Source organism: Serratia sp. P2ACOL2 (assembly GCF_003691565.1).
GTDB lineage: Bacteria > Pseudomonadota > Gammaproteobacteria > Enterobacterales > Enterobacteriaceae > Serratia > Serratia liquefaciens.
The window spans coordinates 1,035,219-1,092,889 of sequence record NZ_CP033162.1 but is presented as its reverse complement, the minus strand read 5'-3'; the positions used below and the strand labels follow the sequence as shown (position 1 = coordinate 1,092,889).

Annotated in this window: 48 protein-coding genes and 6 tRNA genes (2 of these 54 cut by a window edge); 24 read left to right on the top strand and 30 right to left on the bottom strand. The window is 55.7% G+C overall.

Translation table 11 applies throughout. The annotated features are described in order from the left end of the window. The 5 genes from sucA to sdhC all read right to left on the bottom strand — a co-directional run. Positions 1 to 1,482: the 5' portion of a 2-oxoglutarate dehydrogenase E1 component gene (gene sucA / locus EBA31_RS05180; RefSeq protein WP_020825675.1), read on the bottom strand. The gene continues 1,332 nt to the left of window position 1, outside the view; the window shows 1,482 of its 2,814 coding nt (coding positions 1-1,482); the start codon lies at positions 1,480 to 1,482; its stop codon lies beyond the left edge, outside the window. A gap of 261 nt (positions 1,483 to 1,743) precedes the next feature. Further along, on the bottom strand, positions 1,744 to 2,460 hold the full coding sequence (locus tag EBA31_RS05175; RefSeq protein WP_020825674.1) for a succinate dehydrogenase iron-sulfur subunit: 717 nt from the start codon (positions 2,458 to 2,460) through the stop codon (positions 1,744 to 1,746). A 16-nt stretch (positions 2,461 to 2,476) separates the two neighbouring features. Then, on the bottom strand, positions 2,477 to 4,243 hold the full coding sequence (gene sdhA, locus EBA31_RS05170) for a succinate dehydrogenase flavoprotein subunit (RefSeq protein ID WP_020825673.1): 1,767 nt from the start codon (positions 4,241 to 4,243) through the stop codon (positions 2,477 to 2,479). Between the two features lies 1 nt (position 4,244). Further along, positions 4,245 to 4,592 carry a succinate dehydrogenase membrane anchor subunit gene (sdhD, locus tag EBA31_RS05165; protein ID WP_020825672.1) on the bottom strand — a complete coding sequence of 116 codons (348 nt, stop codon included), beginning with the start codon at positions 4,590 to 4,592 and terminating at the stop codon, positions 4,245 to 4,247. Continuing rightward, positions 4,586 to 4,975 (bottom strand): succinate dehydrogenase cytochrome b556 subunit, encoded by a 390-nt coding sequence (gene sdhC, locus EBA31_RS05160; RefSeq protein ID WP_122077611.1) that lies wholly within the window; start codon positions 4,973 to 4,975, stop codon positions 4,586 to 4,588. Before sdhC ends, sdhD begins: the two co-directional genes overlap by 7 nt. Before the next feature lie 733 nt (positions 4,976 to 5,708). On the opposite strand from sdhC, the gene EBA31_RS05155 reads away from it, so the two are divergent. Then, entirely contained in the window at positions 5,709 to 7,001 is a 1,293-nt protein-coding gene (locus tag EBA31_RS05155) for a citrate synthase (RefSeq protein ID WP_020825670.1), read from the top strand. A gap of 56 nt (positions 7,002 to 7,057) precedes the next feature. On the opposite strand, the gene nei is transcribed toward EBA31_RS05155, so the two are convergent. From nei to EBA31_RS05095, 12 genes are all read right to left on the bottom strand, one after another. Then, on the bottom strand, positions 7,058 to 7,849 hold the full coding sequence (gene nei / locus EBA31_RS05150; RefSeq protein WP_122077610.1) for an endonuclease VIII: 792 nt from the start codon (positions 7,847 to 7,849) through the stop codon (positions 7,058 to 7,060). A 58-nt stretch (positions 7,850 to 7,907) separates the two neighbouring features. After that, a complete protein-coding gene (pcp, locus tag EBA31_RS05145; protein ID WP_020825668.1) occupies positions 7,908 to 8,552 on the bottom strand; it encodes a pyroglutamyl-peptidase I in 645 nt (214 codons plus the stop codon). Positions 8,553 to 8,561: 9 nt separating this feature from the next. Next, positions 8,562 to 9,581 (bottom strand): DUF979 domain-containing protein, encoded by a 1,020-nt coding sequence (locus EBA31_RS05140; RefSeq protein ID WP_048759462.1) that lies wholly within the window; start codon positions 9,579 to 9,581, stop codon positions 8,562 to 8,564. Then, positions 9,578 to 10,309, bottom strand: a complete 732-nt coding sequence (locus EBA31_RS05135) for a DUF969 domain-containing protein (protein ID WP_020825666.1) — start codon at positions 10,307 to 10,309, stop codon at positions 9,578 to 9,580. Before EBA31_RS05135 ends, EBA31_RS05140 begins: the two co-directional genes overlap by 4 nt. Before the next feature lie 170 nt (positions 10,310 to 10,479). Beyond that, the gene (pxpA, locus tag EBA31_RS05130) at positions 10,480 to 11,217 is read right to left on the bottom strand and encodes a 5-oxoprolinase subunit PxpA (RefSeq protein ID WP_122077608.1); all 738 of its coding nucleotides are present in this window, start codon (positions 11,215 to 11,217) and stop codon (positions 10,480 to 10,482) included. Beyond that, positions 11,218 to 12,138 carry a 5-oxoprolinase subunit PxpC gene (pxpC, locus tag EBA31_RS05125; RefSeq protein WP_122077606.1) on the bottom strand — a complete coding sequence of 307 codons (921 nt, stop codon included), beginning with the start codon at positions 12,136 to 12,138 and terminating at the stop codon, positions 11,218 to 11,220. Continuing rightward, the gene (gene pxpB / locus EBA31_RS05120; RefSeq protein ID WP_020825663.1) at positions 12,132 to 12,788 is read right to left on the bottom strand and encodes a 5-oxoprolinase subunit PxpB; all 657 of its coding nucleotides are present in this window, start codon (positions 12,786 to 12,788) and stop codon (positions 12,132 to 12,134) included. Before pxpB ends, pxpC begins: the two co-directional genes overlap by 7 nt. A 152-nt stretch (positions 12,789 to 12,940) precedes the next feature. Next, a complete protein-coding gene (locus EBA31_RS05115) occupies positions 12,941 to 13,684 on the bottom strand; it encodes a type 2 GTP cyclohydrolase I (protein WP_122077604.1) in 744 nt (247 codons plus the stop codon). An 18-nt stretch (positions 13,685 to 13,702) separates the two neighbouring features. Further along, positions 13,703 to 14,683, bottom strand: a complete 981-nt coding sequence (locus tag EBA31_RS05110; protein ID WP_048759467.1) for an MBL fold metallo-hydrolase — start codon at positions 14,681 to 14,683, stop codon at positions 13,703 to 13,705. 22 nt (positions 14,684 to 14,705) lie between these two features. Further along, a complete protein-coding gene (gene phrB, locus EBA31_RS05105) occupies positions 14,706 to 16,136 on the bottom strand; it encodes a deoxyribodipyrimidine photo-lyase (RefSeq protein ID WP_122077602.1) in 1,431 nt (476 codons plus the stop codon). Positions 16,137 to 16,151: 15 nt separating this feature from the next. Continuing rightward, complete coding sequence (locus EBA31_RS05100) at positions 16,152 to 17,105, bottom strand: 2-thiouracil desulfurase family protein (RefSeq protein WP_020825659.1); 954 nt, start codon at positions 17,103 to 17,105, stop codon at positions 16,152 to 16,154. A gap of 144 nt (positions 17,106 to 17,249) precedes the next feature. Beyond that, positions 17,250 to 17,456, bottom strand: a complete 207-nt coding sequence (locus tag EBA31_RS05095) for a YbfA family protein (RefSeq protein WP_020825658.1) — start codon at positions 17,454 to 17,456, stop codon at positions 17,250 to 17,252. Between the two features lie 443 nt (positions 17,457 to 17,899). Here EBA31_RS05095 and EBA31_RS05090 point away from each other — a divergent pair, with 443 nt between their 5' ends. The 6 genes from EBA31_RS05090 (at position 17,900) to kdpE (ending at position 26,094) form a co-directional block, all read left to right on the top strand. Then, the gene (locus EBA31_RS05090; RefSeq protein WP_004949718.1) at positions 17,900 to 17,989 is read left to right on the top strand and encodes a K(+)-transporting ATPase subunit F; all 90 of its coding nucleotides are present in this window, start codon (positions 17,900 to 17,902) and stop codon (positions 17,987 to 17,989) included. Further along, positions 17,989 to 19,677 (top strand): potassium-transporting ATPase subunit KdpA, encoded by a 1,689-nt coding sequence (gene kdpA, locus EBA31_RS05085; protein WP_122077601.1) that lies wholly within the window; start codon positions 17,989 to 17,991, stop codon positions 19,675 to 19,677. Before EBA31_RS05090 ends, kdpA begins: the two co-directional genes overlap by 1 nt. 156 nt (positions 19,678 to 19,833) lie before the next feature. Continuing rightward, positions 19,834 to 21,903, top strand: coding sequence for a potassium-transporting ATPase subunit KdpB (gene kdpB, locus EBA31_RS05080; protein WP_020825656.1), 2,070 nt, complete (start codon positions 19,834 to 19,836; stop codon positions 21,901 to 21,903). Positions 21,904 to 21,922: 19 nt separating this feature from the next. Then, entirely contained in the window at positions 21,923 to 22,492 is a 570-nt protein-coding gene (kdpC, locus tag EBA31_RS05075; protein WP_048759470.1) for a potassium-transporting ATPase subunit KdpC, read from the top strand. A gap of 200 nt (positions 22,493 to 22,692) precedes the next feature. Continuing rightward, entirely contained in the window at positions 22,693 to 25,386 is a 2,694-nt protein-coding gene (gene kdpD / locus EBA31_RS05070; RefSeq protein WP_020825654.1) for a two-component system sensor histidine kinase KdpD, read from the top strand. An 18-nt stretch (positions 25,387 to 25,404) separates the two neighbouring features. Continuing rightward, positions 25,405 to 26,094 (top strand): two-component system response regulator KdpE, encoded by a 690-nt coding sequence (gene kdpE / locus EBA31_RS05065; RefSeq protein WP_046374274.1) that lies wholly within the window; start codon positions 25,405 to 25,407, stop codon positions 26,092 to 26,094. Between the two features lie 27 nt (positions 26,095 to 26,121). Here the strand turns inward: kdpE and EBA31_RS05060 are convergent, their stop codons facing one another. The 4 genes from EBA31_RS05060 to seqA form a co-directional block, all read right to left on the bottom strand. After that, positions 26,122 to 26,421 (bottom strand): DUF3861 domain-containing protein, encoded by a 300-nt coding sequence (locus EBA31_RS05060; RefSeq protein ID WP_122077599.1) that lies wholly within the window; start codon positions 26,419 to 26,421, stop codon positions 26,122 to 26,124. After that, positions 26,421 to 27,083, bottom strand: a complete 663-nt coding sequence (locus tag EBA31_RS05055; protein ID WP_048759473.1) for a PadR family transcriptional regulator — start codon at positions 27,081 to 27,083, stop codon at positions 26,421 to 26,423. Before EBA31_RS05055 ends, EBA31_RS05060 begins: the two co-directional genes overlap by 1 nt. A gap of 187 nt (positions 27,084 to 27,270) precedes the next feature. Next, on the bottom strand, positions 27,271 to 28,914 hold the full coding sequence (gene pgm, locus EBA31_RS05050) for a phosphoglucomutase (alpha-D-glucose-1,6-bisphosphate-dependent) (protein ID WP_046375073.1): 1,644 nt from the start codon (positions 28,912 to 28,914) through the stop codon (positions 27,271 to 27,273). Positions 28,915 to 28,991: 77 nt separating this feature from the next. Beyond that, a complete protein-coding gene (gene seqA, locus EBA31_RS05045) occupies positions 28,992 to 29,531 on the bottom strand; it encodes a replication initiation negative regulator SeqA (protein ID WP_122077598.1) in 540 nt (179 codons plus the stop codon). A gap of 309 nt (positions 29,532 to 29,840) precedes the next feature. Here seqA and ybfF point away from each other — a divergent pair, with 309 nt between their 5' ends. From ybfF to fur, 4 genes are all read left to right on the top strand, one after another. Beyond that, entirely contained in the window at positions 29,841 to 30,614 is a 774-nt protein-coding gene (gene ybfF / locus EBA31_RS05040; protein WP_122077596.1) for an esterase, read from the top strand. A 291-nt stretch (positions 30,615 to 30,905) separates the two neighbouring features. Next, the gene (ybfE, locus tag EBA31_RS05035; RefSeq protein WP_004949692.1) at positions 30,906 to 31,193 is read left to right on the top strand and encodes a LexA regulated protein; all 288 of its coding nucleotides are present in this window, start codon (positions 30,906 to 30,908) and stop codon (positions 31,191 to 31,193) included. Positions 31,194 to 31,422: 229 nt separating this feature from the next. After that, complete coding sequence (fldA, locus tag EBA31_RS05030) at positions 31,423 to 31,962, top strand: flavodoxin FldA (protein ID WP_048759474.1); 540 nt, start codon at positions 31,423 to 31,425, stop codon at positions 31,960 to 31,962. Positions 31,963 to 32,281: 319 nt separating this feature from the next. Next, the gene (fur, locus tag EBA31_RS05025) at positions 32,282 to 32,728 is read left to right on the top strand and encodes a ferric iron uptake transcriptional regulator (RefSeq protein WP_020825646.1); all 447 of its coding nucleotides are present in this window, start codon (positions 32,282 to 32,284) and stop codon (positions 32,726 to 32,728) included. A 204-nt stretch (positions 32,729 to 32,932) separates the two neighbouring features. On the opposite strand, the gene EBA31_RS05020 is transcribed toward fur, so the two are convergent. From EBA31_RS05020 to nagE, 8 genes are all read right to left on the bottom strand, one after another. After that, complete coding sequence (locus tag EBA31_RS05020; RefSeq protein ID WP_122077594.1) at positions 32,933 to 34,894, bottom strand: glycosyltransferase; 1,962 nt, start codon at positions 34,892 to 34,894, stop codon at positions 32,933 to 32,935. Further along, the gene (galE, locus tag EBA31_RS05015; RefSeq protein WP_122077592.1) at positions 34,884 to 35,936 is read right to left on the bottom strand and encodes a UDP-glucose 4-epimerase GalE; all 1,053 of its coding nucleotides are present in this window, start codon (positions 35,934 to 35,936) and stop codon (positions 34,884 to 34,886) included. Before galE ends, EBA31_RS05020 begins: the two co-directional genes overlap by 11 nt. A gap of 49 nt (positions 35,937 to 35,985) precedes the next feature. Beyond that, on the bottom strand, positions 35,986 to 37,131 hold the full coding sequence (locus EBA31_RS05010; protein WP_122077590.1) for an MFS transporter: 1,146 nt from the start codon (positions 37,129 to 37,131) through the stop codon (positions 35,986 to 35,988). A 76-nt stretch (positions 37,132 to 37,207) separates the two neighbouring features. Continuing rightward, on the bottom strand, positions 37,208 to 39,865 hold the full coding sequence (locus tag EBA31_RS05005) for a beta-N-acetylhexosaminidase (RefSeq protein ID WP_122077588.1): 2,658 nt from the start codon (positions 39,863 to 39,865) through the stop codon (positions 37,208 to 37,210). A gap of 14 nt (positions 39,866 to 39,879) precedes the next feature. Then, entirely contained in the window at positions 39,880 to 40,206 is a 327-nt protein-coding gene (gene chiQ, locus EBA31_RS05000) for a ChiQ/YbfN family lipoprotein (RefSeq protein WP_020825644.1), read from the bottom strand. A 113-nt stretch (positions 40,207 to 40,319) separates the two neighbouring features. Then, positions 40,320 to 41,723, bottom strand: coding sequence for an OprD family outer membrane porin (locus tag EBA31_RS04995; protein ID WP_020825643.1), 1,404 nt, complete (start codon positions 41,721 to 41,723; stop codon positions 40,320 to 40,322). Positions 41,724 to 42,301: 578 nt separating this feature from the next. Beyond that, a complete protein-coding gene (gene glnS / locus EBA31_RS04990; protein WP_046374279.1) occupies positions 42,302 to 43,966 on the bottom strand; it encodes a glutamine--tRNA ligase in 1,665 nt (554 codons plus the stop codon). 251 nt (positions 43,967 to 44,217) lie between these two features. Then, a complete protein-coding gene (gene nagE / locus EBA31_RS04985; RefSeq protein ID WP_041414298.1) occupies positions 44,218 to 46,164 on the bottom strand; it encodes a PTS N-acetyl glucosamine transporter subunit IIABC in 1,947 nt (648 codons plus the stop codon). A 335-nt stretch (positions 46,165 to 46,499) separates the two neighbouring features. Between nagE and nagB the strand changes: the two genes are divergently transcribed. The 12 genes from nagB (at position 46,500) to EBA31_RS04925 (ending at position 55,506) form a co-directional block, all read left to right on the top strand. Then, positions 46,500 to 47,300, top strand: coding sequence for a glucosamine-6-phosphate deaminase (gene nagB, locus EBA31_RS04980; protein WP_020825640.1), 801 nt, complete (start codon positions 46,500 to 46,502; stop codon positions 47,298 to 47,300). An 18-nt stretch (positions 47,301 to 47,318) separates the two neighbouring features. Continuing rightward, positions 47,319 to 48,458: an N-acetylglucosamine-6-phosphate deacetylase gene (gene nagA, locus EBA31_RS04975; protein ID WP_020825639.1), complete on the top strand. Its 1,140-nt coding sequence runs from the start codon at positions 47,319 to 47,321 to the stop codon at positions 48,456 to 48,458. Positions 48,459 to 48,611: 153 nt separating this feature from the next. After that, entirely contained in the window at positions 48,612 to 49,832 is a 1,221-nt protein-coding gene (locus EBA31_RS04970) for an N-acetylglucosamine repressor (RefSeq protein WP_020825638.1), read from the top strand. A 67-nt stretch (positions 49,833 to 49,899) separates the two neighbouring features. Further along, complete coding sequence (locus EBA31_RS04965) at positions 49,900 to 50,652, top strand: HAD-IIA family hydrolase (RefSeq protein ID WP_020825637.1); 753 nt, start codon at positions 49,900 to 49,902, stop codon at positions 50,650 to 50,652. 341 nt (positions 50,653 to 50,993) lie between these two features. Continuing rightward, positions 50,994 to 52,448: a glycosyl hydrolase family 18 protein gene (locus tag EBA31_RS04960; RefSeq protein WP_020825636.1), complete on the top strand. Its 1,455-nt coding sequence runs from the start codon at positions 50,994 to 50,996 to the stop codon at positions 52,446 to 52,448. A 404-nt stretch (positions 52,449 to 52,852) separates the two neighbouring features. Beyond that, positions 52,853 to 54,517, top strand: coding sequence for an asparagine synthase B (gene asnB, locus EBA31_RS04955; protein ID WP_020825635.1), 1,665 nt, complete (start codon positions 52,853 to 52,855; stop codon positions 54,515 to 54,517). 385 nt (positions 54,518 to 54,902) lie between these two features. Next, positions 54,903 to 54,979 (top strand) — tRNA-Met (locus EBA31_RS04950). Between the two features lie 8 nt (positions 54,980 to 54,987). Continuing rightward, positions 54,988 to 55,072, top strand: a tRNA-Leu gene (locus EBA31_RS04945). A 29-nt stretch (positions 55,073 to 55,101) separates the two neighbouring features. Further along, positions 55,102 to 55,176: transfer RNA gene (locus EBA31_RS04940), tRNA-Gln, on the top strand. Between the two features lie 44 nt (positions 55,177 to 55,220). After that, a tRNA-Gln gene (locus EBA31_RS04935) sits at positions 55,221 to 55,295 on the top strand. Positions 55,296 to 55,335: 40 nt separating this feature from the next. Continuing rightward, positions 55,336 to 55,412: transfer RNA gene (locus EBA31_RS04930), tRNA-Met, on the top strand. Between the two features lie 19 nt (positions 55,413 to 55,431). Next, positions 55,432 to 55,506 (top strand) — tRNA-Gln (locus tag EBA31_RS04925). 104 nt (positions 55,507 to 55,610) lie between these two features. On the opposite strand, the gene ubiF is transcribed toward EBA31_RS04925, so the two are convergent. Next, positions 55,611 to 56,792 (bottom strand): 3-demethoxyubiquinol 3-hydroxylase, encoded by a 1,182-nt coding sequence (gene ubiF / locus EBA31_RS04920; RefSeq protein ID WP_046374283.1) that lies wholly within the window; start codon positions 56,790 to 56,792, stop codon positions 55,611 to 55,613. 196 nt (positions 56,793 to 56,988) lie between these two features. Here ubiF and miaB point away from each other — a divergent pair, with 196 nt between their 5' ends. Then, positions 56,989 to 57,671, top strand: the 5' portion of a protein-coding gene (gene miaB / locus EBA31_RS04915) for a tRNA (N6-isopentenyl adenosine(37)-C2)-methylthiotransferase MiaB (protein ID WP_046374284.1). The gene runs 742 nt beyond the window's last position; 683 of the gene's 1,425 nt are visible here — the first part of the coding sequence; it begins with the start codon at positions 56,989 to 56,991; its stop codon lies off the right edge, out of view.

Sequence of the window (57,671 nt, the reverse complement as noted above, 5' to 3'; positions counted from 1 at the left end):
GGTCAGCACGTCAGCATAAAGCTTGCGCGGCGTTGGGTGTTTTTTGATCTTCTGGTACATCACCGGCTGGGTTGCACTTGGCTCATCGGCCTCGTTATGCCCATGGCGACGGTAGCAGACGAGATCGATCATCACGTCACGTTTGAAGGTGTTACGGAAATCCAACGCCAGGCGGGTCACAAAGGCCACCGCTTCCGGATCGTCAGCATTTACGTGGAAGATCGGCGACTGCACCATCTTGGCGATGTCAGTACAATATTCGGTAGAACGCGCATCCAACGGGTTGGAGGTAGTGAAACCAACCTGGTTGTTGATCACGATACGCACCGTGCCGCCCACTTCGTAGCCGCGAGCCTGCGACATGTTCAGGGTTTCCTGAACCACGCCCTGGCCGGTAATGGCGGCGTCACCGTGGATGGTGATTGGCAGTACCATATTGCTGCGCGCTTCGTCCAGACGGTCACGACGGGCACGAACTGAGCCCATGACCACCGGGCTGACGATCTCCAGGTGCGACGGGTTAAACGCCAGCGCCAGGTGAACCATGCCGCCTTCGGTTTCTACGTCGGAGGAGAAGCCCTGGTGATATTTAACGTCACCGGTGCCGAGGTGTTCTTTATGCTTGCCGGCAAACTCGTCGAACAGATCGGCAGGTTTTTTGCCCAGTACGTTGATCAACACGTTCAGACGGCCGCGGTGGGCCATGCCCAATACCACTTCGCGCGTACCGTTCTTACCGGCGTGACGCACCATCTCTTTGAGCATCGGTACCAGCGCATCGCCACCTTCCAGCGAGAAGCGTTTCGCCCCTGGGAATTTGGCACCGAGGTAACGCTCCAGACCTTCCGCTGCGGTCAGTTCGTTCAGGAAGCGGCGTTTCTCATCATCGGTAAAGCTGGCGTGCCCCACCACCGATTCAATACGCTGCTGGATCCAGCGTTTCTCTTCAGTGTTGGTAATGTGCATGTATTCCGCACCGATCGAGCCGCAGTAAGTCTGCTTCAGCGCGGCATACAGGTCGCCCAGCTTCATGGTTTCTTTGCCGATAGCGAAAGAACCCACGTTGAAGGTTTCCTGGAAGTCGGCTTCGGTCAGGTTGTGATAGGCGGGTTCAAGGTCAGGAACTTGCTCACGCTGCCACAGACCGAGCGGATCGAGGTTGGCATGCTGATGTCCGCGGAAACGGAAGGCGTTAATCAGCTGCAGTACCTTGACCTGTTTGGCATCGGTGTCTGGGTCGTTGATGGTGGTGTTGTAACGCGCGGAGTCTTTCGCCAGGCGGCGGAAGTAGTCACGCGTTTGAGAGTGAAGCTGATCGGGTTTTACACCCGCGGTTGGTAGCTGTTGAAAAATGGAACGCCAGCTATCTTCAACGGAGCCCGGATCGGTTAAGAAGTCTTCATAGAGCTGTTCTATGTAAGACTGGTTCGCGCCCGCCAGATAGGAGGAATCCAGCCAGGCCTTCATTGCGCCGTTCTGCATCATGATCCCTTAAGCTTTGAAGCTTTAGTTTTCGCCGTGGTTAACATAATTACCGTGATGGATACGGTTTGCCGTAGAAACGGTTCACTCGACGTACTTTTACGGTACGTTCTGCTATGGACCTTGCGGTCCCTTACAAGGAACCTCTAAAAACCGGCGGGCGAACCTGGCTGCATAGTGCCGCAGCCACGGGTCAGTTTTTAGAGGCTCCCTCCTTTGTGATGTGCGCCGGAAGCTGCCCGGCGCAGCATCTCATTCCACTTATGCGCCGCGTTGCAGCAGCATAGACTTGATATGACCGATAGCACGCGTCGGGTTCAAGCCTTTAGGACATACACTGACACAATTCATAATGCTATGGCAGCGGAAAACACTGAAAGCGTCGTCTAGATCGTCTAAACGTTCTTCCGTTTCCGTGTCACGGCTGTCAATCAGGAAGCGGTATGCCGCCAGCAGGCCAGCCGGGCCAATGAATTTGTCCGGGTTCCACCAGAATGATGGGCAAGAGGTCGAACAACAAGCGCATAAAATGCACTCATAAAGTCCGTCCAGCTTGGCACGTTGCTCCGGCGATTGCAGGTGCTCACGCGCCGGCGGGTTCTTGCCGTCGTTCTGCAGGTAAGGTTTGATCTTTTCATACTGGGTGTAGAACTGCCCCATATCCACCACCAGATCGCGCACTACCGGCAAGCCAGGCAGCGGGCGGATCACAATCTTGTTGTTGCCTTTGCGCAGCGACGAGATCGGGGTGATGCAAGCCAGGCCGTTTTTACCGTTCATGTTGATCCCGTCGGAACCACACACGCCTTCACGGCAGGAACGACGGAACGACAGGCTAGGATCTTTTTCTTTCAGCAGGATCAAGGCATCCAGCAACATCATGTCGCGACCTTCTTCCGCTTCCAGGCTGTAATCCTGCATGTGCGGAGCGTCATCAACATCCGGATTGTAGCGATAAATTGAAAATTCGAGTTTCATCAATCGATCTCCGCAATTAGTAAGAACGCACTTTCGGCGGGAATGCCGGGCGCAGCTTCGGTTGCATGTTCACTTCACGACGCGTCATGCTTTCCGATTGCGGCTGATACAGCGAGTGACACAGCCAGTTGGCGTCATCACGTTCCGGGAAGTCGAAGCGGCTGTGTGCGCCACGGCTTTCGGTACGGAAGTTGGCCGACACGGCGGTGGAAAACGCGGTCTCCATCAGGTTATCCAACTCCAGACATTCGATGCGCTGGGTGTTGAACTCGCTGGAGGTATCGTCCAGACGTGCGTTCTTCAGACGTTCACGGATCACTTTCAGCTCTTCCAGGCCTTTCGCCATCGCATCGCCTTCGCGGAATACCGAGAAGTTGTGCTGCATGCAGGCTTGAAGTGCCTTACGGATTTCGACCGGATCTTCACCTGAACGGGTGTTGTTCCAGCGGTTCAGACGATCCAGCGATGCTTCTACATCAGAATCGCTGGCATCACGGCTTTCGCCCTGCTCCGCCAGAGACTCATGCAGATGCATGCCGGCGGCACGACCGAACACCACCAGGTCCAGCAACGAGTTGCCGCCCAGACGGTTGGCACCGTGCACTGAAACGCAGGCAATTTCGCCCACGGCGAACAGGCCCGGGATCACCACGTCTTCGCCTTTTTCGTTCACGGTCAACGCCTGGCCGGTCACTTTGGTCGGAATACCGCCCATCATGTAGTGGCAGGTTGGGATGACCGGAATCGGCTCTTTCACCGGGTCGACGTGCGCGAAGGTGCGCGACAGTTCCAGAATGCCCGGCAGACGGGATTCCAGTACTTCTTTGCCCAGGTGATCCAGCTTCAGCTTGACGTGTGGGCCCCATGGACCGTCACAGCCGCGGCCTTCGCGGATTTCAATCATGATAGAACGGGCTACGACATCACGGCCCGCCAGGTCTTTGGCGTTCGGCGCATAACGCTCCATGAAACGCTCGCCGTGTTTGTTCAGCAGATAACCACCTTCGCCACGGCAACCTTCGGTCACCAATACCCCGGCGCCGGCGATGCCGGTCGGGTGGAACTGCCACATTTCCATGTCCTGCACCGGCACGCCGGCGCGCAGTGCCATGCCGACACCGTCGCCGGTGTTGATGTGGGCGTTGGTGGTGGACTGGTAAATGCGGCCTGCACCGCCGGTCGCCAGCACGGTGGCTTTAGCTTTGAAGTAAACCACTTCACCGGTTTCGATGCAGATAGCCGTGGTGCCGACCACTGCGCCATCCTGGTTTTTCACCAGATCCAGCGCATACCACTCGGAGAAGATAGTGGTGTGGTTTTTCAGATTCTGTTGGTACAGGGTGTGCAGCAACGCGTGACCGGTACGGTCAGCTGCCGCCGCGGTGCGTGCCGCCTGTGCGCCACCGAAGTTCAGTGACTGGCCGCCGAACGGACGCTGATAAATGCGGCCTTCGTCAGTACGGGAGAACGGCAGGCCCATATGCTCCAGCTCCAGAACCGCTTCCGGGCCGGTTTTACACATATATTCAATGGCGTCCTGGTCACCGATATAATCGGAACCCTTCACCGTGTCATACATATGCCATTCCCAGTTATCATCGTGGTTGTTACCCAGGGCTACGGTGATGCCACCCTGTGCAGACACGGTGTGGGAACGGGTCGGGAATACTTTGGACAGCAGGGCACAGCTGGAGCCTGCTTGAGAAATTTGCAGTGCCGCGCGCATACCTGCGCCGCCTGCACCGATAACAACAGCATCAAACTCTCTGATCGGCAGTTTCATCTTACGCACCCCACACTACGATTGTTCCGTACAGTAAATAGACCAGCAACACGACAACAATCGCCAGTTGCAACACCAGACGTACCGCCAAAGGCTTGACGTAATCCGTCAAGACCTGCCACAAACCGACCCAGGCGTGAACCAGAATCGACAGCAGCGTCAGCAGGGTGAACACTTTCGTAATAGAGGTGGCGAAAAAGCCGCGCCAGATTTCGTAGGTGAGATCCGGAGCCGTAACGAAGAAGCCCAGGATATACAGAACATACAGGGTGATGACGATAGCGGAAGCACGCAGTAACAACCAGTCGTGTACGCCGTTGCGTCCTAATGCAGAAACATTGTTTACCATACGAGGACTCCAGCCAGAACTGACAGCACGACGGTCAGACCGATCGCCACCTGGGCAGAACGGGTACCGGCAGCTAAACTCTCTTCGATATAGCCAAAATCCATTAACAAGTGGCGAATACCACCGCAAATGTGATAGGCCAGCGCCGTGAGGATGCCCCAGAATATGAATTTGACAACGAAGCTATTCATGATGGCGGCAGCCTGCATGAACCCCTCTTGGGAAGAGAGAGACAGGCCCAGCAGCCAGAGGAGGATACCCACGGCAACGAAGGTAATTACGCCAGAGACTCGGTGTAAGATGGACGCTATCGCAGTTACGGGAAACCGGATCGTTTGCAGATCCAGGTTGCCAGGTCTTTGTTTTTTCACGTTTTTGCCCACACAGCTCTTATTATTTTCCTTCCTCCGGCCTGGGCGGGGATCAGACAGCGTTAAGAGCCAAAACCCTCACACGTCACGCGCTCAAACAACAACATCCTCTGTGCTTAAACGGCGCGTAGTTATAACGCTGGGTGCTCCTACTTCAGGGTATCCCGGAGACCTGGCGGCAGTATAGGAGGATCACATTCTGATTACAATTCCCATACAATCCCTTTGGTAACATTTCCCCCGAACAGTGATTTAGATCACGAATTTCACAATTGGCACAAAATTAATTATCTGATTTGACAAGAGATCAACAATTCCATTACATATAGGGGCACAAACGGTCCTATGATGCGCTATAGGTCAGCAGATACACTTCCCCCTGTGTTCAAGATATGCAACAGTGTATTTGGCAGAACCTATCCCAATGGCGGTTTTTGCCGGACATGTTTGCAGCAGTTCGCCGCAGATTAAACAAAATAAGGCATATAAAACAGTTTATTGGGATAGGTTCAACAACCCCCGAACACGTCGTAGGTAAGATTAACAGAATATAACGAATTCCGATGAATCGTTAACAACTGGTCACCCGCCTCGTTCGCCTGGTTAGCACTCTGTACCCTACCCGCGCATTTGCGCAGTCGCTCACAGAGTTAGCGTCCGCACCATTTTTTGCGGGCAACCTGAGGAGAATTAAGGTATTTCAGTTGTTAGAGGTTTTTAAAATAAGGCGCTAAGGAGACAGTAAATGACTGATAAGAAAGCGACGCTAACCATTAATGATGGTGAAGCTCCAATCGAACTGGGCGTATTATCCCCGACACTGGGCCCCGATGTCCTCGATGTCCGCGCCCTGGGCTCCAAAGGTTATTTCACGTTTGATCCCGGCTTTACCTCTACCGCTTCCTGCGAATCAAAAATCACCTTTATCGACGGTGACAAAGGCGTGCTGCTGCACCGCGGTTTCCCGATTGAACAGCTGGCGAAAGAGTCTTCTTACCTGGAAGTGTGCTACATCCTGCTGTACGGCGAGACCCCAACCGCAGAAGAGTTCGAAACCTTTAAAACAACCGTAACCCGCCACACCATGATCCACGACCAGATTACCCATCTGTTCCGTGGTTTCCGCCGCGACTCGCACCCAATGGCAGTACTGTGCGGCGTGACCGGTGCCCTGGCGGCGTTCTACCACGATGCGCTGGACGTCAACAACGAGCGTCACCGCGAGATCACCGCGTTCCGCCTGCTGTCCAAAATGCCTACCGTGGCGGCCATGTGTTACAAATATTCCCTGGGCCAGCCGTTCGTTTACCCACGTAACGACCTGTCCTACGCCGGTAACTTCCTGCACATGATGTTCGCAACCCCGTGTGAAGAATACGTGGTGAACCCTGTGCTGGAACGCGCAATGGATCGCATCCTGATCCTGCACGCAGACCACGAGCAGAACGCTTCCACCTCTACCGTACGTACCGCAGGTTCTTCAGGCGCTAACCCGTTTGCCTGTATCGCAGCCGGTATCGCCTCCCTGTGGGGGCCGGCACACGGCGGCGCCAACGAAGCCGCGCTGAAAATGCTGGAAGAGATCAAAACCGTTGAGCACATCCCTGAGTTTATCAAGCGCGCCAAGGACAAGAACGACTCCTTCCGCCTGATGGGCTTTGGCCACCGCGTGTACAAGAACTACGACCCACGCGCCACCGTGATGCGCGAAACCTGTCACGAAGTGCTGAAAGAACTGAACAAGAAGGACGACAACCTGCTGGAAGTGGCGATGGAGCTGGAACACATCGCGCTGAACGACCCGTACTTCATCGAGAAGAAGCTGTACCCGAACGTCGACTTCTACTCAGGCATCATTCTGAAGGCAATGGGTATTCCTTCATCCATGTTTACCGTAATCTTCGCCATCGCCCGTACCATCGGCTGGATTGCACACTGGAACGAAATGCATGACGAAGGCATCAAGATTGCCCGTCCGCGCCAGCTGTACACCGGCTATGCCGAACGCGATTTCAAATCCCAGGTGAAAAACAAATAACGCCGCTTTACCCTACATAAAGCAGCACAAGCCGCCCGATGGGCGGCTTTTTTTTGCTATTTCTGACAGCCTGGACACCAATAAAAGGGCCTTGAAGACAGCGTCGTGCGTTCGATCATCGCGCCGCAACGTTCACAGGGTTCACCGCTGCGGTGAAACACCTTGAAACTGAATAACGCGCCGTGATGACGGTTCTCATCCACCTGCCCACGAGTCTGGTAAGACAGCCTCGGTACCGCCAGCAGGGCCTTTGCCAGCCGTTGCAAAGCCTCCGGTGACAGATCCTGCGGCTTATGCTGCGGTGCCAGTTCGGCCTGCCAGAGAATTTCGGCGCGCAGGTAATTGCCCAGCCCGGCGAGAAACGCCTGATCGAGCAACATGCCACCCAGTTGCCTGCGACGAAACTTCGGCGACAACAGTCGCTGTTCTACCGCGGTTTCCGTCAGCGTCATATCCAGCACGTCGGGGCCGATCCGTTGCAAAAACGGATGCTGTTCAATTTCTTCGCGCGGCCCCAGGGTAATATCTGACGCGCTGTACAACAGAATTGCCCGCTCCGCCGTTTCCAGCCGTACGCGCAGATCCCGTTTGGTTTCCGGCGTTTCCCCCGCGTTCACCACTTTCCACACGCCATACAATTGGTTATGGCTATAAAGCGTCAGCCCATTGGAAAAGTGGGTCAGTAACGCCTTGCCGCGCGGTTCGATAGCAATGATCCGCTCACCGATTAACCGGTCGCGATAGTGTTTAAGCTGGGGAAAGGCAAAACCGACGTCGGTCAGCGGCTGGTCGATCACCGCCGCCGCCAATGCATCTGCCGCCCGGCGAATCTCCGGTCCTTCCGGCATAGAATCACTCCTGAGTAGCCCCCGACGCGACAAACCGCGCCGGGGGTAAAAACGGCGATTAATGCGTCGCGCCGCCGACGACTTTCAAATCGTGTTCAACCTGCAGCGCAATGGAAACGGCCAATTCCAGCGCAAACAGGACCGTGGTTGCCGCCATGCTGGGGGCACCAGGATGGGCGGCAGCCTGCTCCGGTAGATAAGGGATATGAATAAATCCACCCTTGATCGCCTGTTGTTTGCTCAAACGGTGCAACAAGCCATACATCACATGGTTGCAAACGTAGGTGCCGGCCGTTTGCGATACCGAAGCAGGGATACCCGCTTCACGCATCGCCTCGACCATAGCCTTGACGGGCAAAGTGCTGAAATAGGCCGCAGGCCCCTTTTCAACGATAGGCTCGTCTATCGGCTGCTGCCCCTGATTATCCGGAATACGCGCATCGTCGATATTGATTGCCACGCGTTCCAGCGTAATGTCAGTCCGTCCACCGGCCTGGCCGATAGCTAACACCATCACTGGCTGCACGTCATCAATCGCCTCATTGAGCGCTTCCAGCGCCGCGCCAAATACGCAGGGCAGCTGGCGTGCAATAATGCGCGCGCCGGAAAGCTCCATATCATTGAGTTGCTTTACCACTTCCCACGAAGGATTAACGCGCTCGCCGCCAAAGGGCTCAAAGCCCGTGATCAATACCTTTTGCATGCGTTCTCCTTAAAGGAACATCAGGAAATAAAGCAGGAACACGTTCACCAGCAGCAGCAGCACCCCGGTCGGCACCTGCGCCTTGATCACCGCATTCTTGTCCGGCAATTCCAGCAACGCCGCCGGTACAATATTAAAGTTAGCAGCCATTGGCGTCATCAGCGTGCCGCAATAGCCGGAAAACATGCCGATGGCCGCCATCACCGCCGGGTTACCACCGTGTTGCAGCACCAGGATCGGAATACCGATACCGGCGGTGACGATAGGAAAAGCGGCAAAGGCGTTACCCATCACCATGGTCAACAGCGCCATACCGATGGCATAAACCGCCACCGCGATGAAGCGGTTATCCACCGCCAGATACTCTTGAGTCAGATGAGAGATGGCGGTACCGACGCCTGCGGTGGTAAACAGCAGGCCCAGCGTGGCGAGGATTTGCGGCAAAATAAACGCCCAACCGATGGAGTCCAGCAGGCGGCGCGCTTCCTGAATCGGCTGCAGCGCTTTCTCATGGGTCATTTTCACCGCAATGACCAACCCCAGCAAACAACCGACGGTCATCGAGAACAAAGTAATCAAGGTTGCGTGGTTACCGCTGCCGAATACCGCCGTTTGCAATGCCGGAATATTGTTGAACAGCAGCACGCCAACCACCGTCACCACCGGGATGGCCAGTGCCGGAATAAACAGCCGGTTACCCAGACGTTTCGCGCTCTCTTCGCGCTGCTGTGGGGTACGTTGATGATAGCTACCCAGACGCACACCGCCAAAGCCGGCGATCAACGCCATCACCACGACCACCACGCCGACGATAATATGCAGCATGCGTTTTTCGTTGCTGCCCTCCCCCAGCACGTCGCCCAACAGGCTATAGGTCCAGTCGCCAACCAGGAACACCACACCGTACAACGCCCAGAACAAACCGGTGGTAATACGCCGCGGGTTGGCGCGATCGCGGAACGACATCACGGCGACAATCAGCAGCACCACGCCGGCCAGCCAATAGAGATATTGTTGTTGGAAAGTCATTGGGCATCTCCTTTGGCCTGCAGTGCCGCCTGATTAAGCTGCGACAATTCAGCGCTGAGCTGCTTATCCATCCGGTAAAGTCGAAACGCATGGATCAGGAAGGCGAAGATAGCGGTGGGAATGCCCCACAAGGCGATATGCAGCGGCTCGGTCTGGATACCGCCGGATTCCAGCATAAAGTTGTGCATGAAGATGATCGCGCCGAAGGCCACAAAAATGTCTTCGCCAAAGAACAACCCGACGTTATCCGTCGCGGCAGACATGGCACGCAGGCGGTGACGCGTACGCTCCGGCAGCTCACCGTAACGGTTTTCCGCAGCCCCTTCCGCCATGGGTGCTAACAGCGGACGCACCATTTGCGGGTGCCCGCCCAGGCTGGTCAGCCCCATGGCGGCAGTAATTTCACGCACGAACAGATAGACGATCAACAAACGTCCAGCGGTGGCGCTTTTAATCTTGGCGATCCATGCCTGTGCACGCTCTTTCAAACCGTGGCGTTCCAGCAAACCGATCACCGCCAACGGCAGCAGCAGGATCAGCGGCAGGTTACGGGTATTCAAGAAGCCCTCACCGAGTTTTTCCAGGATCACATCCAGCGGCATCAATGCCGCCAGCCCGGTGATAATGCCGGCGACAATCACCACCAGCACGGGGTTAAAGCGTAAAACAAACCCGACCACGATGGCGGCAATGCCAATCAGTGGCCATAAGTTAACAACCTGTTCCATAGCGCCTTCCTTTTCCCCTCGTCTTTCAAGCCACAGCGTTGTTAGCTGCATGGGCAAACGCCAGTCACTTACTTAAGTAAGCTCCTGGAGATTTACCCCCTTGCTGCCTGGCTGTGACTCGAAATCCATTGGGTATTATTGTGTTGTGTGTTGTGTATGTTTAATTATTTTTATTCTGCGCTGACGTTAATGCCTTCCACGGCAAAACGTTGGCGCAGCGTGCGCGCGTATTCCAGCGCATGTTCACCGTCGCCATGCAGGCAGACGGTTTCGGCCCGAACAGCGGCCCAGGTGCCCTCCAGAGTGCGAACCCGATGGTGGCGTACCATTTCCAGCGTTTGCGCCAGCGCCAGTTCGTCGCTGGTAATCAAAGCCCCTGGCTGGCCCCGTGGTACCAGCGTGCCATCGGCCTGATAACCGCGATCGGCAAAGACCTCTTGTCGCGTCGCCAAACCTTGCTTTTCACCGGCGCGGATCAGTTCGCTGCCCGCCAGCCCCACCAGGCGCAAAGCCGGATCGACTGCTTTAACCGCGCGGGCAATGGCTTCCGCCAGCGCCGGCTCCACGGCCGCCTGGTTGTACAACATGCCGTGCGGCTTCACGTGCACCATTACCCCGCCTTCTGCACGGGCAATCGCCGCCAGCGCACCGAGCTGATACACCACCTGCGCATACACCGTTTCCGGCGGCAACTGCATGCGGGTACGACCAAAGTTCTCGCGATCGGGAAAACTCGGATGCGCGCCAATCGCCACGCCGTACTGCAGCGCCCAACGCACCGACTGGCGCATGGTTTGCGCATCTCCGGCGTGAAAACCGCAGGCGATATTGGCCGAACTGACCAATTGCAGCAGCGCCTGATCGTTAGCGCAGCCCTCACCCAGATCGGCATTCAAATCAACGTTCATCTAACCCCAGGCAATCTGTTGGATAAAGTGCTCCTGTTCGGCCTTGGCGCGCTGCGCCTGGGCCAGGGTACAGGGTACAAAGTGGATAGCTTCGCCCAGACGGATTTGCGCCAGATGATAGAGATCGGCTTCGATCACGCAGGCAATGCGCGGGTAACCACCGGTAGTTTGAGCATCGGCCATCAACACGATAGGCTGACCGTTATGCGGCACCTGCACCACGCCCGGCAACAGGCCATGCGACAACATTTCGCGTTCGGTGGTACGGTTCAGCGCGCTGCTGCCGTGCAAGCGGTAGCCCATGCGGTTGCTCTGCGGGCTCAGTTGCCAGGCAGTACGCCAGAAAGACTCTTTCGCCTCTTCGCTGAATTCGTCATATTCCGGCCCCGGCAAGGCCCGGATACGGTTGTTGAACAACAGTTGTTTCACGCCGGTGCTTTGCTTTTGCAATTCGCGCCCCGCTCCCAACGGCAGGCAGTCGCCATCTCGCAGGTTACGTCCTTCCAGCCCGCCAAAAGCGGCTTTGTTGTCGGTGCTGCGTGAGCCGAGTATTTCCGGCACCGCGATACCACCGTCTATCGCCAGATAGCTGCGCATGCCACGTTTTGGCATTTTCAACATCAGCTGTTGGCCCGCATTGACCTGATAACGCCAGCCGGTCCACAGCGGCTTGCCGTCCAGTTGCGCATCACAACCGGCGCCGGTCAGCGCGATCCAGCCTGGCCGGGTAAATTCGGCGCTAAATTGCCCGAGGGTGATTTCCAACCCGGCGGCATTCGTATCGTTACCCACCAGCAGGTTGGCGATCCTCAACGCGGGTTCGTCGAGCGCGCCGCCCTGGCTGACGCCCAGACGACGGAAACCGTTACGGCCCAAATCCTGCACCGTGGTGTAAATGCCCGCACGCAGGATCTTCAGCATACGCCCTCCTTCTGTGGCACAAACCGCACGCTGTCGCCAGGGCGCAGCAGGGTGGGCGGCATTTCATAGGGATTAAACAACGCCAGAGGTGTACGGCCAATCAACTGCCAGCCGCCGGGCGTCACCAGCGGATAAATACCGGTCTGACTGCCACCGATACCCACGGAGCCAGCCGCCACCGACAGGCGCGGTTCGGCACGGCGCGGGGTTGCCAACTTGTCCGGCATGCCGCCCATGTAGGAGAAACCAGGTTGAAAACCAAGGAAATAGACTACGTAATCCGCAGAGGAGTGGCACTCCACCACCTGCTGCGGAGTCATGCCGGTGTGGCGCGCGACCTCATCCAGATCGGGCCCGTCCTGGCCGCCGTAGATCACCGGAATATCCACCTGACGTGATTCCGGCACCAGGATCTCCTCGCTGTCCCATCCCTGTTGCAACAGCGCTAACATCATTTCGGCATCGGCCTGCGGCGTCTTCAGCAGCAGCGTAAGGTTGTTCATGCCGGGCACCACTTCGCGCACGTCGGGATGATGATTCAGCTTTTCGGCCAGCGCCCAAATCCGCTGCTGGCTTGGCAGCGTCACCGGCGGCGACAGTTCAAGCACTACCGCGCGTTCACCTAACAAGTAACATCGTGCTCGTTGCACCCTTTTCTCCTTATTATTATCGCGATGAAAACACATCAGTTATGCGCGACAGCGCTCCGGCTGTCAATAGAACAACCTTCGAGAAAATAAGGGATTAGGCTATTAAAAGGATTCAGCCTCGGTATAAACCGGGCTGGATCCTCAGAGGGAAATCAGGCGGGATTCGGGATATCGATAAAGGTCACATCAAAACCATGCTGCTCAGCCAGCCATTCACCCAGCGCCTTGACGCCACCACGTTCAGTGGCATGATGCCCGGCGGCAAAAAAGTGAATGCCCATTTCACGCGCGCTGTGAATGGTTTGCTCAGAAACCTCTCCAGTAATGAAAGCATCGACGCCAAATCGCGCGGCGCTGTCGATAAAGCCCTGACCGCCACCGGTGCACCAGGCCACACGGCGGATATGCGCCGGGGCGTTATCACCACAGTGCAGTACGGCCCGCCCGAGGCGGCTCTCAATACGTTGCTGCAGTTCAACGCCGGTCAGCGGTTGCTCAAATTCCCCGTGCGGCACCAGCGGTTCCACTTCGCCAATCACCCGAATGCCCAGTTGATGCGCCAGCTGCGCGTTGTTGCCCAACACCGGATGCGCGTCCAGCGGCAGGTGATAAGCGTACAGGTTGATATCATTGCTCAACAGCGTTTTCAGCCGAGTGCGCTTCATGCCACGTACCGAGGGCGCCTCGTTTTTCCAGAAGTAGCCGTGATGTACCACAACGGCGTCGGCCTGGTGTTCCACCGCCGCATCCAGCAGCGCCTGACAGGCGGTAACGCCGGTAACGATACGCTGCACATGGGGCCGCCCTTCCACCTGCAACCCATTAGGGCCGTAATCCTGAAACGCGCCGGTATTCAGTTCGGTGTTGATCAACTTTTCAAGATCGAGGTTACGCATAAAAATTCTCTCTTCAATTCAAAATGTCTGGCGGTCGCCCTGTTCCATCAGGATAAATTTCACGCCCAGATCGTTGCCCTGTTCCAACTGCTGTTTGATGGTCGCCCGCACATCTTGCCCTTGCTTCAGGCTGGGTTTGATATGGCTGATGACCACCGGGAAATCCTTCAGCGATCCTTCTCCCCCACTGTACTGGGTCAAATTTTTCAACTCTTTCAACAACCATGCCGGCGTCAGGTGCCCGTAGAGATTTTTATCTTCAACCTCGTTGGGATAGGAGCTTTCGATGATCATGCCTTTCAGCTTTTTCTGCTCGATGAGCGGCCCCAACGCGCGCCAGGCGCCGTCCAGATTGCGCGACTGCTCAAGCGCATCCGGGCCGGTATCGCCGAAATAGGCGAAAGAGCCGCTGCGATCGGAGACCAGCAGCATCGAAGAAGGATACCGATCGTGGCTGAGCGGATACATTACGCCGCTCAAACCGGTCACGCCCAGGGTCACACGCTGCTGCGGGCGCACGGTTTGCAGCCGGTAAGTCCCCAACCGCGATCCGTTGCCGGAATCGGTGAAGTTGGGCCAGGCCTTCCAGTTAAAGTAATGATTGCGCAGGGTCAGAATGGTATCGGCCTGGGCATAGATATTCTTCTTGCTGTCCTCCGGCGAACCGATTATCAACCCCGCCACATGGTCCAGATGACCATGGCTGATAAAGTAAGCGCCGATCAGTTGGCGGAATACATAACCCTGCGGAGTATAAGGCGCCGCCAGTTCAGGGGTCACCTGCGGGAAACTCCCCTTCTCCAGCCCTTTGGCAATACCCGGTAACAACGAGCCGGCATCCAGCGCCAGATACTGCGGTTGGTTGTCGCTGCGGATCAGATAAGAGGTCAGATTGCCGTCGCTAACGCCGCCATCCACGCCCAGCGCCACCACGTCAAAACCGGCCAGCGCCAGGGCTGAATAGCCGCTCAGGCACAGGGCCAGCACCTTTTTCATCATTATTTCGCTCCTTGCTGTTGCCTTAATATTCCCCGCGCTTCGCCGCCTCAAAGGCCGCCAGCGTTTCCAGCCGCGCCTGCTTGTGGTCGACAATCGGCAGCGGATAATCCAGCACGCGCTGCTGTTGTTCTGCCCAGCGATGGGGTTGATGGATAGCATTGTCCGGTACATCCGCCAGCTCGGGCAACCATTTACGGATAAAAGTGCCTTGCGGATCAAAACGTTCGCCCTGAGTGGTCGGGTTAAAGATGCGGAAATACGGCGCGGCGTCGGTACCGGTGGAGGCCGCCCACTGCCAACCGCCGTTGTTGGCCGCCAGATCGCCATCCAGCAGTTGCGACATGAAATAGCGCTCACCTTCGCGCCAGTCGATCAGTAAGTCTTTCACCAGAAAACTGGCGCTGATCATGCGTAACCGGTTATGCATCCAGCCGGTTTTATTCAATTGGCGCATAGCGGCATCAACGATCGGATAGCCGGTGGCGCCCTGCTGCCAGGCCTGCAGCAGCTCACGGTCGTTCCGCCAGCGTACCTTATCCGTCCAATCGATAAAGGGACGGTGCTTGCATAACGCAGGATAGGCCACCATCAAATGCCGATAAAACTCGCGCCAGATCAGTTCATTCAGCCAGCCAAAAGCGCCGCCGTCGGGATTTTCCAGCACCTGTGGGCATTCAGCACGCAGGCGGTTAAAGCATTGGCGCGGTGACAACACGCCAATCGCCAAATAGGGCGACAGGCCGCTGGTACCGTCAATGGCCGGCAGATCGCGCTGCTTAAGATAGTCCTGCACCTGCTCCCGGCAAAAAGAACGTAATCGCTGCAAAGCCGCCTCTTCCCCGCTTGGAAAATCCCCGGTCGGCTCTGCCGGTGGATAATCGAACGCCTCGGGTACCGCAGGGGTGGGCAGTGCGCCACCGGCTCGCGGTTTGGGGGCGGGAACAGAGCGGATGTCGGATTCGGTCAGACGCTGGATAAAGGCTTTACGAAAAGGCGTATAGACCTTGTACATTTCACCGCCGCCGGTTTGCACGCTCCCCGGCGGCAGCAGCAGGCTGTCGTCGAAACTCTGGCAAATCACCTGCCCGGCTAAACGCTGTTCCAGCCGTTGGTCGCGCTGGCGCTCGTTGATTTCGTACTGGCGATTGTAAAACAGCGCATCCACCCGCTCCTGTGTGCAGTACGCCACCAGCCAATCCACTGCAGCTGAGAAGTCGTCGCATTGGTGATAGCTAAGGGGAATGCCGCGCTCGGCAAGGGCCTGCTGTACCTGCAGCAAACCCGCATGGATAAACGCCGCCTGACGTGGCGCCATTTGGTGCTGCTGCCATTGTTGCGGCGTGGCGATAAACACCGCCAGCACCCGAGCTTCGGGATCGCTACAGGCGGCGTGCAGGGCTTTGTTGTCGGTGATACGCAAATCGTTACGCAACCAGACCAGATGCGTGGTCATAAAACTCCTTGTCAATCAGTGGCCATAACGCAGGCGCAGCGCCTCGGGATAGGGCTCGAAATAGCGTTGGTCGGCCAGATAACGATCGGGGTATTCGGCCATGTAATGTTTGAGCAGGGTTATCGGTGCCAACAACGGCTGCACGCCCTGCCGATAACGATCGATCAACTGCGCCAGTTCCTGGCGCTGCGCGGAGCTCAGATGATTGCGGAAATAGCCCTGCACATGCATCAATACGTTGGTGTGGTTACGACGGGTAGCCTTGTGCGCCAGCAGTTTCATCAGGCGACTGCGGTATTCGAGGGTGAAGGCTTCCAGCGAATCCCATTTATCGATGCCCGCCACAAAACGCCCAAGCTCCCGGTATTCCTGCTGCGAATGCGCCAACAGCGACAGCTTATAGCGACTGTGAAAGGCGATTAGTCCGCCGCGGCTCAGGCCTTTACGCCACAGCATGTTTAACTCATACAGCGCATAAACGCGTTCGACAAAGTTCTCCCGCAGCGTTGCGTCGTTCAGCCGCCCGTCCTCCTCCACCGGCAGCCAGGGCATTTGCCGCAGTAGCTCGGCGGTGAACAATCCGACGCCACTTTTACGCGCGCCGCTACCGTTCTCATCATACAGACGGACCCGCTCCATGCCGCAGCTTGGCGAGTTGGCGCAAACAATGTAACCGCACAGGTGCTGCAAAGCGGCGATTCGCTGCTCGGAAAACTGCTGCATGCGCTCGGTTACGTCAATGCTATCGTCATTGCTGTGGCGCAGTGCCACGTGATGTTGTTTTTTGATCAACCGCAGCGCCGGGCGCGGGGTCGGTAAACCGATGGCCATTTCCGGGCAAATCGGCTCAAAACGCACAAAAGGGGCCAGTTGTTCCACCGCAAAGGCCAGCCGTTTATGGCCGCCGTCAAAACGCACCGTCTCACCAAGCAGGCAAGCGCTGATACCGACCGGAATTTTGTCACTCATTGATAGGCTCCCGCAGCGTTGGATGTGACTAAAAGTGTAGAAGAATTCGCGCTATGACACGAACGCTATCGACACCATGCCCGAACCGCAGCCATAAAAAAACCCCCGCTGGAGAGCGAGGGTTTTCGTTGGGGCAAGCTGCGATCAGTAGAAATCGCAGGACGCCAGTTCCGCCTGTTGCAGCCAGACCGGCTTATCGCTGGTTTTTGACCAGACGCGGTGCAAATAGCTGTAAAAACGGGCGCGGTCGCTGCGGAACAGCATTACCGGTAAAGCCAACACACCTGCCAGGATCACTGCGCTGCGGCGCAGGAGAATCCGATGCAATGAATAAGCGTGATAAGTAGACATGCGAACCTCCTCAAAAACGCCTGGCCGTTGATTTACTGCGAAACAGCGCTGGCGTAAACAATAGAAACAAGACCATTTGGTAACTGGACAAAATTTTAGCGCAATTGATGAAAGTTTACTACTCATCCGACCACTGAATCGCACAAAAAATCGCAAATAATTCGCCTAATCCGTAATTTTGTTACATCAAGGTTAATAATTAACTAACCATTGGTTACATTGTGGTTATTTACGCCCTGTTTACGCAAACCTTCATCTTCACGCCCCCAAACAGGAGTCCAATCGCGCTACGCCCCCCAAAATCGAGGCTAAAAAGCCATTTTCTGCTGTAATTTCAGCCATTTTTATACTTTTTTTACACCGGCCAACGCTATTTTTTCATCTTCTTTCTACCGCCCTCCCTACACTCGCTCTATCAAAAACTACACCTCTGGAGGTGTCCCGTGAGTATCAGCGTTATTGGTGGTGCGCTGTTGGTTCTGCTGCTGTTGGGCTATCTGGTTTATGCCCTGTTCAATGCGGAGGATTTCTGATGGCAGCTTCAGCCTTTTTATTGATTGCCAGCTTCCTGCTGGTGCTTCTGCTGCTGGCGCGACCGCTGGGCGGTTTCCTGGCACGCCTGATTGAAGGAGAGCCGCTGCCGGCGCTGCGTCGGCTGGAAGCCGGCATTTGGCGTTGCTGTGGCACAACCCCCGCCGAAATGAACTGGTGGCAATACTCACTGGCGATCCTGTGGTTTAACCTGCTCGGTCTGGTGCTGCTGTTCGCGTTGCTGATGGCGCAAGGCTCGCTGCCGCTTAACCCGCAGGGCTTCCCCGGCCTGTCCTGGGATCTGGCGTTCAATACCGCGGTCAGCTTTGTCACCAACACCAACTGGCAAGCCTACAGCGGTGAAAGCACTCTCAGCTATCTCAGCCAAATGGCCGGTCTGGCAGTACAGAACTTCCTGTCCGCCGCGACCGGTATCGCCGTGGCCTTTGCGTTGATCCGCGCCTTCACCCGTCGTTCCAGCGCCACTATCGGCAACGCCTGGATCGATATGTTCCGCGTGACGCTGTATGTGCTGCTGCCGATTTCGCTGTTGATCGCTTTGTTCTTCGTCAGCCAGGGCACGCTGCAAAACTTCCTGCCCTACCTGCACATCAACACGCTGGAAGGCGCGCAGCAGACGTTGCCGATGGGGCCTGTGGCCTCTCAGGAAGCGATCAAGATGCTCGGCACCAATGGCGGCGGTTTCTTCGGCGCCAACTCGGCTCACCCGTTCGAAAACCCGACCGTGCTGACCAACTTTGTGCAAATGCTGGCGATCTTCCTGATCCCCTGCGCGTTGTGTTTTGCTTTCGGTCAGGTTGCCGGTGAAAACCGCCAGGGCCACGCGCTGATCTGGGCGATGGCGCTGATCTTCGTGGTTGCCGTGGTGGTGGTGATGTTCGCCGAACTGGCGGGTAACCCTCATCTGGGCGAATTGGGCAGTGCCAGCAACATCAATATGGAAGGCAAGGAGTCGCGCTTTGGCATTCTCGCCACCAGCCTGTTCTCGGTGGTGACCACCGCGGCGTCCTGCGGTGCGGTCAATGCGATGCATGACTCCTTCACCGCGCTGGGCGGCATGGTGCCGATGTGGCTGATGCAGATTGGCGAAGTGGTGTTTGGCGGTGTTGGCTCGGGCCTGTACGGCATGCTGTTGTTCGTCCTGCTGACGGTGTTTATTGCCGGGCTGATGATCGGGCGCACACCGGAATACCTGGGCAAAAAGATTGACGTCTACGACATGAAAATGACCGCTCTGGCGATCCTGGTCACGCCGACGCTGGTGCTGTTGGGCACTGCGCTGGCCATCGCCACCGACGCCGGTCGTGCAGGCATCCTTAACCCGGGCGCGCACGGCTTCAGCGAAGTGCTGTATGCGCTGTCTTCCGCCGCCAACAACAACGGTAGCGCCTTTGCCGGCCTGAGCGTCAATACGCCGTTCTATAACCTGCTGCTGGCCTTCGCCATGTTCGTCGGCCGCTTTGGGGTGATCCTGCCGGTGCTGGCCATTGCCGGTTCGCTGTGTGCGAAGAAACGTCAGCCTGCGGGCAACGGTACTCTGCCAACCTACGGGCCGCTGTTTATCGGTCTGCTGATCGGCACCGTGCTGCTGGTGGGCGCATTGACCTTCGTACCGGCGCTGGCGCTGGGACCGGTGGCCGAACATTTGCAACTTTGGCTGGCCAAATAACAGGCGCATTCCCGTCGCCTTTCGAGCCGCAGCGTTGTTACCTGGCACTCGCTCACCCCAGTTACTTACTCAAGTAAGCGCCTGGGGATGAGCGAGTTGGGTGCCTAGTTGCAACTCGAAATCCATAGGGAATGAAATAAAGAGAGAGATTAAGAGATGACTCGCAAACAACGTGCGCTGTTTGAACCGGCACTGGTCCGTACCGCGCTGATCGATGCGCTGAAAAAGCTGGATCCACGCACCCAGTGGCGTAACCCGGTGATGTTCGTGGTGTATATAGGCAGCATCCTGACTACGGCCATCTGGCTGGCGATCCTCGCCGGACAGACCGACGGCAGCGCGGCTTTCACCGGCAGTATCGCTCTGTGGCTGTGGTTCACCGTGCTGTTCGCCAACTTTGCCGAAGCGCTGGCCGAAGGGCGCAGCAAAGCCCAGGCGGAAAGCCTGAGGGGCACCAAGAAAACCAGTTGGGCGAAAAAATTGGCCGCGCCGCGCCGTGATGGTGCCACCGAGAAAGTGTCCGCCGAAAGCCTGCGCAAGGGTGACATCGTACTGGTGGAAGCCGGCGATACCATCCCCTGCGACGGCGAAGTGCTGGAAGGTGGCGCCTCCGTGGACGAAAGCGCCATTACCGGCGAATCTGCCCCGGTGATCCGCGAATCCGGCGGTGACTTCTCGTCGGTGACCGGCGGTACCCGCGTGCTGTCCGACTGGCTGGTGGTGCAGTGCAGCGTTAACCCGGGCGAAACCTTCCTCGACAGGATGATCGCCATGGTGGAAGGCGCCAAACGGCGTAAAACCCCGAACGAAGTAGCGTTGACCATTCTGCTAGTCGCACTGACCATCGTGTTCGTGCTGGCGACCGCGACGCTGTTTCCGTTCTCGCAGTACAGCGTGGACGCCGCCAACGGCGGTTCGGTAGTCACCATTACCGTGCTGGTGGCGCTGCTGGTCTGCCTGATCCCTACCACCATCGGCGGGTTGCTGTCGGCCATTGGCGTGGCCGGGATGAGCCGAATGCTGGGGGCCAACGTGATCGCCACCAGCGGGCGTGCGGTGGAAGCCGCTGGTGACGTTGATGTGCTGCTGCTGGACAAAACCGGCACCATTACGCTGGGTAACCGTCAGGCCTCCGAGTTCTTGCCTGCGCCGGGCGTGAAGGAGCAAGATCTGGCCGACGCGGCCCAGCTGTCATCCCTGGCGGATGAAACGCCGGAAGGCCGTAGCATCGTGGTGCTGGCGAAGCAACGCTTCAACCTGCGCGAACGTGACCTGCAGGCGCTGAACGCCACTTTCGTGCCCTTCTCCGCCCAAACGCGCATGAGCGGCGTCAACGTGCAGGACCGGATGATCCGCAAAGGCGCGGTGGACGCCATTCGTCGTCACGTGGAGTCCAATCAGGGCCACTTCCCGCAGGCGGTGGACGAACTGGTCGCCAGCGTGGCGCGCACTGGCGGCACGCCGCTGGTGGTAGCAGAAGGCCCGCGCGTATTGGGCGTGGTAGCGCTGAAGGATATCGTCAAGGGCGGCATTAAAGAGCGTTTCGCCGAGCTGCGTAAAATGGGCATCAAAACGGTGATGATCACCGGTGATAACCCACTGACCGCCGCCGCGATCGCCGCCGAAGCCGGGGTAGACGACTTCCTGTCAGAAGCGACGCCGGAAGCCAAGCTGGCGTTGATTCGCCAATATCAGGCGGAAGGCCGTCTGGTAGCGATGACCGGTGACGGCACCAACGACGCCCCAGCGCTGGCTCAGGCTGATGTGGCGGTGGCGATGAACTCGGGCACTCAGGCCGCCAAAGAGGCGGGCAACATGGTCGATCTGGACTCTAACCCGACCAAGTTGATTGAAGTGGTGCACATCGGCAAACAAATGCTGATGACGCGCGGTTCATTGACCACCTTCAGCATCGCCAACGACGTGGCCAAGTATTTCGCCATTATCCCGGCGGCGTTTGCGGCAACCTATCCGCAGCTTAACGCCCTGAACGTGATGCATTTGCACTCCCCAGCCTCCGCCATTATGTCGGCGGTGATCTTCAACGCCCTGGTGATCGTATTCCTGATCCCGCTGGCGCTGAAAGGGGTGAGCTATAAACCGATGAGCGCAGCGGCACTGCTGCGACGCAACCTGTGGCTCTATGGCGTGGGCGGTCTGTTGGTGCCTTTTGTCGGCATCAAGCTGATCGACCTGATCCTGGTCGCCTTGCACATCGCCGGTTAATCATTGAGAGGAAATGAAAATGTCTTATTTACGCCCTTCGTTGGTGATGTTGATCCTGCTGACGTTGATTACCGGTATCGCCTACCCGTTGCTGACGACCGGACTTTCACAGCTGCTGTTTTCCGGCGCGGCCAACGGTTCGCTGCTGTATCAGGGCGATAAGGTGGTCGGCTCCGCGTTAATCGGCCAAAACTTTACCAAACCCGAGTATTTCTGGGGCCGCCCTTCTGCCACCGGCGATTCGGCCTATAATGCGATGGCGTCCGCCGGCAGCAACCTGGCCGCCACCAACCCGGCGCTGGATAAAGCCATCGCCGAGCGTGCCGCGCAATTGCGTCTGGCCAACCCGGCGATGAAGGGCCCGATCCCGGTCGATCTGCTGACGGCTTCGGGGAGCGGACTGGATCCGCAGATCTCTCTCGCGGCGGCGCAATATCAACTGGCCCGGGTTGCGGCGGCGCGCCAACTACCGCCGGAGCAAATCGCCAAGCTGATTGATCAAAGCACCGATCAGGCCACCCCCAACTTTATGGGCGAGTCGGTGGTAAACGTGCTGAAATTGAACCTGGCGCTCGACGCATTGAAATAATCCGTTGCGTGTTAAAGGATAAGTATCGGGTTCGGCGTGCCGAACCCGATATATATACCCAAAATAATTCGAGTTGCTTGTAGGCGGCAACTGAGTGAATCCCCAGGAGCTTACTCGAGTAAGCGACTGGGGTGAGTGAAGGCAGCCAACACCCAAGCAGCTTGCAGTATGACGGGTACATTGCTGCAAAAGGAACTCCGATGGTGGATGAGGAACAACAACGCCCTGACCCTGACAGCCTGCTGGCGCTGGCCAATGAAAAGCCCCGCGGCCGGTTGAAGGTTTTCTTCGGCGCCTGTGCCGGGGTGGGCAAAACCTACGCCATGCTGCAGGAAGCCCAGCGGCTGCGCAGCCAGGGGTTGGACGTGCTGGTCGGCGTGGTGGAAACCCATGGCCGCAGCGAAACCGCAGCGCTGCTGAACGGCTTGGATCTGCTGGCGCAAAAACGCATCCAGCATCGCGGACGCTTAGTGCAGGAATTTGATCTCGATGCCGCGCTGGCACGCCACCCGGCACTGATCCTGATGGATGAGCTGGCGCACAGTAACGCCTACGGTTCGCGCCATCCGAAGCGCTGGCAGGATGTGGAAGAGCTGTTGGACGCCGGTATCGACGTGCTGACCACCGTCAATGTCCAACATCTGGAAAGCCTGAACGACGTGGTCGGCGGCGTGACCGGCGTGCGGGTACGTGAAACGGTGCCCGATCACGTGTTCGACGAGGCCACCGAGGTGGTGCTGGTTGACCTGCCGCCAGACGATCTTCGTCAGCGATTAAATGAAGGCAAGGTGTACATTCCCGGCCAGGCCGAGCGCGCCATCGAGCACTTTTTCCGCAAGGGCAATCTGATCGCGCTGCGCGAACTGGCGCTGCGCCGCACCGCCGACCGGGTTGATGACCAGATGCGCGCCTTTCGCGATACTCAGGGCCGCGAGCGGGTATGGCACACTCGCGACAGCATTTTGCTGTGCGTGGGGCATAGCAGCGGCAATGAGAAACTGGTGCGTATCGCGGCGCGGCTGGCGGCCCGATTGGGTTGCCACTGGCACGCGGTGTATGTAGAAACACCGAAACTGCACCGCTTGCCGGAAAATCAACGCCGGGCGATCCTGCGGGCGCTGCGGCTGGCGCAGGAGTTGGGGGCTGAAACCGCTACCCTGTCTGAACCTTATGAAGAACGTGCGGTGTTGCGCTATGCCCGCGAACATAACCTGGGCAAAATCATTATCGGCCGCCGCAGCGAACAACGCTGGAAACTGCGCGGCAGCTTTGCCGATCGTCTCGGTCGCCTGGGACCCGATCTCGATCTGGTGATCGTCGCGCTGGAAAACGACACCCCTGCGCCGCAGGGGAAAGAACATGATGGCCGCAACTTTACCGAAAAATGGCGCATGCAATTGCGCGGCTGCGCCGTGGCCGTTGCACTCTGCGCCCTGATCACCCTGCTCTCCCAATGGTTGTTGCCGGGCTTTGACCAGGCCAACCTGGTGATGGTGTATCTGCTCGGGGTGGCGATCGTCGCGCTGTTCTTCGGCCGTTGGCCCTCGGTACTGGCGGCGGTGATTAACGTCGCCAGCTTTGATCTGTTTTTCGTCCAGCCTGAATGGTCGTTTGCCGTCAGCGATATGCAGTATCTGCTGACCTTCGGCGTCATGCTGATCGTCGGCATCACCATCGGCAACCTGACCGCCGGCGTGCGTTATCAGGCGCGAGTGGCCCGTTATCGCGAGCAAAGAGCTCGGCACCTGTATGAAATATCACGTGGGCTCAGCCAGGCGCTGACCACCGAAGATATCGCCAAAACCAGCCGCCACTTCCTTTCCAGCAGCTTCCAGGCCAAAACCGTCCTGCTGCTGCCGCAGGAAGACGGCAAGCTGCAGCAAATGGTTGGCGAAACGGGCGGGCTGCTGTCGGTGGATGAGGCTATCGCCCGTTGGAGTTTCGACAAGGGCATGCCGGCCGGCGCCGGTACCGACACCTTGCCTGGCGTGCCTTACCAACTGCTCCCGCTCACCACGTCGAAACAAACCTTCGGCCTGCTGGCTATCGAACCCAGTAACCTGCGCCAACTGATGGTGCCGGAACAACAGCGGCTGCTGCAAACCTTTGCGGTGCTGATCGCCAGCGCACTGGAACGATTGCATCTGGCGCGCAGCGCCGAGGAAGCAAAACTGGACGCCGAGCGGGAGCAGCTGCGCAACTCGCTGCTGGCGGCGCTGTCCCACGATTTGCGCACGCCGCTGACGGTGCTGTTCGGTCAGGCGGAAATTCTGACGCTCGATCTGGCCGCGGAAGGCTCCAACCATGCTCCGCAGGCCAGTCAGATCCGCCAGCAGGTATTGAGCACCACGCGGCTGGTGAACAACCTGCTGGATATGGCACGCATTCAATCCGGTGGCTTTAACCTGCGAAAAGAGTGGCAGTCGCTGGAGGAGATCGTCGGCGCTTCGCTGCACATGCTGGAACCGCTGATGACCCAACACCAGATCAAGGTTGAGCTGCCGCCGGAGCTGATATTGGTTAATTGCGACGGCAGCCTGCTGGAGCGGGTTTTCACTAACCTGTTGGAAAATGCCAATAAATACGCCGGTATCGATGCTACTATCGGCATTCGCGCCCATACGCTGCCCGACTGGCTGGAAGTCGAAGTCTGGGACGATGGCCCAGGCATTCCTGAAGGGAAAAAACAGCTTATCTTCGATAAGTTTTCCCGCGGCAATAAAGAGTCGGCCATTCCCGGCGTAGGTTTGGGGTTAGCGATTTGCCGTGCCATTATTGAAGTGCACGGCGGCCGCATTTGGGCGGAAAACGGCGCTAACGGCGGTGCCAGCTTCCGCTTTGTGCTGCCGCTGGAAAAACCGCCGGAAATAGACAGTGAAGCCTTTGATCTCTAAACAACTCCAGGGAGCCTTGTGAGCAGCACGCCAACCAATATTCTGATTGTCGAAGATGAGAAAGAGATCCGGCGCTTCGTCCGTACCGCGCTCGAAAGTGAGGGGCTACGGGTGTTTGAAAGCGAAACGCTGCAGCGCGGGCTGATTGAAGCCGGCACGCGCAAGCCGGATCTGATTATTCTCGATTTAGGGTTGCCGGACGGTGACGGGCTTAACTATATCCGCGATCTACGCCAGTGGAGCGCCATTCCGGTGATTGTGCTGTCGGCGCGTAATGCCGAAGAAGACAAAATTGCCGCGCTGGACGCCGGGGCGGATGACTATCTCAGCAAACCGTTTGGCATCGGCGAACTGCTGGCCCGCGTGCGAGTCGCCTTGCGCCGCCATTCAGGCAGCCAGCAGGAGAGTCCGTTGGTCAGCTTTTCCGAAATCACCGTCGATCTGATCAACCGCCGGGTACTGCGCCAGGGTGAAGATCTGCATCTGACACCGATAGAGTTTCGCCTGCTGGCCGAACTGCTGGCCAACTCCGGCAAGGTCATCACCCAGCGTCAGCTATTAAGCCACGTCTGGGGACCGAACTACGTCGAACACAGCCACTATCTGCGAATTTATATGGGGCATCTGCGGCAAAAACTGGAGGCCGATCCGGCCCGGCCAAAACACTTGCTGACCGAAACCGGCGTCGGTTACCGCTTTATGCCATGAGGTGAAAGGGCGCAGCATGCGGCACCCCTACACGTTTTGGCCTTTCTTCAGCCCCACCATAAATTCTTTGAACGCCTCGCGCAGCGGGGCAAACACCGGGTGCTTGCGGTTTTCGATCATCACTTCAGAGAACAGCTTCAAGCCGACGGCGAAGGCCGCGCTGTTATTTTCGCCAAAGTTCAGATCTTCGCGCGCTTTGATGCGCTCAACGATGCCAAGAATATCGTCGTGGTTTTTCACCTCAAAACTCAGTGGCGTTTTCTCAACGGGCTCGCCTTGGCGATCGCTCAGGGCTTCAACGGTAATGCGGAAACGGTGGCCAGGCATCAGTTGTTTTCCTTATCTGTATCTGTTGGAGCAATGTTCATTTCACTTTCAATTGCCGCCACCGCGGTGAGCAGCGCCGCATTGATGCGTTCGACCTGCTGTGGCGAAAGGTCGGCGCGCATCACGTTGCCACGCAACAAACTGCGCAGGCGGTTCATGGCGTCGGAGATGCCTTCCGCCAGATTGCCATGATGATGGTGGCCGCGACCGGCACCGGCCAAACGGGCCAGGATCACATCGACGACGGCCTGGTGTTTTTGTAATTCACTCTGGCCCAGCTCGGTGATCTGATAGCTTTTACGGCCGTTGCCGCTGGTGATCGGCTCGAGGAAATCCTGCTCTTCCAGCAGCGTCAGTGTCGGATAAATCACCCCTGGGCTTGGTACATAGAGACCGGAAGACGCCTCGTCGATCGCCTTGATCAGTTCGTAACCGTGGCTCGGTTTACGCGCCACCAGCGCCAGCAGCACCAGCCGCAGATCGCCGTGTTCAAACATGCGGTGACGGCCGCCACGACCGCCGCGCCCTCCCCGGCCATGCTCTTCACCATGGTCGCCGCCAAAATGATGGCGACCGCCACGACGACGATGGTGATGTTCATGCCCTTCTTCGCTGTCATGGCGGCAGCCGTGACGACGGTGTAAATCTAAACGGTGAAACATAGTCTGTACCTCGCATTGGATAATCAGCTTACGAGGTGATTTAGATATATCTAAGTCACTTCGATATATCTAATCTAGATCGATATATCTAAATGCGCAAGAGGGGAGAAACGAAAAAGATATATCTAAATTGCAGACATAAAAAAAGCGCTGTTAAAACAGCGCCTTTTTTCAAGGGAGAGAAGCCTTACTTGGCAGAAGCCAGCACTTCGCTGACGATTTCTACCGCTTCGTGCTCGATCTTTTCACGGTGCTCAGCACCGAGGAAGCTCTCACAGTAAATCTTGTAGGCTTCTTCGGTACCAGAAGGACGTGCTGCGAACCAACCGTTGTCGGTCATCACTTTCAGGCCACCAATCGATGCGCCGTTGCCCGGTGCCGCCGTCAAACGTGCGGTAATAGGATCACCCGCCAGAGTATCGGCTTTGACCATTTCCGGTGACAGCTTGGACAACGCCGCTTTCTGCGCAGAAGTTGCCGGTGCCTGAATGCGGTTGTAGCTCGGGGCACCAAAACGCTTGGCCAGGTCTTCGTAGTGATGCTGCGGATTTTCGCCGGTCACTGCGGTGATTTCCGCCGCCAACAGGCACATGATGATACCGTCTTTATCAGTAGACCACGGGGTAGCATTGAAACGCAGGAACGAAGCCCCTGCGCTCTCTTCGCCGCCAAAGCCCAGGCTACCGTCATGCAGGCCATCAACGAACCATTTGAAGCCCACCGGCACTTCCACCAGCTTGCGGCCCAAATCAGCTACCACGCGGTCAATCATCGCGCTGGAAACCAGCGTCTTGCCTACCGCTACGTTAGCACTCCACTGTGGACGATGCTGGAACAGATAGTTGATGGCAACCGCCAGATAATGGTTCGGGTTCATCAGCCCCGCAGGCGTAACTATGCCGTGGCGGTCGTAATCCGGATCGTTGGCAAACGCCAGGTCGAACTTGTCGCGCAGCGCGAGCAGGCCACCCATCGCCGGTTCTGAAGAGCAGTCCATACGGATCACACCGTCGTGGTCCAGGTGCATAAAGCGGAAGGTCTGATCGATAGCATCGTTCACCAGCGTCAGATCCAGCTTGTAATGCTCGGCGATACGCTGCCAGTAGGCGATGCCGGAACCGCCGAGCGGATCGACGCCCAGCTTCAGGCCGGCACGCTGAATCGCAGGCATATCAACCACGTCCACCAGCCCTTCAACATATGGCTGCACCAGGTCCTGCGCATGCACACGGCCGCTGGCCCAGGCCTTATCCAGCGATTGACGCTGAACGCCTTTCAACTGCAGAGACAGCAGTTCATTGGCGCGCTTTTCAATCACCGAGGTCAGATTGGTGTCCGCCGGGCCGCCGTTGGTCGGGTTATATTTGATGCCGCCATCTTCAGGCGGATTGTGGGACGGGGTGATCACGATGCCATCGGCCAATGCCCCACCGTTACGGTTGTGGCACAGGATGGCATGGGAGACCGCAGGCGTTGGCGTGAAGCCATTATTTTCCTGCACGATCACATCAACGCCGTTGGCGCTCAACACTTCCAGCACTGAAATGAAGGCAGGCTCCGACAGCGCATGGGTGTCTTTGCCCACGTAGCATGGACCGGTCACGCCCTGCTGATGACGCACTTCGGCAATCGCCTGCGCGATAGCGAGAATGTGGGCTTCGTTAAAGCTGTGGCGCAGCGCACTGCCGCGATGGCCTGAAGTCCCGAACTTGACCGCGTGTGCGGCGTTGCCCGCTTCAGGTTGCAGTACATAGTACTGCGACGTCAGCTGGGCTACGTTGATCAAATCGCTTTGCTGAGCCGGCTGCCCGGCACGTGGGTTATTCGCCATCGACATATCTCCCTAATCCCTGTCCTGCGGCCTGGCAATATGTCGCTCACGGCCACCATGACGGGCTGTTCGCTAAATTAGATAGTGCCGCAAACTTTTTCAGTCAGTTCCGTCGGGAACTGCATAGCCTGCATGATGTGTTCAACCATGCTGCGTTTGCGACCGGTATTGGTATTGGTGATCACCCAGTAAGGCGTGCCCGGAACGTGCTTTGGCTTGGTGTGCGTTCCGTTCGCCAACAGGGTTTGCTGATCGCCGGCAAAATAGGTACGGGTACGGCCATGCAACGCATCGGTGGCGCTGGCAAAGCCGGCCGCATCGAGGGTATACAGGGTGGAAAGTACCAGCATAAAACGGTTTACCGCTTTGCTCTGTTCGGCGTACTCGTCCGACAACAACAGTTCACGCACGGCACGCACGCGATCGCGCGGACGCGGCACGGCGACGATCTTATCCTGTTCGGCGCTCTGAGCGCTGGCAGCCGGTACGGCCCGCAATGGCTGGCCTGCGGTAAATTTCAACATACGGCGCAAAATATCGGACGCGCTCTCACCAATATGTTGCGTGTGGCTGGCAATATAGCGGTAGAGCTCTTCGTCGACTTCAATAGTTTTCATCTTTATCCAGTACTGTTTTTTTCTACTTAGAACCTGAAGCCAGATCCGGCATTCAAGCCATGGGATTATAAGGTTAAAAGCGCAGAGGCGAACATAACAATGTGCCCCAATGCGGCAAAAGCAGACTATTACCTATAGCCCACCGGACACCGGCGCTGCCAAACCTGCACCTTACCATGAAAAATCCACGTTTTATCCTATGGATTTTAAGTTGCAGCAAGTACAGCGAACAACCCTGCCGCTTGAAAGGCGACGGGTTTATTCATCGAGTGTTTTAATCATGATAACCTAATCTGAATCTCTCTCAGTATGAACTTCGCCATGAAATTACATTATCAACTGCTGGCCACCGAGTCCGATGCATTGCCGGTGATCCTGATCCACGGGCTGTTTGGCAATTTGGACAACCTGGGCGTGCTGGCGCGCGACCTGAACCAGCAGCACAGCGTAGTTAAAGTCGATCTGCGCAACCACGGCCTGTCACCGCGTTCTGAGGTCATGACCTACCCGGAGATGGCGCAGGATCTGCTGACGTTGCTGGACGATTTGCAGTTGGAAAAAGTGATTGTCATTGGCCACTCGATGGGTGGCAAAGCGGCCATGGCGCTGACGGCAATCGCCCCTCAGCGCGTGGAGAAGCTGATCATCATTGACGTTGCGCCGGTGGACTATCAAACGCGCCGCCACGACGAAATTTTTGTCGCGTTGCAGGCGGTAAGCGCCGCCGGCATTACCCAACGCCAGCAGGCGGCGGAATTGATGCGCGGCTACCTGAATGAGGAAGGCGTGATCCAGTTCCTGCTGAAATCCTTCCATCAAGGCGAATGGCGTTTCAATCTGCCGGTGCTGATCGAAGAGTACGAGAACATCACCGGCTGGCAGGAAGTGCCGGCCTGGCCTCACCCGACGCTGTTTATCCGCGGCGGCCTGTCGCCTTACGTGCAGGACAGCTATCGCGAAGATATTGCCCGTCAATTTCCGCAGGCTCGCGCTCACGTCGTTGCCGGTACCGGACACTGGGTTCATGCAGAAAAACCGGAGGCGGTGTTGCGCGCCATTCACCGCTTTCTCGGCGAAGCCTGAGTCGCGCCAGGCCCAACAAATGGGCCGTTTCCCTCCCAAAGTCACCATCTGATGAAAAAACGCGCTAAAGATAACGGCTTAGCGCGTTTTCGGCTCAGTTAAGCATTGTCGTCGCTCTACCTGCTGGGGTAATATGGCGCGCTATAATTTTGCCGCCGTGCCGAGCGTGTTCGCTAACGTCAGGCTGGGGTGAATTTGGGTTAGGGTTTATTGGCCCGAAGTGTGTTAACCGAACCGTCCGGAAGCGTGTAAGCGCTTTTTGATGCAAACTCCCTTGCAGTACCGCTACCTATGGCAAAAGAACAAACGGATCGCACGACGCTGGATCTGTTCGCAGATGAACGCCGTCCGGGGCGCCCGAAAACCAACCCGCTATCCCGAGATGAACAGCTTAGAATCAATAAGCGTAATCAGCTTCGACGCGATAAAGTCCGTGGCTTACGGCGTGTGGAACTGAAGATCAACGCGGATGCGGTGGACGCCCTGAACAAACTGGCGGAACAGCGTAATATCAGCCGCAGCGAGCTTATTGAGCAAATGCTGCTGGCACAACTGGCGGACGAGCAGCCAGAACATTGATCATTGCAGCCGCACATGCGGCGCGGCGTTAAGGATGACGCCCGATCAACACCGCTTTATTCCACCCGGCATCGCATTAAAGTGATAAATACCCGGGGTAAATTTCTGGCATGATACGCACTTACCGGTAAGAGATAATCTCTTGCCATGGCATCATTTTAATCGGTGTTATCGTAGTCTACGCTAACATCGTGAATGCAATTTATTGAATTTAAAGGTTATACGCGATATGGCTAATGTAGGCATTTTCTTTGGCAGCGACACTGGCAATACCGAAAACATTGCCAAGATGATCCAGAAAATTCTTCAGCAGCAGTTTGGTAAAGAGGTGGCTGAAATTCATGACATCGCCAAAAGCAGCAAAGAAGATCTGGAAGCTTTCGATATCCTGCTGCTCGGTATCCCAACCTGGTACTACGGCGAAGCGCAGTGCGACTGGGACGATTTCTTCCCAACGCTGGAAGAAATTGACTTCAACGGCAAGCTGGTTGCGCTGTTCGGCTGTGGCGATCAGGAAGACTACGCAGAGTATTTCTGTGATGCGATGGGTACCATTCGCGACATCATTGAACCGCGTGGCGCCGCGATCGTAGGCCACTGGCCGACCAAGGGTTACCACTTTGAAGCGTCCAAAGGCTTGGCCAACGACAGCCATTTCATCGGCCTGGCCATTGACGAAGATCGCCAACCTGAACTGACCAACGAACGTGTTGAAGGCTGGGTAAAACAAATCGTCGAAGAGCTAAGCCTGGCCGAAATCGTCGGGTAACGCCAAAGGTTGAACAAAAGCCCTGCAAAGTGCATAGTGTGCCGGCAGGGCCATCATTGGCAGTACAAATTACTGCAATAGAAGCTACAGATTTGTAACTTCCCACACCATCAAGGTAGACTGAGTTTTCGGTTTATCCCATTCATCAAGACGTTGCATGTATAACATGCAATTGTGCAATTATAGCTTTGTTAACAACCGGCGGTTTCCATTTAGAGCAACCGGTTCTATAATGAGACGCAATTAACTCTTTGTGCCGACCGATGCCAAAGGCGAGAACGCCTCAACTTGATTAGCATAGTAACAGGACTGAATCCGCATGACTGACAACAACACCGCATTGAAGAAAGCCGGCTTAAAAGTCACGCTTCCGCGACTCAAAATCCTGGAAGTACTGCAAAATCCGGAATGCCATCACGTCAGTGCGGAAGATCTGTACAAAAAACTGATAGATATGGGCGAAGAAATTGGCCTGGCTACGGTTTACCGCGTACTGAACCAATTTGATGATGCCGGCATTGTGACCCGTCACAACTTCGAAGGCGGCAAGTCCGTGTTCGAATTGACCCAGCAACATCACCACGATCACCTGATTTGCCTGGATTGCGGCAAAGTGATCGAATTCAGCGATGAGTCTATCGAAGTGCGTCAGCGTGATATCGCCAAACAACACGGCATCAAGCTCACCAACCACAGCCTGTACCTGTACGGCCACTGTGAAACAGGTGACTGCCGCGAAGACGACACCCTGCACGACAAAAAATAATGTCCTAACCGGCATTGAGAACCGCCTTAACGGCGGTTTTTTTGTGCCTGCGATAATAGGATAAAAAATCCCCGGACAGGCCGGGGAAAGTTTACAGCGTTAAATACAACAATTGCAGCGGCACTTCTCTACAGCACTTCTCTCGCTTCCCACTTACACTCTCAGCACTCCCTCACCCGCCGACACGCGGATGGGCAAACCTCTTCACAGCTCATACTCAAGAAACAGCAACCGATCAAAAAACAGCGACCAGGCGTGATCGAATACACCTCGAACACGGAACCCCTTGTTCAGATAGATTTGGCTGGCATCACTGCGTTGCCATACGCACAGCACGATATTTTTCGCCTGGTGCTGTTGTGCTCGCTGCCTTATCTGCGCAAACAGCTGGTTAAAATGCCCTAGCCCGCGGAATTGGCTCTCAATCGCCAGACTGCAGATGAAATAGTCATCCTCAGTGCACTGGCTTTGGACAAAGCTGTCATAAGCCTCATCAAGCGGCCTTATTTCATCGCGATAATGATAATCCGCTTCTATGCCATACAGCTCGCTAATGGTGGCCGCATTAAAAAAACCGACAAACTCTCCACGCCGATCGTAAGCTACCGTGATCAGCCCCAGATAAGGCTCAATATTTTGCGCCTGCTGTAATGACACCAGATCCAGCCCGGCTCGATTGCCAACAGAACAGTACTCAAGGTAGCTGGTACTGAAAATCAGCTTCGCCATACGGGTTTTATCTGTTTCACTCGCCTGGTGTCCAGGCAGAAAATGCAATGCCCCACCCGGCTCCGGCAAAACCGCCCCCCCTACCCCAGCGGTCGGACACCAGTAATTACCCGCCGTAATCTGCCGCCGGTTATCGGCGATCAGGTACTCGCCAAATAGCTGGTTTACCCGATCAAGCGTGCGGTCATGGGAAAGTACGGAATAATAGTGGTAATGGTCAATATCGGAACGGATCTGCGCTGGATAGGCCATACGCGGCACTTCATCAACGGTAAATATTTCCGCATAACGTGCCAGATCCAGCGGCTGCTCAAGCTGCCAGTCCACCTGCTCCAGCCGGCTGACGCATTGCCGGTAGCTGTGTTGCTCTTCCTGCGACAGCGGTAGTCGTTCATTGGTGATCACATCCTCCAGCAGACGCATTCCGCGAATACCGCAGGTGACGACCTGTGGGTGCGCATCATAATGGACGCCATAATCCTGGCAGAAGCGATCGTGACTGAGGAAAGAGCGGCCTATGTGGCGACTCCACAGCTGATAAAAGGGATCAAACAGTTTGCGTTCATAATCCGAATTCTTGTCCGGGACTTCGCCGCTTTCCGCCGCATAGATCTGATCCAACCCCGCCAGCATTCGGCACAGTGAGATATCGCCCTTGCGGCTGACTATCATGCCGGTTTCATCGAGAAACAGATTCAACCAGCTGACGTGGCTGACCTCGCCCTCAGCCAGGAACTGAAGATAATCAGGCACCTCTGGTTTGATCAAAAACAGCGTCGCCGACCGGTGGGGTATGGTATCGATATCCATATACAGCCCCCCCATCTCGATCAAAATCAGAAAACGGAAGTAGTCGGAAAGCGTGGCGTAATAGCGCTTATCGTGCAGTTGATGGATAAAGCCCAGGTTGTCGCCGACCCTTTTTTGCGCCAGTTCGCTCAGCGAATGCACCTGCAGGCGATGGTTGCCCGCATCATACTCCCCCAGGTAGCCGCCTTTTATCACCGGTACGGGGATGAAATACGCATCCCTTGCCAGCTGCTGTGCGTCCCAAACCCATAACATGCCGACCCAGTCATTCGTCTCGGTGCTAGCCACCGCCTGCTGCGCGGCCCCCCACTGGGAGATAACCTCTCTGGCGTCGTCAGGTATCGCGCCCCCCAGCCAGATCCGGTGCAGCCGTTTTTCACTCGCAGCCAGCGGGCGAGTAGGCACACAAAATAGTGAAGAACAGCGGGCGGCATCGAATAAATGTCCATGTGCAGCCCGCCACTCACGCAGTTGCGCGACACCGCGCTGATAACGCTCCAGCAGCAGCAACGAAGCCTCACGTTGATATTTCACAAACTCAAACTTTAGATCGTTGATCCGCGCCTCATATTCAGCCCGGAACAGATCATCCTGCATAACCCCCAAATGCCCGTCGTTAAGCTTCATCGGCCAGCATCCTTATCGATGACAGCGGCACCGAAGAGCCATAACCCTGTGGATTTTTGCTCTGCCATGACCAGGCATCGCGCACCATTTTTTCCAGACTGCGTTTGGCTTGCCAGCCCAGCTTCTCTGCCGCCAGAGACGGGTCGGACCAACACTCGGCAATATCTCCCGCACGCCGGGGATTAAATTGGTAGGCGATTTTGAAGCCGCAGGCGCGTTCAAACGCCCGAATAATCTCCAGCACCGAGTAGCCTTTACCGGTGCCCAGGTTATAGACGTTAAATCCTGGCTGCAGGTTATCCAGCGCTTTTAAATGCCCTTCGGCCAAATCCATAACGTGAATGTAATCACGTACCCCGGTACCATCGCTGGTAGGGTAGTCGTTGCCATACACCGGCAACACCGCGAGTTTGCCAATAGCCACCTGCGCCAGATAAGCCAGAAGATTATTGGGAATGCCGGCGGGATCCTCACCAATCAAGCCGGACTCGTGCGCCCCGGCCGGATTAAAGTAACGCAGCGCGGTGATTGCCATCTGCGGTGCCGTTGAAGCGAACTCCGCCAGGATCTGCTCGACAATCAGCTTTGAGGTTCCGTAAGGATTGGTGGTCTGCCCAACACGACAGCTTTCCGTCAGTGGGGTATATTCTGCCGGCCCATAGACGGTGGCTGAAGAGCTGAAAATAAATTGCTTAACGCCAGCATGGCGCATTCTGTCCAGTACGATCAATGAGCCGGAAATATTATTTTGATAATATTTCAGTGGCTCTTCGGTAGATTCTCTGACCGACTTCAAACCCGCAAGATGAATAACCGCATGAACATCATGCTGGCGAAAGATATGATCCAGCAAATGATGTTGCTGGATATCTCCCTGATAAAAAATTACTTTTTTACCGGTTAATCGCTCCACCCGAAACAAAGACTCTGGCGAACTGTTGGACAGGTTGTCCAGTACGACAACTTCCTCCCCCCTTTCTAACAGTGCCAATACCGTATGCGAGCCGATATAACCGGCGCCGCCCGTCACCAATATAGCCATCATATATCCTTGTTTGTGTTTAAAAATAAACGACTCACTCAGAAACCACCTAGACTTCCCGGGTTTTAAAACCGACAGGTAAAGCAATACAAAGCAGTAATATGGCTAACAGATAAACGGAGGAATGCGGCCCGTACTCGGTCAGGATCCCTTGTAATATTCCGGCCAGGATCACACCGGTGGAAATGCTGTTGGTGAACAACGTGGTGGCCATGCCCGCCCGCTCCGGCATCAAGTCCTGGAAATACAGCATGCCGACGGTGGCGAGAATGCCGATAAATATCGCGTTAAACAGCTGCCAGACCAGCAACCCAGCGGCCGAGGTAAACCACAGCATCCCGGCATAAAACAGTATGCCGGCCACCATCGCCCCCGCCATCATCAGGCGCTTGCCCACCCGATTTACATATCGGCCTACCAGGATCATGATGGGGATTTCTATCGCGGCCGCGATGCCCATCATCCAACCGGTCAGACTTTGCGGCAAACCCAACTCGGCCGTGATATACAGCGGCACATCAATCAGATACATGGCGCTGCAGGTCCACATCAATACCGAGGCGAAAAACAACCGGCTAATATCTTTATCGAAGACCGTTTTTTGCGGTATGCCGATTTCATTGCCCACAGGCGGGCGAGCCACCTCGGGTAATATCCACCAAGCCAGCAGCGTGACCAGCAGGAATATGCCGGCAGCAAACATAAACATCGCCGTAAAGCCATAATTCACCACCAGCATAAAAGCCAATGGCGGGCCAAAGACCCAGGCCAGAGAGAGTTGGGCGCGCATGATGGCGCTGAACATCGCCACGTTTTGCGATGACCGTTCCCCGTATTCACGCGCCAGGGCGAATAACTGTGGTATCGCAGTATTGGCGATGGCGGTTAACAGCACGCCTGCGGTAATTAACGTCAGATAATTGCGATTAAAAGCAAATAGCAGACAGTTTCCCGCCGCCAATAAATAACAGATTAAAATCAAATGGCGCCGGTCACGCTGACGATCTGATTTTTTCGCCAGCAAAAAACTGACAATAATGCCGACCCCGGCATTAACCGCATAAAAAAAACCGACCCATAATGAAGTCACCCGAACCTCGGTGGTGAGGAACAGGCTCAGGGTCGGTATTTGCAGTGCCCCGGCAATGCCAGAAAAAAAAGCAACGACCATAAAGGTCAGCCGTATCGAATTCATCGCTGATTACCGCCGGTCGCTGCTGTTAACCATCAATAACGGCCCGCCTGCGAACAGACGGGCCGTGGTTCAGGAGTTACACTTTCTCGGCGCGACTATAACGCTTGCCGTCCGGGCTCACCGCGCGGATTTGTACTTCACCGCTAACCCCAGGCTTGGCCTTGGCATCGTAACGCTGCCACTGCTTGCCGCCGTCGGTGGAATATTCAATGCCCAGACCCGGCAGCGAAATATTGGCTTCCAGCTTGCCTCCCACCACTCGGGCGCCTGGCACCGGCAACCGGTAGTTCACACCACCTTTGTCCAGTTTTGCCAGTTCACGCTGACCGAGCAGGTTGGCAAAGCGCAGCCAATCGCGGTCCAGCTTCTTGGTATCGATGAAGTGGGTTTCGCCGCCTTTATACTCCCGGCCCGCCCGGTAATCCTGCTCCCACTCTGCCCGGTGCCATGCGCGCTCGGCCACCGACAGCGAACGAGGGAAGATCATGTACTCCATTTGCTCGTCGGTACGCTGGGTTTCGCTCCACATCTGCGCGGAAATACCGTAAGCCCCCGGCCAGGGCTTGTCGCTCTTGGCGGTAAAGTGATTACCATCGCGATCAACCGAGGTTTCGGCGTTTTGCGGCAGGTTGTTTGGCGCAAAGCTGAACATTTTCTGTTCATCGCTGAAACGCGTTCCCCAGTAGTAACCACGCTCGTCCGGGTTCACCTCATACGGGAAGTCCATGTAGACATAATCCGGGTTTGAAAGGATCAGTTCGTAGCCCTTGTTCGCCCAGTCGTTGGCACTGTCGAACCCGCCCCAATACAGCGTATCCCAGAAGTTAACCCCGACACGCTGGGTAGCAAAGGCCTTGGCGTTTTTGGCATCTTTCAGGCCATCCTGCCAGGCTTGCATTCTGTCGATCCCATGCGCTTTCACCAATTGGCTGACTTCTACTCCGAAGTAGCTTGGCAGGTGCTCCATATCGGCGACCTTGCCATCTTTGATCATCGCCTGGCAGACCTGAGATTTTGCCCATGGCTTGTCTTCTTTGCTCTGATCGATGATGCCTTTGCCGGCTTCCGGCTTGTTCACATCAGTATAACCAGCACCTAACCGGATGTTTTTCGCCTCGTCACCGCCAAAGTGCCAAGTACTCAGCGGCTGCCCGGCCTCTTTATGCATCTGGGCAATCTCGCCGATCACCTTGTCGACAAAACGTTTGGATGAATCCAGGCAAGGGTTGAGGTAGCTTTGGCGGTTGAAGTACTGCACCGAGGTGGTGTTAGAGGTATCGGTTGGATCCACTAAACGGAACTCGTTGGCCTCTTGTTCTTTACCGGCGGCATGCAGTTTCTTATAGCGCGCTTCCATTGAGACCACCGCCGCACGGGCATGCGCCGGCATATCGATTTCCGGGATCACTTCAATCTGGCGCGCCTTGGCGTATTTGATAATGTCGATGTAATCCTGGCGAGAGAAGAAGCCGCCATAAACCTCCGGCCCCTGGCCATACTGCGGCAACAGGCAGGTGGTTTCGCTCAAGTCGTGGCAACGCTGCCCACCGACTTCGGTCAGTTCCGGCAAGCCCGGAATGGCGATGCGCCAACCTTCGTCATCACTCAGATGGAAGTGGAATTTATTGAGCTTGTACGCCGCCATTTGGTCCAGCAAGCGCAACACCGCATCCTTCTGGTGGAAGTTACGTGCGACATCCAAGAAGATGCCACGATACTGGAAGCGTGGCGCATCTTTGGCCTCCAGCGTAGCGATTTTGGCGCTGCCTTCGGTAGGCACTAATGACAAGATGGACTGCAGGCCATAGAACACTCCGGTCTGATCGAAACCAATGACTCGCGCTTCCTGCTTGCCGATGATCAATTCATAAGCGCCCGGTACCGCCAACTCGCCTTTGAATTTTCCCGGTTGGATATCGGTTTTGATCGGATAATCGGCTGCGTTACTGGTTATTCCCAACAGCGCGAAACGCTGGGCTACGGCGTCCGCCGCCGGTTTGGACAATGCGCTCAGCTCCAATGCAACGCCTTTGCTCAGATCAACATCCTGCGCATACACTTTAACCTGCAACGGCGTTGGCACTATCTGACCGCGTAACGACGCGGTGGGTAAGGTTTTTAGCTCGGCGTTTTTCGTAAAGCGCGAGGCCGGCGTCATCAGGATGTTATTGTCGTCTTTGGTACGCTTCCACTGGTCGCCGGTAAAGGGCGCAACGAACTGGTTCAGATCTTCGGTATCGGTATTGACCAGAATTTTAGGCTTGGCATCGCCCGAGGTGGCGTACCAACGTGGCACGAAGTCGGTTTTAAACAGTTGCCAATATTCAGTGATAATCGGGATCTCTACCGTTTTCCCCGCAGGGAAGCCGGTAAATTTGTCGGTAGGTTCCAGCTTGTACAGATCACCGGTCAGGTGAGATATCTTGAACTGGTCGTTATCCACCCGCAGGGTCTGACGAGCGCTGTGAAAGTAAATCGCCCAGTCCTGACCGTTGATCTCCTGATTGTCGTTGGTCAGGCCGATCAGTACCTTGTTGCAAGCCGCCCAGTCAGCACCCAACTTGCCGCAATCCAGACCGTTTTCGGCTGCCCGGTTATCGACCATTTTCAAATTCAGTTTCAGCTGGCTCAGTTGATCCACCAGCGGCTGATTGGCCATCGCGTTCCCCACGCTGCCAAATAACCCAATGGTTGCCGTCAGTGCGGCAAGCGCGCTCAATTTGAATTTATTCATTTTTATCATCGTCCTTAATTGTTGTTATCGCGGATCTCTTTCCAAATCTGGCCACATTTGGCGTCATAAGCCTGGCCGTTACCGCTATGAACTGCCTGAATGCAGTTTTGATAATCCATCACCCGCACCGTTTCTTTCTCGGCGAACTGTTGATGCTGTTTCTCTTGTTTCAGTACGTTCAGCACTGCCTGGCATGACTGCAACTTTTCCGGTGAGCCCTCCGCGGTGTTGATACAGGCGCTGTAGGCCTGTTTCAATTTGGCATCTTCCGGCGGCGCCGCAGGCTGTACGCAGGCGCTCAACGTGGCTACCGCAGCCAACATCATCATGATTTTTTTCATCGTGTTATTCCCGTTAAATGACCCCGGCGCTGCCGCCGGGGAATATACCCGCCATCTTTCAAGCCGCAGCGTTGTTATCTGCACCAGCTGCAACTCGCAAGCTCTAGGTATGTTTAGAAAATGGTGAATGGCGCGATAACCATGAATTTGACGTCTTTCTCGTCCTGGAAGATGTTGCCGTAACCCCCGCCCCAGCTTGGGATATTGGTGTGGTTGTCGTATTGGGTGTAATGCAGTTTCAGCAGCGTGCCTTTGGCGCGGCCTTCCTGAATGGTATACATGGCGTCCAGGCTCCAGGCGCTCTCTTTCAGACGCTGGCTCTGATCGTACATAGGGTTGGTGCTCGGTTTGGCGTCCCAGGCGTAAACGTAAGAACCGCCCACCGCCATGCCCGGCAGGTTCCAGTTGCTCAGGTCGTACATCACCCCGGCATAAACCGCTTTTTCGCCGTTGGCGTTAAAGTCGGAACGGTTATCCCACCACACGTCGAGGCGGCCGTTGGAAGAAGCATAGGTTGGCGTCATGCGCTGCAGGAAGTAGCCCTGGTTGCCTTCGGCCTTGACCATGGTCCCTTCCAGGCGCCAGTTGAACTGGCCAGTGGTGTAACCAAAGGTCAGCGCCTGCAGCCAGGCCAGGCCGTCGTAAATACTGTTCGGGTCGTTCTTGTCGTTAATGCGGTCTTCAGTGCCATAGAATTGGTAACTGGTGGTCAGCGGGTTGCCTACCAGATCGAATTTATAAGACGCCTTGGTGAAGTACTGATTCACATAGCCCTGGGCTTGGCCGAATGCCGCCTCCAGCACCAAATCGTTTTTGAAGTCGTATTTGGCACCCAGCGAGTGCAGATAGGAGACACCGGTTTTTTTATCGTTCTGGCGGAAGTCGTCCATCTCGATATGCCATGGCGCTTTATATTTATTGGTCCACATATAAGAGAAGCTCAACTCACCGGCATCGCCGTAGTCAAACTTGGCACCGGCCTCTGCACCCTGATAGGTGCCGGGCATAAAGCTCCAATGCGGCGCCAACAGAGTTTGGCCGCTTGGCTGGATATAACCGCCACGTGCCCAGACGGGGCCATATTTGAATTTACCGGCGGCTTTATACAGGCTGATGCCGCCTTTGTCGCCGGAGTAGTCTTCATCGTAGGTACGGTTTTTGGAAGAGAACGCGATTTCATTCGGGTGGCCGCTGGCGCTGGATTCAGCCAGCTCGATGGCGGTAAAGGCGCCGACGTCCAGGCCGAACATGTCCCAGGCATAGCCCGAGGCAAAATCCAGGCTCAGGTTGGCCGTCGAATGCGACAAGTTGGTGGTGTATTTATTATAATCGTCACTGGTCGGATTGAGATCTTTACGGTCACGCTCACGTTGCCAGTAATATACGCCGCCGGTCATCGTGGAATCATCGATAAATCCTGCGGCTTTCGCCTCAGGGGCCATGGCAAACCCTGTTCCCAACAGCGCACCCGCGACTGCGAGCGCCAGCGTTTTACGCTGAGCACCGTGCGTACCCATAATGAAATTCCTCTTTGACTTAACTTTAAAAGTTGCAGCCGCCCGTGTTCACCACTGCCCTGCACGACTGCCAATAAAAACCCAATCGGGTAAAAAATATTGCTGACAGGGCTAAAACCCCACAGCACTTATTGCTACAGACAGACTATTTTTCGCGACGCGAATTATCAAATGAAATATCAGAGAGATTTGTCAAAGTATGACAAAGAGCACATATCGATGAGATTTTGTTACGCGGCTATGCAAGGAGAGTGTCGAATAAAAAATTCAATAAAATCAGAATAAATAATGATATGAGGTCAATATAAGACGATTAATGGTTTCAGCAGAATCAAAAAAGTCAGCCAGAGGAAAAAATATGAGAGCGCTCTCTAGATGACATTAATTCGCATCACGAATATATAAGACAATGTTATATGAGTGATGATTTATATCAAGAAATTACGGATACAACGGCCAGAGAAAAATTTAAACATTGATTGAGCGAACTACATCGCAACAGGAAAGGTAAATAACGGCGACAGACATAAAAAAAGCGCAACCGAAGTTGCGCTCTTATTGCGTTAACCACTTATCACTCAGGCACCGATTTTAGCCCAGGTGTCGCGCAAACCAACGGTGCGGTTAAACACCAGATGCTCTGCCGAGGAGTAACGATTATCGGCGCAGAAATAGCCCTCACGCTCGAACTGATAGGCTTTTTCCGGCTGTGCAGTTGCCAGGCTTGGCTCCACAAAGCCGTGCTTGATTACCAGCGACTCAGGGTTAATGGTGGCAAGGAAGTCCTCTGCCGCTGCCGGATTTGGCACGTTGAACAGACGATCGTACACGCGAATTTCCGCCGGCAACGCGTGCTCGGCAGACACCCAGTGGATCACGCCTTTCACCTTACGGCCATCGGCAGGATCCTTGCTCAAGGTATCCGGATCGTAGCTGCAGAAGATAGTGGTGATCTCGCCTTCAGCGTCTTTCTCCACGCGTTCCGCTTTGATCACGTAGGCATTACGCAAACGCACTTCTTTCCCCAGCACCAGACGCTTGTATTGCTTGTTGGCTTCTTCGCGGAAGTCAGCACGGTCGATATAAACCTCGCGGCTGAACGGCACTTCACGGCTGCCCATTTCCGGCTTGTTCGGGTGATTAGGCATCGTCACCATTTCCACGCCGGAAGTCATATTTTCAATGACAATCTTAACCGGATCCAGCACCGCCATCGCACGCGGTGCGTTGTCGTTCAGCTCTTCACGAATGCAAGCTTCGAGCGCCACCATTTCAACGTTGTTATCCTGCTTGGTCACGCCGATACGCTGGCAGAATTCGCGGATGGATGCGGCGGTATAGCCACGACGACGCAGGCCGGAAACGGTCGGCATACGCGGGTCATCCCAGCCTTCAACGATTTTCTCGGTCACCAACTGATTCAGCTTGCGCTTAGACATGATGGCGTATTCGAGATTAAGGCGTGAGAATTCGTACTGACGCGGATGACAAGGGATGGTGATGTTGTCCAACACCCAGTCATACAGGCGACGGTTGTCCTGGAATTCCAGCGTACACAGCGAATGGGTGATCCCTTCCAGCGCATCGGAAATGCAGTGGGTGAAATCGTACATCGGGTAGATGCACCATTTGTTGCCGGTCTGGTGGTGTTCCGCGAACTTGATGCGGTACAGCACAGGATCGCGCATCACGATAAACGGTGACGCCATGTCGATCTTGGCACGCAGGCAGGCGCTACCTTCGGCAAATTCGCCGTTGCGCATTTTTTCGAACAGCGCCAGGTTTTCTTCCACGCTGCGACCGCGGTACGGGCTGTCTTTGCCCGGCGAGGTCAGGCTGCCGCGATATTCGCGGATTTGCTCAGGCGACAGCTCGTCGACGTAGGCCAGCCCTTTGTTAATCAGCTCTACCGCATAGTGGTGCAACTGATCGAAGTAATCTGAGGAGTAACGGACGTTGCCGCTCCACTCAAAGCCCAGCCACTCCACGTCGTGTTTGATCGACTCAACGAACTCGATATCTTCTTTTACCGGGTTGGTGTCATCGAAACGCAGGTTGCACTGGCCCTGGTAATCTTTGGCGATGCCAAAGTTCAGGCAAATGGATTTAGCATGGCCGATATGCAGATAACCATTCGGCTCCGGCGGGAAACGGGTATGTACCGACGTATGTTTCCCTGAAGCCAGATCTTCATCGACGATCTGACGGATAAAATTGGTTGGGCGGGCTTCAGCCTCACTCATTTCACTATTCCTCAATGCAAAGCGCTACACATAACCGCCTATGATCCAACAAGCCACGCCCGGAAACAACCGTTTGTTTCACGAAAAATGCGGGGCGTTGCACCACGACAGATCGCCGCACCACAACGGGGCAGCTTTCGTCACCTATCGCCAATAAAAAAGCGGGAAGAGATTGCTCTCTTCCCGCCAAAGGTAGGGTGCGTTCCGTCATGACTCGTTAAACACCCCGGGTACTACTCAGGTAAATCGGTTTACTTTTGGATCTCGAACAGTTTGGTCTGGCCTGCGACCACAGAACCGGTCGCCAGCGCCGACAGGCCGGCGTAATCGTCAGCGTTGCTGACCACTACCGGGCTTATCATCGAGCGTGCGTTGGCGTTCAGGAAGTCCAGATCCAGTTCAAGGATTGGCTGGCCGGCTTTCACCTCAGCGCCCTCTTCAACCAGACGCTTGAAGCCCTGACCGTTCAATGCCACGGTGTCGATACCCATGTGCACCACAATCTCCGCACCCTTGTCGGTTTCCAGGCAGAAGGCGTGGTTGGTGTTGAAGATTTTCACGATGGTGCCGTCAGCTGGCGCCACGACGGTTTTATCCGTTGGGCGAATCGCCAGACCGTCACCTACCGCTTTGCTGGCAAAGGCTTCATCAGGAACCTGATCCAGCGCCACTACTTCACCGGTGACCGGAGCCACCAGCGACTCGAAGGCCACTTTCACCGCATTAGGCACCGCCTGTGCTTTTACTGCGGTCACACCGGCTGCCGGTGCCACTTCTGCCGCAGGAACCGGACCGGCTGCGATAACCGCACGCATACCGTCGGCAATGGCTTCCGCTTTAGAGCCCACGATGACCTGAACGGTTTGCTTGTTCAGTTTCACCACGCCGGAGGCACCCAGGCGTTTGCAGCTTGCATCAAGCACTTTCGAAGAATCTTTCACGCTCAGACGCAGACGGGTGATGCAAGCATCAATGCCGGTCAGGTTGTCTGAACCGCCGATGGCACCGATATAGCTGCGAGACAGCGCGCGCAAGCCTTCGTCGGTGTTGCTGTTGGCTTCCGGTGCAACGATATCGTCAGACGCATCTTCACGACCCGGAGTTTTCAAGTTGAATGCACGGATAATGATGGAGAACAGTACGAAGTACACCGCGAAGGCGACCAGACCCATCACGACCAGCATCCAGACGTTTTTACTGGCGGCCGGCAGGTTGTACATCAACACATAGTCGATGGCGCCTGCAGAGAAGGAGAAGCCGGCGTGAATGCCCAGCAGGGTGGCTACAAACAGGCTGATACCGGTCAAAATGGCATGGACCAGATACAGCAGCGGAGCCAGGAACATGAACAGGAATTCAAGCGGCTCAGTCACACCGGTCAGGAACGCGGTCAGTGCCACAGACAGCAACATACCGCCAACCATTGGGCGACGCTCTTTCGGCGCGGCGAAATACATGGCCAGTGCCGCACCCGGCAAACCGAACATCATGATTGGGAAGAAGCCGGACATGAACATCCCGGCAGTGCCGTCGCCCGCGTAGAAGCGGTTGATGTCACCGTGGAAGATGGTGCCCGCGGCATTGGTGAATTCACCAATCTGGAACCAGGCGATGGTGTTCAATACCTGATGCAAGCCGGTTGGGATCAGCAGACGGTTAACGAAACCGAAGATGCCGGAACCCACAGCGCCCATGGACACAATCCATTCACCGCCGGCGTGGATGGCATTCTGAACCGGTGGCCAGATATAACCAAAGATCGCCGCAAGGATTAAACAGAAAAAGCCGGTTGCGATAGGAACGAAGCGTTTACCGCCGAAGAAGGAAAGAAACTCAGGCAGTTTGATGCCGGACCAGCGGTTATAAACCGCCCCGCCCACCAGACCGGTAATAATACCGGCCAGCACGCCCATATTGATCGCCGGGTTGATGGTGACCATCGCTTTGGTCAGGATGAAGTAACCTACCGCACCCGCCAGTGCCGCTGAACCAGCATTGTCTTTCGACCAGGTTGCTGCCACACCGATAGCGAAGATCAACGCCAAATTATCAAAGATTGATCCACCGGCCTGTGCGATGAACGAAATATTGAGTAAGTCGGGCTGGCCGAAGCGGAGCAAAAGCGCCGCCACGGGCAGTACTGCGATTGGCAGTTGCAACGACCTGCCCAATCTTTGGAAAAAGCCGAGTATGTTCACCTTAATATTCCCCCTAATGCCCTTTTATGGGCTTTATCATATTTTACGCTAGCGCCATCACACACTGCGATTAACTCTGGACGAACGACAACAAAGTGGAGTGTAAAAAAATTATTTCGTATCGCAAATTAAAACCTCCTTTTTTGTGATTTATATCACCAAAAAGCAGTCTTAAGCTGCCACATTGCTAGCCATCACACAAAACTTATTTTATCATTAAAAAAATCATCGAACCTGACGCATCACGTGAGAATCATAAACCTGGGTTAGGCTTAAGACTCTCGTTCAGGCACGAACCAGTATAGCTTTAGTTTACTTACCCCAAGAGGTGTTAGATGAGACTTATCCCACTGAAAGATACTGCACAAGTCGGCAAATGGGCCGCACGCCATATCGTCCAGCGCATCAACGCATTCAAGCCTACTGCGGAGCGTCCGTTTGTGCTCGGCCTGCCAACCGGCGGCACTCCGCTGGAAGCGTACAAACATCTGATTGCGATGCACAAAGCAGGTGAAGTAAGCTTTAAGCATGTGGTGACTTTCAACATGGATGAATACGTTGGCCTGCCGCAGGAACACCCGGAAAGCTATCATACCTTCATGTACCGTAATTTCTTTGATCACGTTGATATCCCACGCGAAAATATCAACCTGCTGAATGGTAATGCACCGGACGTTGATGCCGAGTGCCGCCAGTACGAAGCGAAAATCAAATCCTACGGCAAGATCAACCTGTTCATGGGTGGCGTTGGCATCGACGGTCATATCGCGTTTAACGAGCCGGCTTCATCTCTGGCCTCGCGCACTCGCATCAAAACCCTGACCGAAGATACCCGCATCGCCAACTCCCGCTTCTTTGGCGGCGACGTTAGCCTGGTACCGAAGTTTGCACTGACCGTAGGCGTGGGCACGCTGCTCGACGCTGAGGAAGTGATGATTCTGGTGACCGGCCACGCCAAGGCTCAGGCGCTGGAAGCCGCTGTGGAAGGCAACATCAACCACATGTGGACCATCAGTTGCCTGCAGTTGCATGCCAAAGCCGTTGTGGTGTGCGATGAGCCATCCACCATGGAGCTGAAAGTCAAAACCGTTAAGTATTTCCGCGAATTAGAAGCGGAAAGCGTGAAGAGTCTTTAATTCCTGCAGGGGGCTACGATGTTCGCTTTAACCCACGGCCGTATTTTTACCGGCCACGACGTACTTGACGACCATGCAGTGGTAATCGCTGATGGGCTGATTGAACGAGTTTGCCCGCTGGCTGAACTGCCGGCCGGCATTGAAACGCGCGATCTGGGTGGCGCTATCCTGGCCCCCGGTTTGATCGACGTGCAGCTTAACGGTTGCGGCGGCGTGCAATTTAACGATTCGCTGGACGCCATTTCGGAAGAGACGCTGGAAATTATGCAGCGTGCCAACGAAAAATCCGGCTGCACCAGCTATCTGCCGACGCTGATCACCAGCAGCGACGAATTTATGAAGCACAGCATCGAAGTGATGCGCGCTTATCTGAAAAAACACCAGAATCAGGCGTTGGGTCTGCACCTTGAAGGGCCGTACCTTAGCCCGTTGAAAAAAGGCACCCATAACCCGGCGTTTATCCGCAAGCCGACCAGCGAGATGATCGACTACCTGTGCGCGAATGCCGATGTGATCACCAAGGTGACGCTGGCGCCGGAAATGGTAGAGCCACACTTTATCAAGCAACTGACCGACGCCGGCATCGTGGTGTCCGCCGGTCACTCGAATGCGACTTACGAACAGGCCCGCACCGGTTTTGCTGCCGGCATCACTTTCGCCACGCACCTGTATAACGCCATGCCGTATATCACCGGGCGCGAACCGGGGCTGATGGGGGCAATTTTCGACACGCCTGAAGTCTACACCGGCATTATCGCCGACGGCCATCACGTGGCCTGGGCGAGTATCCGTAACGCCAAACGCATGAAAGGTGATAAATTGGTGCTGGTCACCGACGCCACCGCCCCGGCGGGTGCCGATATTGACCAATTTATTTTTGCCGGTAAAACAATATACTATCGCGATGGGTTGTGCGTGGACGAGAACGGCACCCTGAGCGGCTCTGCGCTGACCATGATTGACGCGTTGAAAAACAGCGTTGAACACGTTGGCATCGCGTTGGATGAAGCGCTGCGTATGGCGACACTCTATCCGGCGCGTGCTATCGGCGTGGACGATCGTTTAGGCACGATCGAAGCCGGTAAGGTGGCAAACCTGACCGCGTTTACCCGCGACTTTAGCATCACCAAAACGCTCGTTAACGGTAACGAGGTTTAACTAACATATATACCCAAAATAATTCGAGTCGCAGGTAGGCGGCAACTGAACGAACCTCAATGAGCATACACTGGTATGTGATTTGAGTGAGTAAAGGCGGCCAACACCCCTGCGACTTGAAGTATGAAGGGTAGACAGCGAGTAAAATTATTGATGAGTACTGGCGGACAGGCACAGATAGGGAACGTTGACTTAGTCAAACAACTCAACGGCGCGGCAGTTTACCGCCTGATCGACCAGCAGGGTCCGATCTCGCGCATTCAAATAGCCGAACTGAGCCAGCTAGCGCCCGCCAGCGTCACTAAAATTACTCGCCAGCTGTTGGAGCGCGGGCTGATCAAAGAAGTCGATCAGCAAGCCTCCACCGGCGGCCGCCGCGCCATTTCCATTGTCTCCGAAACCCGGCATTTCCACACCGTGGCCGTTCGCCTCGGGCGTCATGATGCCACCATCACCCTGTACGACATGAGCGGAAAATCGCTCGGTGAAGAGCACTATCCGCTGCCGGAAAGGACCCAGGAAACACTGGAAAATGCGTTGTTCACCGCCATTGCGCAATTCATCGAAGACTACCAGCGCAAGCTGCGCGAACTGATCGCCATCGCGGTGATCCTGCCAGGTCTGGTTGACCCGGCGCTCGGAGTGGTGCGCTATATGCCGCACATCAGCGTCAGCAACTGGCCGCTGGTAGACAACCTGCAGCAACGTTTTAACGTCACCAGCTTTGTCGGCCATGACATCCGCAGCCTGGCTTTGGCCGAGCACTATTTTGGCGCCACCCGCGACTGCGAAGACTCCATTCTGGTGCGTCTGCACCGCGGCACCGGTGCCGGCATTATCGTCAACGGTCAGATTTTCCTGGGTAATAACGGCAACGTCGGCGAAATCGGCCATATTCAGATCGACCCGCTGGGCGAACGCTGCCACTGCGGCAACTTCGGCTGTCTGGAAACCGTCGCCGCTAACGCCGCGATTGAACACCGCGTGCGCCAGTTACTGACTCAGGGCTACCCGAGCAAGCTGACACTCGACGACTGCAGCATCTCCGCCATCTGCAAGGCCGCCAACCGCGGGGATCTGCTGGCCAGCGAAGTGATCGAACACGTCGGCCGCTACCTCGGCAAAGCCGTGGCCATTGCCATTAACCTGTTTAATCCGCAGAAAGTGGTGATCGCCGGTGAAATTACCGAGGCGGAAAAAGTGCTGCTGCCGGCGATCCAAAGCTGCATCAATACTCAGGTGCTGAAGGACTTCCGCAAGAACCTGCCGGTGGTGACCTCCGAACTCAATCATCGCTCGGCGATCGGGGCTTTCGCCCTGGCCAAGCGAGCAATGCTCAACGGCGTGCTATTGCAGCGATTGCTGGAAAGCTGATCCGCCGCCTAAGGCAGGTGTGTTATCTTCGCGTTTTGCCTGCCGCCAATCATGAGAAACAGCAACAATGACAATCAAAAACGTTATATGTGATATCGACGGCGTGCTGCTGCATGACAACACGCCAGTTCCCGGCGCCGATCTTTTCCTGGCGCGGATTCAGGAACAGGGCATGCCGCTGGTGGTGCTGACCAACTACCCGTCGCAGACTGCGCAGGATCTGGCGAACCGCTTCTCCGCCGCCGGGCTTGAAGTCCCGGAAAGCGCGTTTTATACCTCCGCCATGGCCACCGCCGATTTCCTGCGCCGTCAGGAAGGCAAAAAGGCCTACGTGGTGGGCGAAGGCGCGCTGATCCATGAATTGTATAAAGCCGGTTTCACCATTACCGACATCAACCCGGACTTCGTGATTGTCGGGGAAACCCGCTCCTACAACTGGGACATGATGCATAAGGCCGCCTACTTCGTGAATAACGGTGCGCGCTTTATCGCGACCAACCCGGATACTCACGGCCATGGCTTTGTGCCTGCCTGCGGCGCGCTGTGCGCCCCGATCGAGAAAATCACCGGCCGCAAGCCGTTTTACGTCGGCAAACCAAGCCCGTGGATCATCCGCGCCGCGCTCAACAAAATGCAGGCGCATTCGGAAGAAACGGTGATCGTCGGCGACAACCTGCGTACCGATATCCTGGCGGGCTTCCAGGCCGGTCTGGAAACCGTGCTGGTGTTGTCCGGCGTCTCGACGTTGAACGACGTGGAAACCATGCCGTTCCGCCCGAGCTACATCTTCCCTTCCGTTGCCGATATCAATATTTTCTAATCGCTGAGGTGGCCATCGCGGCCACCCCAGATTGTTGACAAAGGGGGATAAAAGCGTGGTTTTTCCCCCTTTGTGTCATTCAGCCGAAAATCAATAAATTGATTTTCCTGATTTATTTTCAAAACTTTTAGCGACTGCTGACAAACATTATATGTTTGTCAGCAGTCTCAGGTGGCCATCACGGCTACCTTATTTTCGTCCCAATTTGAATTTAATTTATTATTGTCGCGAAAAGGTTTCACCCCGCCCTCGTTAAAAATCCGCACTATGTATTTACGCCCCGCCAATAATCCCTATTGACGGCGTGTGGAATTAATCTTACCTAAAATAACGAGGTTACTATGAGCTCCGATAACATTATCAATGCACAAGCTGCAGATGACGCAGCCGCCATGCCGGATATGTCGAATAAAAAAATCATGATGGGTTTTTGGCACAACTGGGCCGCCGGCGCCAGTGACGGTTATCAGCAGGGCCAATTCGCCAATATGAACCTGACCGACATCCCGGCCGAATATAACGTGGTGGCCGTAGCCTTTATGAAGGGCGTGGGTATCCCAACCTTCAAACCTTACAACCTGTCCGATGCCGAGTTCCGTCGCCAGGTCGGCGTATTGAACAGCCAGGGCCGCGCGGTACTGATTTCTCTGGGCGGCGCCGACGCGCATATCGAATTGAAAACCGGCGATGAAGACAAACTGAGCAATGAAATTATCCGTCTGGTGGAAACCTACGGTTTTGACGGTCTGGATATCGATCTGGAACAGGCGGCTATCGGTGCAGCCAATAATAAAACCGTTTTGCCTGCCGCACTGAAAAAAGTAAAAGCGCATTATGCCGCCGAAGGTAAAAACTTTATTGTCAGCATGGCGCCAGAATTCCCCTATTTGCGGACTAATGGGACTTACCTGGATTATATTACCGCTCTCGAAGGGTTTTATGACTTTATTGCACCGCAATATTATAACCAGGGCGGTGACGGTATTTGGGTCGATGAAGCCAATGGCGGCAAAGGCGCCTGGATCACCCAGAATAACGACGCGATGAAAGAAGACTTTCTGTATTACCTGACCGAAAGCCTGGTTACCGGCACCCGCGGCTACACCAAAATCCCGGCATCCAAATTTGTGATCGGTTTACCTACCAACAATGATGCCGCCGCCACCGGTTATGTGGTCGACAAACAGGCGGTCTATAACGCTTTCGCGCGCCTTGACGCCAAAAGCTTGTCGATCAAGGGCCTGATGACCTGGTCGGTGAACTGGGACAATGGCAAGAGTAAGGCTGGCGTGGCCTATAACTGGGAATTCAAAACTCGTTATGCCGCGCTGATCCAGGGAGGAGTCACCCCGCCGCCGGGAAAGCCTGAAGCGCCTACCGCGCTGAACGCCAGCGCGATTACCGCAACGTCGCTGACGTTGAACTGGGCTGCGGCAAGCAGCGTCAAACCGATTAGCCACTATACGGTTTACCGTAACGGCAGCGCCATTGGCCAAACCGGTGGCCTGTCGCTGCAGGACAGCGGCCTGACGGCAGCCACTCAGTACAGCTATTTTGTCACCGCCACCGACAACCAAGGCAATACGTCGCTGCCAAGCAGTGCGCTGGCAGTTAAAACCTCGGACGGCGGTACGCCTCCCGATCCGGGCGTGGCCGAGTGGCAGAACAACCACAGCTATAAGGCCGGTGACGTGGTGACGTATAAAGGCAAGAAATACACCTGCCTGCAGGCGCACACCTCTAATGCGGGATGGACGCCGGATGCGGCCTTCACCCTTTGGCAGTTGATCGCCTGATAGTCGGCAATGAGTTGCCGGTAAAATTACCCGGCAACTCATCCATTGATTGAAAAAATGAATATTCATCAATTTTTATATCATTTAACTGAACATCCGCTAATTTTAGACCTCCCCCAAACAACTATTTTTCGGCGCAGCGCTAAAACGCTTGCATCCCCTGCCGGTTTTGACGCATTTTCATAAACACAACGCAGCAAAACCGCGCCATCGTTGATGCAGCGGCCATGCTGCCTATAACAGCAAATACAACATCACAGTCTATGCCCAAAATAATTCGAGTTGCTTGTCGGCGGCAACTGAGCGAAGCCCCAGGAGCTTACTCAAGGGGTGAGTGAAGGCAGCCAACACCCAAGCCACTTGAAGTATGACAGGTATAAAAAAGTCGTTAGGAGAGTCGGTATATGTGTTCTATTTTCGGTGTGCTCGATCTGAAGTCCGATCCCGTTGAATTGCGTAAGAAAGCGCTGGAGCTGTCCCGTCTGATGCGCCACCGCGGCCCGGATTGGTCCGGTGTTTACGCCAGCGATAAAGCCATCCTGGTGCATGAGCGCCTGTCGATTGTCGACGTCAACAATGGCGCCCAACCGCTGTACAACGCTGCGCACACCCACGTTCTGGCCGTTAACGGCGAGATCTACAACCATCAGGCGCTGCGCCAGCAGTTTAGCGATCGCTACCAATTCCAGACCGGCTCCGACTGTGAAGTGATCCTGGCGCTGTACCAGGAGAAAGGCCCTGACTTCCTCGACGAACTGCAAGGGATGTTCGCCTTCGCGCTGTACGATTCAGAGAAAGACGCTTACCTGATTGGCCGCGACCATCTGGGCATTATCCCGCTGTACATGGGCCATGACGAATTCGGCAACCTGTATGTCGCCTCTGAAATGAAAGCGTTGGTGCCGGTTTGCCGCACCATTAAAGAATTCCCGGCGGGCAGCTACCTGTGGAGCCAGGACGGCGAGATCCGCGAATATTATCAACGTGACTGGTTCGATTACGACAACGTTAAAGACAACGTGACCGACGCCAATGCCCTGCGCAACGCGCTGGAAGACTCGGTGAAAAGCCACCTGATGTCCGACGTACCCTATGGCGTCCTGCTGTCCGGCGGCCTGGATTCTTCGGTGATCTCCGCCATTACCAAAAAGTACGCGGCACGCCGTGTCGAAGATCAAGAGCGCAGCGAAGCCTGGTGGCCACAGTTGCACTCCTTCGCCGTGGGTCTGGAAGGTTCACCGGATCTGCGCGCCGCGCAGGAAGTGGCAAACCACCTGGGCACCGTGCACCATGAGATCCACTTCACCGTACAGGAAGGTCTGGACGCCATTCGCGACGTGATTTATCACATCGAAACCTATGACGTTACCACCATTCGCGCTTCCACTCCGATGTACCTGATGTCACGCAAGATCAAGGCGATGGGCATCAAGATGGTGCTGTCTGGCGAAGGCGCGGACGAAGTGTTCGGCGGCTACCTGTACTTCCATAAAGCGCCGGATGCCCGTGAGTTCCACGACGAAACCGTACGTAAACTGTTAGCACTGCATATGTTTGACTGCGCGCGCGCCAACAAGGCGATGTCCGCCTGGGGTGTGGAAGCCCGTGTGCCCTTCCTGGATAAAAAATTCCTCGACGTGGCAATGCGCATCAACCCTAAGGACAAAATGTGCGGCAATGGCAAAATGGAAAAACATATCCTGCGCGAATGTTTTGAATCCTATCTGCCGGCCAGCGTCGCCTGGCGCCAGAAAGAGCAGTTCTCCGACGGCGTCGGTTACAGCTGGATTGACACGCTGAAAGAGGTCGCTGCCAAGCAGATCAGCGATCAACAGCTCGAAACCGCACGTTTCCGTTTCCCGTACAATACGCCGAGCTCCAAAGAAGGCTACCTGTATCGCGAAATTTTCGAAGAGCTGTTCCCGCTGCCAAGCGCGGCAGAATGCGTGCCTGGCGGCCCGTCAGTGGCCTGTTCCTCAGCCAAAGCCATCGAATGGGACGAGTCATTCAAGAAAATGGACGATCCTTCTGGTCGTGCAGTCGGCGTTCACCAATCCGCCTACAAATAATCACGCCGGGTTTTCTCCCCAAGGCGGGCCTCCGGGCCCGCCTTCAGATTATTGACAAAGGGGGATAAAAGCGTGGTTTTTCCCCCTTTGTGTTCTTAGCCGAAAATCAATAAATTGATTTTCCTGGTTTATTTTCAAATCCTTTATCGCCTGCCGCCAAACTTTATATGTTTGTCAGCAGTCTCAAGGCGGACCTCCAGGTCCGCCTTTTTGCTGATGTTTTCAACCATTAATTGCCTGAATTGATGCTTTTATCGCCATACTGTTCACAACCCAGACAAACGACACATCCAGCCGCTTTTTCGGGAAAAAACTTGTTGACGCAAAACGGCCATATACGCATAATGCGCCCCGCAACGCCGATGAAGGTTGCGCGAAAAAAGATGGCTACGTAGCTCAGCTGGTTAGAGCACATCACTCATAATGATGGGGTCACAGGTTCAAATCCCGTCGTAGCCACCATCTTTTTTGCGGGAGTGGCGAAATTGGTAGACGCACTAGATTTAGGTTCTAGCGCCGCAAGGTGTGCGAGTTCAAGTCTCGCCTCCCGCACCATTTCTTTTCATCGAGTTGCAGGCAACAGGTGGGGTATCGCCAAGCGGTAAGGCACCGGTTTTTGATACCGGCATTCCCTGGTTCGAATCCAGGTACCCCAGCCATCTTTTTTAGGATGGGGATGTTGCAAAAAAGTTAAACGTGTTGATGGGGTATCGCCAAGCGGTAAGGCACTGGTTTTTGATACCAGCATTCCCTGGTTCGAATCCAGGTACCCCAGCCATACCAATGCTGTTGACTTTTAAAGTAAAATATCGAAAAATGGCTACGTAGCTCAGCTGGTTAGAGCACATCACTCATAATGATGGGGTCACAGGTTCAAATCCCGTCGTAGCCACCATATTTTACTGTTACACCATTGGGGTGTCGCCAAGCGGTAAGGCTCTGGTTTCTGATACCAGCATACCCAGGTTCGAATCCTGGCACCCCAGCCACATTTAGAAAAGCCCGCTTCGGCGGGCTTTTTGCTATCTGGAATTTGGCGAGACCGGATGAATAAGGGCGCGACATTGAACTGCGCCCTTGTAGGAAGGGCCGCCTACAGCCCCAGCGCGTATTTCAGCGCATGTTCCTTCAACTTGCCCGCCCGTTGGGCCGCCATCAACGCAATATTGCGCGCCACGCAAAGCGGCGACAAATTATTGCTGAAAGCGGTATAAAACAGATCCATACCACTTTGCATCAGCAAGTTATCGGTGCGACGGCGACGCTGATAACGCATCAGTACCGCTTCGCTGCTCCAGTCTTCACCCAACTCGCGTGCATCACACAAAACCGCCAGCAAGGCTTCTACGTCACGATACCCCAGGTTTACTCCCTGCCCGGCTAACGGGTTGATGGTATGTGCCGCGTCACCGAGCAACACCAACCCCGGCAACACATAGCGTTGCGCATGGCGGCGCGCTAACGGGAAAGATCCGGCCGCATGCACCTTCACTTCCCCTAAGCGGGCAGGAAAGGCTTCGGCGATCTCTTTCTCAAGCTGCGCTGGCGGCATCGCCTGCAGCTGGCGGATGCGCTGCGGGCTGTCGTACCACACCAGCGAGGCCCATTGATCATACAACGGCAGGAAAGCCCGGGGACCGGAAGGGAAAAACTGCTGCCAGGTCGTATCTTGCTGCGGCTCGCCGGTATCGACGGTGATCAGCATGCAGGACTGGCGGTACTGCCAGCCGCTGGTACCGATAGCGGCCAAATTGCGCACCTGCGAGTTGGCTCCATCGGCCCCCACTACCAAACGTGCTTGTAGCGTCTGTGAAGAGTCCAGCGTCACTTGCCAGTGGTCGTCATTCCGCTGCAGCGAACGCAGCCTGGCGGGGCAATAGAGCGTCAGATTTTCGCACTGCTCCAGCTGTTGCCAGAGCGCCAGTTGCAAAATACGGTTTTCTACCATAAAACCCAGCTCCGGCAGGCCGAGCGAGGCGGCGTCAAACGCTACCCGTGAAGAGGCCCACTCCCAGGTTTCCAATCGGCGGTAAGGCGCCGAGCGCATCGCTTGCACCGCCGGCCAGGCGCCGAGTTGTTTCAGCAACCCCACCGAGGTGCAGCCGATGGCGGAAATACGCAGATCCGGCGGGCTTTGCGCATCGAACGCCTGCGGAGCCTGATGTTCCAGCAAGGCCACCGACCAACCGGCCTGCGCCAGCCCCAATGCGGCGGCCGCGCCGACCATCCCGCCGCCTACCACCACGGCGTCATACCGTTTTTGAGATACGTTCATATTGGCTATGTTTTCTTAGTGAATTATCGCCATTCCCACCGGCATGGCGTTTGGCTCCAGTGTAACGGATTTTTAATTTGGCTTCAGGTCGCATGGTGTTTTCCCCGCGCTGGTCACAACGGCGTCAAATGTTTACAATAAGCGCCCTGCATGTCGCGTATCGCAACTTTCGTCCGCACTGAGTAATGGCAAGTCAATGACCAAAAAACTACATATCAAAACCTGGGGCTGCCAGATGAATGAATATGATTCATCGAAAATGGCGGACTTACTGGGAAGCACACACGGTTACCAATGGACCGACAACGCTGAAGAAGCGGACGTGCTGCTGCTGAATACCTGCTCGATCCGCGAGAAAGCGCAGGAAAAAGTTTTCGCCATGTTAGGGCGTTGGAAACTGCTGAAAGAAAAGAACCCGGCGCTGATCATCGGCGTCGGTGGCTGCGTGGCCTCACAGGAAGGCGAACACATTCGCAGCCGCGCGCCTTGCGTCGACGTCGTGTTCGGGCCGCAGACCCTGCACCGCCTGCCGGAAATGCTCAACCACGTGCAGGGCACCCGCAGCCCCATCGTCGACATCAGCTTTCCGGAAATCGAAAAATTCGATCGCCTGCCGGAACCGCGTGCCGAAGGCCCTACCGCCTTCGTCTCCATCATGGAAGGCTGCAACAAGTACTGTACCTTCTGCGTGGTGCCTTATACCCGCGGTGAAGAAGTCAGCCGCCCAAGCGATGACGTCCTGTTTGAAGTCGCCCAACTGGCGGCGCAGGGCGTACGCGAAGTCAACCTGCTCGGCCAGAACGTCAACGCCTATCGCGGCGCGACTTACGACGGCGAAATTTGCTCGTTTGCCGAACTGCTGCGCCTGGTGGCGGCCAT

Bases quoted from the DNA above. Each gene is read 5' to 3' on its own strand.
- EBA31_RS04995 (WP_020825643.1), bottom strand. From the start codon at position 41,723: ATGGGTACGCACGGTGCTCAGCGTAAAACGCTGGCGCTCGCAGTCGCG.
- EBA31_RS04960 (WP_020825636.1), top strand. From the start codon at position 50,994: ATGAGCTCCGATAACATTATCAATGCACAAGCTGCAGATGACGCAGCC.
- kdpC (WP_048759470.1), top strand. From the start codon at position 21,923: ATGTCTTATTTACGCCCTTCGTTGGTGATGTTGATCCTGCTGACGTTG.
- ybfF (WP_122077596.1), top strand. From the start codon at position 29,841: ATGAACTTCGCCATGAAATTACATTATCAACTGCTGGCCACCGAGTCC.
- EBA31_RS05115 (WP_122077604.1), bottom strand. From the start codon at position 13,684: ATGCGTAACCTCGATCTTGAAAAGTTGATCAACACCGAACTGAATACC.
- nei (WP_122077610.1), bottom strand. From the start codon at position 7,849: ATGCCGGAAGGACCGGAGATTCGCCGGGCGGCAGATGCATTGGCGGCG.
- EBA31_RS05010 (WP_122077590.1), bottom strand. From the start codon at position 37,131: ATGAATTCGATACGGCTGACCTTTATGGTCGTTGCTTTTTTTTCTGGC.
- asnB (WP_020825635.1), top strand. From the start codon at position 52,853: ATGTGTTCTATTTTCGGTGTGCTCGATCTGAAGTCCGATCCCGTTGAA.
- fur (WP_020825646.1), top strand. From the start codon at position 32,282: ATGACTGACAACAACACCGCATTGAAGAAAGCCGGCTTAAAAGTCACG.
- EBA31_RS05095 (WP_020825658.1), bottom strand. From the start codon at position 17,456: ATGTCTACTTATCACGCTTATTCATTGCATCGGATTCTCCTGCGCCGC.
- EBA31_RS04965 (WP_020825637.1), top strand. From the start codon at position 49,900: ATGACAATCAAAAACGTTATATGTGATATCGACGGCGTGCTGCTGCAT.
- EBA31_RS04970 (WP_020825638.1), top strand. From the start codon at position 48,612: ATGAGTACTGGCGGACAGGCACAGATAGGGAACGTTGACTTAGTCAAA.
- pgm (WP_046375073.1), bottom strand. From the start codon at position 28,914: ATGGCGAATAACCCACGTGCCGGGCAGCCGGCTCAGCAAAGCGATTTG.
- pcp (WP_020825668.1), bottom strand. From the start codon at position 8,552: ATGCAAAAGGTATTGATCACGGGCTTTGAGCCCTTTGGCGGCGAGCGC.
- EBA31_RS05005 (WP_122077588.1), bottom strand. From the start codon at position 39,865: ATGAATAAATTCAAATTGAGCGCGCTTGCCGCACTGACGGCAACCATT.
- fldA (WP_048759474.1), top strand. From the start codon at position 31,423: ATGGCTAATGTAGGCATTTTCTTTGGCAGCGACACTGGCAATACCGAA.
- EBA31_RS05055 (WP_048759473.1), bottom strand. From the start codon at position 27,083: ATGTTTCACCGTTTAGATTTACACCGTCGTCACGGCTGCCGCCATGAC.
- EBA31_RS05175 (WP_020825674.1), bottom strand. From the start codon at position 2,460: ATGAAACTCGAATTTTCAATTTATCGCTACAATCCGGATGTTGATGAC.
- kdpB (WP_020825656.1), top strand. From the start codon at position 19,834: ATGACTCGCAAACAACGTGCGCTGTTTGAACCGGCACTGGTCCGTACC.
- pxpA (WP_122077608.1), bottom strand. From the start codon at position 11,217: ATGAACGTTGATTTGAATGCCGATCTGGGTGAGGGCTGCGCTAACGAT.
- sdhA (WP_020825673.1), bottom strand. From the start codon at position 4,243: ATGAAACTGCCGATCAGAGAGTTTGATGCTGTTGTTATCGGTGCAGGC.
- EBA31_RS05060 (WP_122077599.1), bottom strand. From the start codon at position 26,421: ATGCCTGGCCACCGTTTCCGCATTACCGTTGAAGCCCTGAGCGATCGC.
- kdpA (WP_122077601.1), top strand. From the start codon at position 17,989: ATGGCAGCTTCAGCCTTTTTATTGATTGCCAGCTTCCTGCTGGTGCTT.
- EBA31_RS05100 (WP_020825659.1), bottom strand. From the start codon at position 17,105: ATGAGTGACAAAATTCCGGTCGGTATCAGCGCTTGCCTGCTTGGTGAG.
- EBA31_RS05155 (WP_020825670.1), top strand. From the start codon at position 5,709: ATGACTGATAAGAAAGCGACGCTAACCATTAATGATGGTGAAGCTCCA.
- glnS (WP_046374279.1), bottom strand. From the start codon at position 43,966: ATGAGTGAGGCTGAAGCCCGCCCAACCAATTTTATCCGTCAGATCGTC.
- phrB (WP_122077602.1), bottom strand. From the start codon at position 16,136: ATGACCACGCATCTGGTCTGGTTGCGTAACGATTTGCGTATCACCGAC.
- seqA (WP_122077598.1), bottom strand. From the start codon at position 29,531: ATGAAAACTATTGAAGTCGACGAAGAGCTCTACCGCTATATTGCCAGC.
- pxpC (WP_122077606.1), bottom strand. From the start codon at position 12,138: ATGCTGAAGATCCTGCGTGCGGGCATTTACACCACGGTGCAGGATTTG.
- galE (WP_122077592.1), bottom strand. From the start codon at position 35,936: ATGGCTATATTGGTGACGGGCGGCGCCGGTTATATCGGCTCGCATACG.
- EBA31_RS05020 (WP_122077594.1), bottom strand. From the start codon at position 34,894: ATGAAGCTTAACGACGGGCATTTGGGGGTTATGCAGGATGATCTGTTC.
- kdpD (WP_020825654.1), top strand. From the start codon at position 22,693: ATGGTGGATGAGGAACAACAACGCCCTGACCCTGACAGCCTGCTGGCG.
- ybfE (WP_004949692.1), top strand. From the start codon at position 30,906: ATGGCAAAAGAACAAACGGATCGCACGACGCTGGATCTGTTCGCAGAT.
- ubiF (WP_046374283.1), bottom strand. From the start codon at position 56,792: ATGAACGTATCTCAAAAACGGTATGACGCCGTGGTGGTAGGCGGCGGG.
- EBA31_RS05135 (WP_020825666.1), bottom strand. From the start codon at position 10,309: ATGGAACAGGTTGTTAACTTATGGCCACTGATTGGCATTGCCGCCATC.
- EBA31_RS05110 (WP_048759467.1), bottom strand. From the start codon at position 14,683: ATGATGAAAAAGGTGCTGGCCCTGTGCCTGAGCGGCTATTCAGCCCTG.
- EBA31_RS05140 (WP_048759462.1), bottom strand. From the start codon at position 9,581: ATGACTTTCCAACAACAATATCTCTATTGGCTGGCCGGCGTGGTGCTG.
- chiQ (WP_020825644.1), bottom strand. From the start codon at position 40,206: ATGAAAAAAATCATGATGATGTTGGCTGCGGTAGCCACGTTGAGCGCC.
- sdhD (WP_020825672.1), bottom strand. From the start codon at position 4,592: ATGGTAAACAATGTTTCTGCATTAGGACGCAACGGCGTACACGACTGG.
- nagB (WP_020825640.1), top strand. From the start codon at position 46,500: ATGAGACTTATCCCACTGAAAGATACTGCACAAGTCGGCAAATGGGCC.
- nagA (WP_020825639.1), top strand. From the start codon at position 47,319: ATGTTCGCTTTAACCCACGGCCGTATTTTTACCGGCCACGACGTACTT.